Raw genomic sequence first — 43,028 nt, forward strand, 5'->3', positions numbered from 1 at the left:
TTTCGTGGGGGGCCCCACCCTGGCCCTGGGGTGTGTGCTGCCCCGTACCGGGCGGTTGTCGGGCGACGAACCCCGCCCCCCCGGCCCGCCGGAGGGGCCCCGTACCGCAGCGCGGTACGGGGCCCCTCCGGCGTTCTCCCGTGGTCAGTTACTGCTGACCGTGACCTTCTGGTCGTTGTTCAGCTGCTGCACCAGCTGCTGCACCTTGGCCTTGTCCCAGACCAGGTTGCCGCCGGTGGAGCCGTTGATCGGCATGTTCATCGACTTGCCGTCGCCGCCCATGACGCCCTTCATCGCGAAGAACATCTGGCCCAGGTCCCACAGGCTCATGTCCTTGTCGACGATGAGGGTGTCCAGGCCGGCGCTCATCGTCGGGTAGAGCTTGAAGGGGTTGAGGATCGTGCCCGGGGTGGCGACCTGACCGGCCAGCGTGCCCAGGAACTTCTGCTGGTTCTTCGTACGGTCCAGGTCACTGCCGGCGAAGGCGTGCCGGGTGCGGACGAAGGCGAGGGCCTGCTGGCCGTTGAGGGTCTGCTTGCCCGCCGGGAAGTCGGCGCCCGACCACTTGTCCTTGAACGCCTTGGGGATGTCCATCTCGACGCCGCCGATCGCATCGACGATGCCCGCGAAGCCCGCGAAGCCGATCTCGACGTAGTGGTCGATGTGGAGGTGGGTGTTGGACTCGATGGTCCGCACCAGCAGCTCCGGGCCGTCCTCGGCGTAGGCCGCGTTCAGCTTGGTGTGCCGGCCGGTGCCCGGGTACTTCTTGCCGGAGTCCGAGCCGACGAAGCTGGGTATCTCGACGTCGGAGTCGCGCGGCAGCGAGATCAGCGTCGGGCCGTTGGAGCCGTCGTGCAGGATCATCATCGAGTCGGTGCGCTTGCCCTCGGCGGAGCCGGTGTGCAGCTTCTTCTTCTCCTCGGCCGACATGCCCTCACGGCTGTCCGAGCCGACGATCAGATAGTTCGTGCCGTCCCCGGTCGCCGGCCGGTCGATGACCTTGCTCAGGTCCACCTGGCGGCGCAGCTTGCCGTCCGCCCAGAAGTACGTGGCGACGGAGGCGACGGCCAGCACCACGACCAGGGTCAGCACGGTCCACTTGATGCGGCGGCCCCAGTTGGGCCGCGGCCGGGCGCCGCCGCGGTCGTACGGGCCGTCGTCGTAGCCGCCGCGGCCGCCGCCGTCGCCGTAGACCTGGCCGGTGTTGTAGCCGCTGTCGTACTCGTCGTAGTCGTCGTAGCCCTGGGACTGCTGGGGCACGGAGCCGCGGCGCGGGGACATCTGCGGGGGCAGCGGGGGTTCGCTCCGGGGGTAGCCGGAGCCCGCGTCGCGCCGCACCTGCCGCATGGCACGCGCGCCCTCCGGATCGGCGCTGCCGCTGCCGCGTCCGTACCGGTTGCCGTTCTGGTCCCCGGACCACCCATTGGGCCACTCATTCATACCCGGCAGTGTGCACGTCGCGGAGGGGTGCCCAATAGAGCAGGTGCGGGATCGGGCCAGGGCTGTTGCAGACCTGATGCAAAGCGACGAGGCCCTTCCCGTCCATATCGCAAGGGGCCGTGACCATTCCGGCGCGGCCATCGGAAGCAACCATTCCGGATAGTTTCCGACGGGGGCGGGGAGACGAGCGTCACGTAGGGAGACAGTCGTCACGAGACGGGTGTCACGGGACGGGGGATGCCAGTGATGCGGGTATGGGTCCGGCTTAGGCTGACCCCATGACCGAACTCGTCACCAACAGCCAGGAGGGCGAGCTCGCGGGCAAGCCCACATCCGTCTCCCGTACGACGCTGTCGCACATCATGACCGCCGGCGACACCAATCTCCTGGGGACGGTGCACGGTGGCGTGATCATGAAACTGGTCGACGACGCGGCGGGCGCGGTGGCCGGCCGGCACTCCGGAGGCCCCGCGGTGACGGCCTCGATGGACGAGATGGCCTTCCTGGAGCCGGTCCGGGTGGGCGACCTGGTCCACGTCAAGGCCCAGGTGAACTGGACCGGCCGCTCCTCCATGGAGGTCGGCGTACGGGTCCTGGCCGAGCGCTGGAACGAATCCACGCCGGCCCAGCAGGTCGGCTCCGCCTACCTCGTCTTCGCCGCCGTCGACGAACAGGGCAAGCCGCGCCGGGTGCCGCCGGTGCTCCCCGAGACCGAGCGCGACAAGCGCCGCTACCAGGAGGCCCAGATCCGCCGCACCCACCGCCTCGCCCGGCGGCGCGCGATCATGGAGCTGCGGGAGCGGCGGGCGGCCGAAGGGCTCGACGAGGCACAGTGAGCGGGCGGGGCCGTGGCGCCCTTGCCGGGCGGGGAGGTTCACGCCAGTCTGGTCGGAAATGCCGCCCGTCACCGGCGGGTTCCGTCACACCTCTGGAGTGAGCGTGGCTTCCTTCGTACTGCCTCATGCCCTGCACGGCCGGGGAACGCACAAGGTCATCGCGGTGCACGGCTGGTTCGCCGACCGCTCCGCCTTCGACCCGGTGCTGCCGGACCTCGACCGGGACGCGTTCCAGTACGCGCTGGTCGACCTCCGCGGCTACGGCGAGGCGAAGGCGACGGCCGGCGAATACACCACGGGCGAGGGCGCGGCCGATGTGCTGGCGCTCGCCGACCGGCTGGGCTGGGACCGTTTCTCGCTGATCGGCCACTCGATGGGCGGCAGCGTCATCCAGCGGGTGCTGGCCGCGGCACCGCACCGGGTGCGCCGCCTCGTCGGCATCTCCCCGGTCCCCGCCTCCGGACTGCCGCTGCCGCCGGAGCAGTGGGAGCTGTTCGCGGACGCGGCACACACCCCGGACAACCGGCGGATCATCCTCGACCTCACCACAGGCGGCAAGCGCCCCGCCGCCTGGCTGGACCGGATGGTGCGCCGGTCCCTGGAATGCAGCGACCCCAAGGCGTTCCGCGCCTGGCTGGACTCCTGGGCCACCGAGGGCTTCGCCGCCGAGGTCGAGGGCTCGGCGGTGCCGGCGCTGGCCGTGACCGGAACGCTCGACCCCGCGCTGAACGCCGAACTCGCACGGCAGACCTGGTTGCAGTGGTACGCCAACAGCGAGCTGGTCGAGCTGCCGTCGGCCGGGCACTACGCCATGGACGAGACTCCGCTGGAACTGATCCGGGCCGTGGAGGACTTCCTGCGCGCCGACGGTGACGGCGACCGGCCGCACGCCTGATGGGCATACCGGACGTCTTCGACCCGCGCCGCTACGCCGACGGCCTGCCGCACAGCGCGTACCGGCTGCTGCGCGACCGGCATCCGGTCGCCTGGCAGGAAGAGCCCGAGGTGCTCGGCTGGCCCGCCGGCCCCGGCTTCTGGGCGGTCACCCGGCACGAGGACGTCCTACGGGTCCTCAAGGACGCCCGCACCTTCTCCTCCCATCTGGGTGCCACCCAGATCCGCGACCCCGACCCCGCCGACCTGCCGTTCATCCGCCGCATGATGCTCAACCAGGACCCTTCCCCGGGCTCTCGACGCGGTTCGACCGGGGCGGACCCCAATGACCACGGTCGGCTGCGCCGCCTGGTCAGCCGCGCCTTCACCCCGCGCCGGGTCGACCGCTTCGAGGCTGTGGTGCGCGAGCGGGCCCGCGGCCTGCTGACCGCGGCGCTCGAGGCGGCGCGGACCGCGGACGGCACCTGCGACCTCGTCACCCACGTCACCGACGACTACGCCCTGCTCAACCTCGCCGACGTCCTCGGCATCCCGCCCGCCGAGCGCGGGCTGCTCCTGGACTGGACCCGGCGCGTCATCGGCTACCAGGACCCCGACGAAGCGGGCCCGGCCGCATCCGGCGCGGACGGGCGCCCCGCGAACCCGCGCTCCCCGGCGATGCTCCAGGACATGTTCGCCTTCGCGCGGGAGCTCGCCGCCCACAAGCGCCGGCACCCGGGCGACGACGTCATGACCGTCCTCGCCACCGACCGCGACCTGGCCGAGCCCGAGCTGGAGATGTTCTTCTTCCTGCTGACCATCGCGGGCAACGACACCGTCCGCAGCGCGGCCCCCGGCGGCCTGCTCGCCCTGGCCCGGCACCCGGCCGCCTACCGCGCGCTGCGCACCCGGGCGGTGCGGACGACGACCTGCGTGGAGGAGCTGCTGCGCTGGCATCCGCCGGTGCTCAGCTTCCGCCGGACCGCCGCGTACGACACCGAGCTGGCCGGCCGCCCCCTCCGCGCCGGCGACAAGGTGGTCGTCTTCCACGGCTCGGCCAACCACGACGAGCGGGTCTTCGCCGCCCCGCACCGGCTGGACCTCGCCCGCACCCCCAACCCCCATGTCTCCTTCGGTGACGGCCCCCACGTCTGCCTGGGCGCACACCTCGCCCGGCTGCAACTCCGCGTCCTCTACGAGGAGACCCGCGACCTGCTGCCCGCACTCTCGCTCGCCGCGCCCCCGCAGCGGCTGGTGTCCAACTTCATCCACGGCCTGAAGTCGCTGCGTCTGCGGCTGGTGGAGGCTCCGGCCGCCTAGTTCTGGCCAGGGGGCCTCCGGTGGATCATGGCCGGCCCCCGCCCTACGGGCGCACGACGCGGCCTCGACGGCACCCCCTGGCAGCGGCGCCCACCCCGGCCACCACCGGCCGTGCCAGCAGGCCCAGCCCCGCCCCGAGCACCGTCCCGGCCGCCGCGCACATGACGTCGTCGACATCGGCGATCCGACCGGCGCGCATCAGCAGCTGGGCCGTCTCGATGGTCACGCAGAGGCCGACCCCCAGCAGGAACGCGGCGGCGGCCGACCAGCGGGGCGCCGCGAAGCGCAGCAGCAGCGGGCCCGGCACGTACAGGGCGGCGTAGGCGATGTGCTGGCGGATCAGCATGGCCAGCTCCTGGGGCTGGAGCTGGGCGCCGGGGTCGAAGAGGCCCTCGCCCGGCCGCCACCACAGGGTGGCGTCGGCGGAGCCGATGGGCTGGGTGGGAGTGAGCGTCGCGAACAGGAGCAGCGGGAACCAGACGGCCAGCAGGGCGGTGGCCGCGGTGCGGGGGGTGGTGGCGGCGGGGGCGCGGGCGGCCCAGGTGGCGAACGAAAGGGCCAGCGCCGCCATGGCGGCGAGGAAGAGCGCGACGGTCGTGGGGGAGATGGCCAGTACCGCTGCCTGCCACATGGTGTCCTCCTTGCGAGGGGCCGTGGACCTGGACGCGGAACGTCACCCGGGGCCGCAGCTCCACTTGGTGACGAACACGGTCCCGGCGTGCTCCATGACGCCCCGGATGCATTCGCCCGCCAGCACTTCCACCCGGCCGCCGAGGACGGCGGAGCCGTGCCGCAGGCGGCGGGGGCCGAACCAGCCGGGGAAGGCGGTGATCCTCGCGTTCTTGCGCTGATAGCCCAGGCGTACGGAGAAGGCGGCCGCCGGCCCGGCATCGTGCCGGCGGTAGGCCGTCGTGTACCTGCCCGTCGCGCCCACGGGGCCGTGCAGGCACAGCCGGCCGTTGGCCAGATCGCCGCAGCCGGTCGGGGCGACGGGCGCCGGCGGGGCGGCGGCCGCGCTGGCGGCGACCAGACACAGCGCGGCGAGGGTGGCGCCGGCCCGGGGCGCGTAGCGATGGCCCGCCGGCCGGTCGGCGAGCGGCCGGGGCCCGGTGCGACGAGGGGCGGGCACCGTCATGGGCACACCGCCTCATCGCCGGTGATCGCCCCTACGCTGCCCGGCGCCGGCGGCTGCTGCTCCGCCTTCACCGGCGTCACCGCCTTGAAGTCGTCGCCGACCGTCACCTGGAGCACCGGGCCGCGCCCCAGCATCGGCCGCAGCTGCGCACCGGGCAGCGCGGCGGCCAGCGAGCGGGCCGAACGGTTCCAGCGGGGGTCGTAGTCGATGACCGTATGGGAGGCCGCGCCGTGCGCCGCGACGCCGGGCACTCCGGCGGAGACGAAGCCGGTGGCCCGCAGCGCCTTGGCGACGGTGTCGCCGAGGCCGGGCCGGGCGCTGCCGTTGTCGACATGCACCCTGATCTCCGACGGCGCCACGTCCACGACCGTGGACCGCGGCCGCTTCCCGTCCTTCGCGGGGTGCCTGGCGATCGGCTGGTCGTCGCGGATGGCCTGGAAGAGCTGCCGGGACGCCACCGGGTCCCAGCGGACGGCCTCGCCGCCGCCCGGCAGCCGCAGATTGTCCTTGGCCAGGGGGACGGAGACGAACTCCGAGGACGACGGGGTGAAGCCCCGCATGGCCTGGCCGAGGTCGACAAGGTCGTTGGCCTCGAAGCCGGAGTCGGCGCGGACGGAGTCCAGCATCGTCTCGGCGACGTCCTTGAAGCGGATGGGGTTCATCAGGACGCCGGAGGAGGTGATCTTGTGGATGAGGGAGGCCAGGAAGCGCTGCTGGCGGTGCATCCGGCCGAGGTCGGCGGAGGCGTCGATATGGCGGGAGCGGACGTACTGGAGGGCCTGGCCGCCGCCGAGGAGCGTCTTGCCGGCGGGCAGGTCGAGCCCGGTGAAGCTGTCCCGCAGCGGGCGCGGGGTGCAGATCTCCACCCCGCCGACCGCGTCCACGCTCCGCATGAAGCTGGTGAAGTCGACCTCCAGGTAGTGGTCGATGTGCACGCCGGTCATGTGCTCGACGGTCCGTACGGTGAGGTTGGGGCCGCCCTCCGCGTATGCCGCGTTCAGCTTGACGGCGTGCTTGCGGTGCCGCCGCCCGCTCGCGGCGTCCTCATGGTCGGGGACCTCGGCGTAGGAGTCGCGCGGCAGGCTGACGATGCTGGCGCGGTCCCGCTCGGCGGACAGGTGCACCAGCATCAGGGTGTCGGTGCAGTGACAGGGCGCCCCGCCCAGGTGGTACGTCCGCTTCTCGTCCTTGGTGAGGTTGTCCCGGCCGTCCGTGCCGACGACCAGGAAGTTCAGGCCGCTGCCGCCGCCGGGCCGCTCGTCGGTCGGCATGCCCCGGAAGGCGTCCACCCGGCCGATCCGCGTCTCCACGCCGGTGACCATGGCGTGGCCCACACCGCTCGCGCCCAGCAGCAGCGCGGCGGCGACGGTGCTGGTCCGCAGCCCCCAGCGCTTGCGCGGCGGGTGCCGGCGCCCCGTGGGCCCGGTGGTCCGGCGCTGCGTGGGGCGGGTCGAGCGGGACGGGGCGGTCACTGGGGACACCTCCGCGGCGGGACGGGCGGCGAGTCGGGTGAAGCCGGCGGGAACACCGTAGGCCTATACGATCGAATGCAAAGCGTCACACGCCGGGCACAGGCTGCCCCGCCACCCGTCCGACGTCCGCCGCCGTCCCCCGTTCGCGGTAACGTGAGGCGCGATACCGCAGTCTCCCGGCGGGCGCTGCCGCCCCATGGCGGCTCGCCGCGGGCCGTACCCCCGAGGAACCATGCCGCAGCAGCAGCCCCCGGCCGTCTCCGTGATCATGCCGGTGCTCAATGAGGAACGTCACCTGCGCAATTCGGTCCGGCACATCCTGGAGCAGGAGTACGCCGGCGAAATGGAGGTGGTGATCGCCCTCGGCCCGTCCACGGACCGTACGGACGAGATCGCCGCCGAGCTGGTCGCCGAAGACTCCCGGGTGCACACCGTGCCCAATCCGACCGGCCGCACCCCCGCCGCGCTGAACGCCGCGATCAAGGCGTCCCGGCATCCCGTCGTGGTGCGCGTCGACGGTCACGGCATGCTCTCGCCGAACTACATCGCCACCGCCGTGCGCCTCCTGGACGAGACCGGCGCGCAGAACGTCGGCGGCATCATGCACGCCGAGGGCGAGAACGCCTGGGAGGACGCGGTCGCCGCCGCGATGACCTCCAAGATCGGCGTCGGCAATGCCGCCTTCCACACGGGCGGTCAGGCGGGCCCCGCCGAGACCGTCTTCCTCGGCGTCTTCCGGCGCGAGGTCCTGGAGCAACAGGGCGGCTACAACGAGGAGTTCATCCGCGCCCAGGACTGGGAGCTGAACTTCCGCATCCGCGAGGCGGGCGGCGGGATCTGGTTCTCGCCCGAGCTGAAGGTGCAGTACCGGCCGCGGCCGAGCGTCAAGGCGCTGGCCAAGCAGTACAAGGACTACGGCAAGTGGCGGCATGTCGTCGCGCGCTACCACTCCGGGTCGATCAATCTGCGCTATCTGGCGCCGCCGACCGCGGTGTGCGCCATCGCGGCGGGCATCGTCGTCGGCGCGGCCGTCACGCCCTGGGGCTTCGTCGTTCCGGCCGGCTATCTGGCGGCCATCGCGGCGGGCTCGCTCCCGGCCGGCAAGGGGCTCTCGCTCAAGGCCCGCGCCCAGATCCCCGTCGCGCTCGCCACCATGCACATGTCCTGGGGCTACGGCTTCCTCACCAGCCCCCGGTCGCTCGCCAGGAAGGTCATCGCGAGCCGCCGGCCGGCGGTCCTCGCGCCCGCGGCGGAGCAGTCCCCGGCCGAGTAAGGCGCACGAAAGGGGGCGGGGCGGCCACCACGGCCGCCCCGCCCCCTTTCCGTATGACGGGGCCAGAAGATCTAGCACGTCCAGAAGATCTGGAAGGCTCTAGAAGGTCTGGAAGGCTCTAGAACGTGTAGTCCGGATTCACCTTCATGCACGCCGTCTTGTCGTTCCCGTTGAGCGCGTCCGCGCTGTCCGGCGCCTTGTCCGGGGTCCTGTCGCCGCCCCGCTTCTTCGGGTAGTCGGTCCCCGTACGCCAGTCGTTGCCGACCACCAGCCGCATCTCCGTGGCCGAACTGGACTCCTTCACCGCGCCCTTGGACAGGCCGAGCGCCTTGGCCAGCGCGAGGGCGTCGCCGCGCTGCGCCGCGTCCTTGTACGTGATGGTGGTGTCGGCCTGGGTGGTGAGGGCGGAGTCGGTGCCGGCGGCGGTGTAGCCGAGCTGCGCGAGCCGCTGCTGGATGACGGTGGCGCGGCCGGAGACCGGGCCCGTCGCCGTGCTGTTGGTGCCGTTCTGCACGACAACCTTCAGCTCTCCCTCGGGAGTTGACGCCTTGGGGTCGGGCGCCGGCTTCTTCTTGGCGCCCTTGCCGTCCAGCGCGGTGTCGTTGCGCATCATCGCGAAGGTCTCCTCCGCGTCGCCGGGCTTGGGCAGTACGTACTCCTCGCCGGGGCCGTACACCCAGGGCATGGTGACCATCGTGATGCGCTTGGTCGGCACCCGGTTGAGGTCGCCGCCCAGGTCGTAGAGCTTCTTGACGGTGTCGAGTCCGTCGTCGACGGTCAGCGCGCTGGTCGCGGCCTCGGCCAGGTCACGCAGCTGGCCGGGGTTGGTGAGCTTGGCGCCCTTCTTGAGCTGGCGCACCATGGAGTTCATGTACATGTGCTGGGCCTTGGCCCGGCCGATGTCGGTGTTGTCCTCGAAGCCGTAGCGGGTGCGCAGCCACTGGAGGGCCTGGACGCCCTTGACGGAGTGGGTGCCCTCGGTCAGCTTGAGCCCGCTGCCGTGGCCCTTGCTGTCGTGCGAGTAGACGTTCTTGTTGACGCAGACCGGGACCCCGCCGATGGCGTCGGCCATGTCCACCACGCCGGAGAAGTCGACCATCATGAAGTGGTCTATGTAGATGCCGGTCAGCTCCTGCCAGGTGGCGAGCGTGCAGCCCGGCCCGCCGTGCTGGAGCGACTGGTTGATGGCGGCGGTGGTCTGCGGGAAGTTCTCGTGGGTCTTGGGGTCCGTGCACTTGGGGATCGTGACGCGGGTGTCCCGGGGTATGGAGATCACCGACATGTTGCTGCGGTCGGCGGAGACGTGCAGCAGCATCTGGACGTCGGCCAGCGGCTTGCGGTCCGCGTCCTGGCGGGCGCCGCCCAGCTCGATGTTCTTCTTGCTGTTCCGGCCGTCGGAGCCGAGCAGCAGGATGTTGAGCGGCGTCTGCCCGAACGCGTTGGGATCGGGCTTCTTCAGATCGCCGCCGCCCAGGATCCGCGGCTCCTTGCGGAGGTTGGCGTTGAGGTGCTCGTAGTACCAGTAGCCCGCGCCCGCGCCGGCGACCAGCAGGAGGCCGAGGCCGAGCGCGGTCCAGCGCAGCGCCCGGCGGCCCTTGCCGCCCTTCTTGCGGCGGCCCCGGCGCGCCTGGCGGCGGCCGCCCTCGTCGGGCGCGGACGGGACGTCGCCCTCGCCGTCGGCCGGCGTCCATCCGGGCGCGTCCGGTGGCAGCCCGCCCGTCCCCTCCTCGTCGAGGCCGGCGTCGAAGCCCAGCCTCTGTGGTGCTCCGGGCTGCCGACGCCCGGGTGATCGCTCACCGCGCACACTGCTCTGCCGCATTGGGCCCTCTCCCCGTTGTCAATTCGGTGGTGCGCTCGGCGCCTTCGCAGGCGGCCGGATCCCGTTCAGGTCACTTGGCGCAGACGTTCTTGTCATCCGCATTGACGTTCTGGACCCCGTCCGGGGTTTCGGTCGGCGCATCGATCGGTTCGCCGGCCCCCTGGAAGTCCTTGCCGAGGGTCAGCTTCATCGGTACGCGGTCGCCCGCGTTCTGCGCGGACTTCTTCAGCGCGCTCTTGGACAGGCCCATCCAGTCGGCCAGCGTGGCGGCCTGGTCGGCCTGGTCGGGGGCGTACTCGAGGACGGTCTTGGCCACCTTCTGCGGGGCGTTGCCGGCGTTGGTGGACAGCCGGGCGGCCTTGGAGTTCTGCAGCCAGTCCACGGTCTCCTGGGCCGCGCCGAACGGTCCGCCGCCGTTGAAGACATCGACCCGTACGAGCTCCGCCGGGGCCTTCCTGACCGGCGCCTTCGCGCCCTTCTTCTTGCCCTTGGCCAGGGCGTGGTCCGCCTGCACCATCCGGAACAGCGGAGCGGCCTTGGCCTTGTCGAGTATGACGGTGGCCGGGTCCTGGGGGTTGTCCAGCACCGGCACCGTCGCGAAGGTGATCTTGTTGAGGTTCACCTTCTTCAGATCGCCGCCGAAGTCCATGAGCTTGCTCGCGGTGCCGATGCCGGTGTCGACGGTCAGCGCCTTGGTCGCCGCCTGGGCGACGTCCAGCAGCTTGCTCGGGCTGCTGAACGCGCTGGACTTCAGCTTGCGGATCAGCGAGCCGATGAACTGCTGCTGCATCTTGATCCGGTCCAGGTCGCTGCCGTATCCGATGGCGTGCCGGGTCCGTACGAAGGCCAGCGCCTGCTCGCCCTTGACGGTGTGCCGGCCGGCGGTCAGATGCAGATGCGACTTGGGGTCGTTGATGTTCTTGGCGGCGCAGACCTCGACGCCGTCCACCGCGTCGGACAGCTCCTTGACCGCGTTGAAGTCGGCCATCATGAAGTGGTTGATCTTCAGCCCGGTCAGCTTCTCCACGGTCCGCCAGGTGCAGCCCGGGTCCCGCCCCTCCTGGCCCAGGCTGGTGTTGAACCGCACCTGCTGCTCGCCGGGGACGTTCTTGACCGCGCCGTCCTTCTGCTTCGTCGGGCAGTTCGGGATATCGGTGATCAGGTCGCGCGGGATGCTCAGCGCGGTCGCGTTCGTCCGGTCCTTGGAGATGTGCATCAGGATCGTGGTGTCCGCGTGCCCGACGCTGCCGGCGTCGCCGTAGCCCGTGTTGCCCTTGCCGTCGCGCGCGTCCGTGCCGATGACGAGCAGATTGACCGGACCGTCGGAGACCGCGTCGTTGTTGATGCCGACGTCGACCTTTTTGATGTTGCCGTCGAGCTGCTGGTAGATGACGTACGCGGTGGTGGCGGCGGCCACCAGGACGAAGCCCAGCACGCCGGACGTCCAGTACAGCGCCTTCTTCTTCCCGGACTTCTTCGGCTTGGGCCGGCGGCGGCTCGCGGCGCCCGAGGCCATCGCGCTCGTCGTGCCCCTGGAGGCGGCGCGACGCTCGGCCCGTCCGCCGGTACGCGGCTCCCGCGCACCGCCGTCGCGCGCTTCGCCCCGGCGGTCGCGCTGGGTGGGCAGCGGACGGGTGTCGCTGTCGCCGCCCCGGTCCGCCGGGTTTTTCCGGTCGCGTCTGGAGCCGGGGGCCTTGCGGCCGGCGGGCCGGTCCGCGGCTTGACCGGCAGGGTCAAGCCGCAGCTCGTAGTTTCCGGTGTTCGGATCGAACACCCACTGATCGGCGGGATCGACGTTGTCGTCGCCCGCCCGCCCACGGCCTTGCGCGTCCACGGTGCCCTGAATCCTCCGTCGGTGGCGCGGCGCCTCCCCCTCAAGGCGCTCGATCGGTCGATCATGCAAATATCTGACCTGCACGGTCATCGGTCCGCTGGTCGGGCGGGCCGGGTCGCTCACACTATCCGCCCAGTTCAGCGCCCGGCGACGCCGGTGACAAATTCCACTTCCCTACAACTGGGCATTCCGCCCAATCCATTCGCGACGCCGCGGTTTCCTTTGCGGCATCTTTATTCGCAGGCCCCGCGTTCCGCCGTGCTTCCGCGAAAGGCCGGACGCGAACCGGGGGCGGGCGAGTCACCGGATTTTCCGCCCAAGGCGGCCGTGGTCTCCTCGGCGTCCCTGGCCGGCGCCACCGCCACCGGGCGGTCCTTGCGCAGCTCATCGAAGAGACGGCCCGCGGCCGGCTGCACCAGCTCGTCGCGGTTGGGGTCGTAGCGGTACTCCTGACGCGGCACCGTCAGGAACTGCACCCGGTTCGTCGGAATGCTGCGCATGCTGCGCACCAATTCGTACAGGCCGGTGAGTGAAGCAAGATCCGCATCGGTCGTCAGGGAACTCGTCGCGGCATCCAGCACCGGATACAGCCGCGTCGGATTGAGCAGCACACCATTGCTTTGCACTTTCTTCACGAGCGCGCCAAGAAACTCCTGTTGGCGTTCCATACGCTGCGTGTCGCTGCCGTCACCCAGGCTTTTCCGGGCCCGCACAAAACCGAGAGCGGCCTCCCCGAGCAGCGTCTGCCGCCCGGCGGGCAGCACCAGATGCGCCTTCTCGTCATTGATGGGCCGGCGCAGACAGATCTCGACGCCGTCCACCGCGTCCACCATCTTCTTGAACCCGACGAAATCGATGATCATGTGGTGGGTGATCCGGATTCCGGTCATCTTCTCGACCGTACGGATCGTGCAGGCGGCGCCGGCGAACTGGAACGCCCAGTTGAACTGCGCCGTCTGCTCGGCGATCTCCCTGCCGTCGGAGCGCTTGCAGTGCGGCACCGTCACCATCAGGTCGCGCGGGATGCTGACCGCGGTGGCGCTTTTCCGGTTCGCCGCCAGGTGCAGCAGGATCGTGGTGTCCGAGCGCTGGGTGCCGTTGTCCGTGCCGTATCCCTCGTTGCCGTCGCCGCGGTTGTCGGTGCCGACCAGCAGGATGTTCTCGGCGTTCGGCGGGCCCGGGTCGGGCCGCTCCGACTCGTACTTCTCCAGCTCGTTCTGGGTGTCGCTGTCGAAGCGGATATTGCCGTTGAGCTTGGTGTACAGGCCCCAGCCGGTGCCGGCCGCGACCAGGACGGCGGCGGCGGTGCCGAGCGCGGCCCGGCGCATCCAGTGGAGCGGGGAGGGCGGGGTGCGCGGCGGGCCCGGCCCGTCACCCGCGGCGCCCGAGCGCAGCGGCCGCGCGCTCCAGCCGGGAAACCTCGCCGCCCGACCGGGCCCCGCACCCGCCCGGCCGGTGCCCCCGGCGGGGTCCTGGCGGCCGGACGGAGTCCCGGGGCTCTCGGTCACGTGTGCGTCCCTCCCTCACGGAGTCGGCGTCGCGCCCGCACGCGGTGCCCGGCCGACGGGGGGACGGACGGCCCGCGCGTGGTGGTCCGTACGCAAATTCCTGGTGTACGTACGCAAAATCCTGGACCACAACGGGCGGACCGGCCCGCCCCGAGCGGATCCGGTCCGCCGGACGGGGGAGGCGGAGCTCAGGAACGCGGGTCCGGCGCCCGGAACGTGACCTTCTCGGCTGCCTCCCGGGCGGCGATGCCGTCCGCGCCCAGCTGCTCGAGATGGCGGCAGAGCACCACCGAGCCGCCGGCCGCCAGCGGAGCGTAGAGCCCGTACGAGAGCCCCCGCCACGTGTCGTACGGCAGGCCCGACAGGATGCGCGGGCGGCCCGGCATATCGACGGAGTCGGCATCCGCCACGGCCGTCATACCGATCTGGAAGCCCGTGAACTCGCGGTCGCCGACGACCAGCGCCGGCGCCTGCGGATCGACCGGCGCGAACGGTGCAAAGCGGTCGCCCTGGCTCGGCACCTCGACGGCATAGTCCGCGAAACCCGCCGGCGGCTGCGGGAAGCGGCCGCCCAGCGGGCGCAGCGCCAGCGCCACCCGCTCCCCGGAACAGGCACGCGCCGCCTCCAGGGTGTCCGGACCGCTGACGACGAGGTCGGCCGCGGCGGGATCGCCGCCCACCTCCGCGACCACGCCGACCGACGAGCAGGCCAGCAGCCAGACGGCGGTCTGCCAGTGGGCGGGCAGCAGCAGCGCGAGCCGGTCGCCGGGCTCGGCGGCCAGATCGCCCTGGAGATAGTTGGCGGTCTTCGCCACCCAATTGGCGAAGGTGGCGACGGACAGTTCCACGCGTTCGCCCGTGGCGTCGTCGTAGAAGGTCACCAGAGGGCGGGCCGGGTCCGCGGCGAGCGCGGAACCCAGCAGGCCGGCGGGGGTGCGGTCGATGGCGTTCATCGCCGCCAGGGTACGCGCGGCGGTGGGCGGTGTTCGGCCGGGCGCGGGACACCGGCCACCGGTTCGGCCCAGGCACCCGCCCGCCGTTCGGCCGATGCCCCGTCAGATCAGCGATGGCGCCCTCCGCGGGAGCGTGCCAACGATGGTGACCATGCGCCCTTTTCCCGCTCCTTCGCGCTCGTTTCGTACGACGTCCCGCACGCTGTCCCTCGGCGTCCTCTGCGCGGCCGGCCTGGTGCTCCCGCTCTCCTCGCTCCCACCACCGGCCACCGCCGCCCCACGCGCCCTCGCCGCGCCCGCCCCCGCCGATGACGCCTCGGGCAGCACCCAGTCCCTGCCGCTGGCGGACCTCGGCGCGCCCGCCCCGCACTCCACCGAGGCCGAGACCGAGCCCGCACCCGTCCCCGGTACGCGGGTCATGCCGGTCCGGGAGGTGCGGCCGTTCTCGCTCCTGGGCGTCGTGTGGGACGACCCCGCCGTCCAGCTGCCCGGCCAGGTCCAGGTACGCACCCGCGCCACCGGCTCCCACGACTGGTCCGGCTGGCAGGACGTGCAGACCCACAACGACGACCTGCCCGACGCGGAGTCCGCCGAACGCCGCAACAGCGGGGTACGCGGCAGCACCGCGCCCCTGTGGGTCGGCGCCTCCGACGCCGTACAGCTGCGCATCGCCCCCGAGAACGCGGACCGCGCCCCGGCCCCCTTCCCGGGCGGGCTCCGGCTGGAGCTCGTCGACCCGGGTGCGGCGCGGCGCACCGAGCGCGGCACGCCCGCCGAACTCCGGCCGCTCGGCCGGTCCGAGGCGCAGGCCGAGGCCCAGGCCGAAAACCGGGCCCAGGCCCCGGGCCCCGAGGGCGACCGCACCGCCGGGAAGATGTACATCGGGCCCCGCCCGCGGATCGTCACCCGGGCCGGCTGGGGCGCCGACGAGACGCTGCGCGAGCCCCTCGGCCCCTACACAGGACCCGTCCGGGCCGCGTTCGTCCACCACACCGCGACCGGCAACAACTACTCCTGCGCGGACTCCCCTTCGGCGATCCGCGCCATCTACCGCTACCACGTCAAGAGCAGCGGCTGGCGGGACATCGGCTACAACTTCCTGATCGACAGGTGCGGCGTCATCTACGAAGGCCGCGCGGGCGGCGTCTCCAAGCCCGTGCTGGGCGCGCACACCCTCGGCTTCAACACCGACACCACCGGCATCGCCGTCCTCGGCACCTTCACCGACGACGAACCCTCGAAGGCCGCCGTCGAGGGCATCGCCGCCCTGACGGCCTGGAAGCTCGGCCTGTCCGGCGCCGATCCGCGCGCCATGGTCCGCCTCACCTCCGACGGCAGCAACCTCTTCAGAAGGGACGAGATCGCCCAGCTGCACGTCATTTCCGGCCACCGGGACGGCTACCAGTCCGCCTGCCCCGGCGACCTCCTCTACGACCAGCTCGACGCCGCCCGCGCCGCCGCGGCGAAGCTTCAGGGACGCTGACCGGCGTCCCCGACAGTTACCGTCCGGTACCGTCCGGTTGTGCCACCAATGAACCGTCACCGCGCTCGCCACGTCCTACGGGCCACGGCAGCGCACTCACCCGCACCCCGGCACCTCCCTGGGAGCACGGCCGCGCTACCCGTCTGCCTAGACTGGTCGGCCATTTGCCGACCCCAGCAGGAAGCAGAGAAGACAAGGTGACTGAAGCGATCCTCCTGGTCGGCGGCAAGGGCACCAGGCTGCGCCCGCTGACGGTGCATACGCCCAAGCCGATGGTCCCGGCGGCCGGTGTGCCCTTTCTCACCCACCAGCTGGCGCGGGCCCGCGCCGCGGGCGTGACCCACATCGTCCTGGCCACCTCCTACCTCGCCGAGGTCTTCGAGCCGTACTTCGGCGACGGCTCGGCGCTCGGCCTGCACCTGGAGTACGTCACCGAGGAGGAGCCGCTGGGCACCGGCGGAGCCATCCGCAATGTCGCCGAGCGGCTGCACTCCGCCCCCGGCGACCCCGTGCTGATCTTCAACGGCGACATCCTCACCGGCCTCGACATCAAGGCCCTGGTGGCAACCCACCGCACCTCCGGGGCGGACGTCTCCCTGCACCTCACCCGGGTCGAGGACCCGCGCGCCTTCGGCCTGGTCCCCACCGACGGCACCGGCCGGGTCACCGCCTTCCTGGAGAAGCCGCAGACCCCCGAGGAGATCGTCACCGACCAGATCAACGCGGGCGCCTACGTCTTCAACCGCTCCGTCATCGACTCCATCCCCGCCGGCCGCCCCGTCTCCGTCGAACGTGAGACGTTCCCCGGCCTGCTCGCCGCCGGCGCCCACCTCCAGGGCATGGTCGACTCCACCTACTGGCTCGACCTCGGCACCCCGCAGGCCTTCGTCCGCGGCTCCGCCGACCTGGTCCTGGGCCGCGCCCCGTCCCCGGCCGTGCCCGGCCGCTGCGGCGACCGCCTCGTCCTGGACACCGCCGAGGTCGCCCCCGACGCCAAGCTCACCGGCGGCACGGTCGTCGGCCCGCGCGCCGTCATCGGCGCCGGCGCCCGGATCGAGGGCAGCGCCGTCCTCGACGGCGCGGTGATCGAAGCGGGCGCCCAGATCCACGACTCCCTCATCGGCGCCGGGGCGCGCATCGGGGCCCGTACGGTCCTGGACGGCGCGGTCATCGGCGACGGTGCCCGGATCGGCGCCGACAACGAGCTGCGCGACGGGATCCGCATCTGGTGCGGCGCCGACATCCCCGCGGGGTCGGTGCGCTTCTCCTCCGACCAGTAGCGGCGGGCCGGTTCCCCAAGCTCTCGGCTCCCGCGCGAGCAGGGGAGACCCCGATCGGCGGCGTCGCCTAACCTGGCGGCATGCCCACCCGCAGCTGGGTCCCGCCCGGCCCGTACGACCTGCACCGCACCCTGTGCGTCCTGCAGCGCGGCCCCGGCGACCCCGCCTTCGCGGTGCGCGGCGACGAGGTGTGGCGGTCCTGCCGCACGCCCCAGGGCCCCGGCACGCTGCGCCTCGCGGCCCGCCCCGCCGCGGGCACCGTCGAAGCGGAGGCCTGGGGCCCCGGCGCCGACTGGCTGCTGGACCGGCTGCCCGATCTGCTGGGGGAGTCCGACGAGCCGGACCGGCTCACCGCCCGGCACCGCATCGTCCATGAAGCGCGCCGCCGCCACCCCGGCGTCCGGCTCGCCCGGACCGGCCTGGTCCTGGAGTCGCTGATCCCCTCGGCCCTGGAGCAGAAGGTCACCGCCGACGAGGCCTACCGCGCCTGGCGGCTCCTCCTCCAGCGGCACGGCGAGCCCGCCCCCGGCCCGTGGGAGCGGATGCGGGTGATGCCGGACGCCCGTACCTGGGCCCTGATCCCCTCCTGGGAGTGGCACCGCGCGGGCGTCGACGCCAAGCGCTCCGCCGCGATCCTGCGCGCCGTACGCGTCGCCCGCCGCATGGAGGAGGCCGCGGGCATGGACCTGGCCGCCGCCACCCGCCGCCTGACGGCCCTCCCCGGCATCGGCCCCTGGACCGCCGCCGAGACCCTCCAGCGCGCCCTCGGCGCCCCGGACGCCCTCACCGTCGGCGACCTCCACCTGCCGAAGATCATCGGCTACGCCCTCACCGGCCGCCGCGGCACCACCGACGAGCAGATGCTCGAACTCCTCGCCCCCTACGAGGGCCAGCGGCACCGCGCGGCCCGGCTGATCCTGCTCGCGGGCGTGACTCCGCCCCGGCGCGCGCCCAGATTCCCCGTAGGGGACATCGCCCGCCTGTGAGCGCGCTCAGCGCACGACGATGAAGTCCGCGCCGTCCCGCGCCGGCCGCTCCTTCGGCGCCTGCGCGGGACGCCCGATGGCGACGGCCCCCATCGGTTCCCAGTCCCCGGGCAGCCCGAGCACCTCCCGTACGACATCCCGGCAGAACATCGTCGACGAGATCCAGGCCGAGCCCAGCCGCTCGCTCGCCAGCGTCACCAGGAAGTTCTGGATCCCGGCGCCGTGCGCGATCACGAACATCTCCCGCTCGGCGGCGCTGCGCCGCGCGTCGGGATACGTGTGCGAGCCGTCCGTCACCATGCACGGGACCGCCAGATACGGCGCGTCGCGCAGCACATCGCCGCGCCGCACCCGCTTGGCGATCGACTCCTCCGACTTCCCGTCGCCGCGCAGATCCGCGATCCAGGCGTCCCGCATCGCATCCAGCAGCCGCGTCCGCGACTCCGGCGACTCCAGCAGCACAAAGCGCCAGGGCGTGGTGTGGTGCGGGGCGGGCGCGGTCAGCGCCGCGGCCACTGCACGGCGCACCGCACCGCCGTCCACCGGGTCGTTGGTGAACGCGCGGACCGTACGCCGCCCCGTCATCGCCTCCCGCACGGCCTCCGACGTGCCCAGCCGGAACATGTCGTTCTCGGCGTCGCGCACCAGCGCCCGCGCCCCGTCGCCGTCGCCCGCCTCCTCGACGACGTGCGGGAGCCCGCGCACCACCGCGACCGGCAGCGCGGCCGCCTTGCCCTTGACCAGGTCGCCGGCGGCGGCCAGTTCATCGGCGGTGGCCACCACCGTGGCGCTGAGCGGATTGCCGTACGCGTCCGTGCCGCCGCGCAGATCGTCCAGCACGCGCACCCCGGCCGCCCCGATGGCGACATCGGTGAGCCCGGCGCGCCACGGCCGCCCGAAGGTGTCGCTGATCACGACGCCGACGTCGACGCCCAGCTCGGTGCGGATGCCCGCCCGGATGGCGCGCGCCGAGGCGTCCGGGTCCTCCGGCAGCAGCAGCACCGTCCCCGACGGCGTGTTGGAGGCGTCGACCCCGGCCGCGGCCATCACCAGGCCCTGCCGGTTCTGCACGATCCGCAGCGTGCCGCGGCGGGCCACCACCCGTACGGTCTCCTGGTCGATCGCCGCCTCGCGGTCGGTGGCCTCGATCACCCGGCCCTCGGCCTTGCTGACGATCTTCGAGGTCACCAACAGGACGTCTCCGTCGGCCAGGTGAGGCATCCCGGAGCCGGCCACCGCCGCGGCGATCAGCTTGACGAGGTTGTCGCCGGGCCGCACCTCCGGGATCCCCGGCAGTGCCCACACCCGGTACGAGGGCGCCTCGCCGGCGCCGGTCATGCCCGTACCTCCTCGGCCAGCGCCAGCGCCTCGCGCACCATCGCGGCCGTCGTCTCCACGTCCGTCATCATCAGCGGTACGGCCCGGCAGCGGATCCCGGCCGCCTCGACCTCGGCCACCGCGCCCTCGTCGACGGAGTCGACCAGCCAGCCGTCCAGCAGCCCCGACCCGTAGTGCTGGGCCACGGCCGCGGCGGTCGCCTCGACGCCCACCGCCTCCAGCACCTTGTCGGCCATCCCGCGCACGGGCGCGTCCCCGACGATCGGCGAGAGGCCGACCACCGGCACCCCCGCGTCCGCGATGGCCTCCCGGATGCCCGGGACCGCCAGGATGGTGCCGATGCTGACGACGGGGTTGGACGGCGGGAAGAGCACCACATCCGCCTCGGCGATGGCCTCCAGGACGCCCGGCGCGGGCTTGGCCTGGTCGGCGCCGACCGGCACCACGGCGTGCGCGGGCACCGAGGCGCGCAGTCGCACCCAGTACTCCTGGAAATGGATCGCCTTGCGCTCGCCGTCCTCCTCGACGGCGACATGGGTCTCGATCCGGTCGTCGGACATCGGCAGCAGCCGCACGCCGGGCTGCCAGCGGGCGCACAGCGCCTCGGTGACCGCGCTGAGCGGATAGCCGGCGCCCAGCATCTGGGTGCGCACGATGTGCGTGGCGAAGTCCCGGTCACCGAGCCCGAACCACTCGGGCCCGACGCCGTAGGCCGCCAACTCCTCCTTCACGCGGAAGGTTTCGTCGGTGCGGCCCCAGCCCTGCTCCTCGTTGATGCCACCGCCGAGCGTGTACATCACGGTGTCGAGGTCGGGACACACCTTGAGCCCGAACAGATGGATGTCGTCGCCGGTGTTCCCGATGACGGTGATCTCCGCGTCCGGAACCGCTGCCTTCAGTCCCCGCAGAAAGCGGGCGCCGCCGATACCGCCGGCCAGAACCACAATGCGCATGGCAGACAGTGTGTCAGTCGAGGACTGCCGTTGAGGGGGCGGTGGTCGGGCTGGGGGTACCTCCCAGCGGTAGCTGGGGGATGGTGGGCCCGGCAGCGCCGGGGCTCAGCGGGCCGCGGTCTCCTGGGCCGACGGCGCGCACTGGGCGAGGGGGGCCGCCTCGACCGGACGAAGTGGGGAGTGGGTGGGGGTCCCCCCGGTCGAACGAAGCTGGGAGTGGGGGCGCATCGGCATCTCGGTCAGGCCCGGGAAGTAGACGTGCAGGCTGACCGCGGGGGCGAGCGAGTCGTTGACGACCTCGTGGACGTACCCGGGAGCGAAGACCCGCTGGGCCTCGGCCCGGAGCGTGCGCGGACCGTCCGCGCCGCGCTCGGTCAACTCGCCCTCCAGCACCGTCAGCACACCCGACGAGCGTCCGTGGTCGTGCCGGCCGCTGCCCTGGCCGGGCACCCAGCTCAGCAGCCACACCTCGTATTCAGGGCCGGTGCGCAGCCGGTGGTACCAGCGGGTGGTGGCGTCGTAGCGCACGAGCGGGGCCCAGCTGTCGCGGTCGGCGGCGATGGAGCGGGCCAGGCCCACGAAGCCGGCGACGGTGTCGGGGTGGGCGGGGACGGGCGGCAGCAGGTGCGGGATGGCGAGCGGGTCGCCGGCGATCTGGACGTCGCTGTTCATGGCGTTACGGGTTCCTCGGCACAAGAGCGGGGGGAGGGTGCGGCGCGGCGCCGGCTTTCCCTGTGGGGAGCACGGCGCGGGCTCGCGGGAAGGCAGGGGCGCTGCGGGGTGTGCGAGCGGGACGGCTGGAGCTCAGTGGCTACGACAGCTGGAACAGCGACAGCGAGCCTGCGCAGCGCAGAGCAACCCGTAGGCACGGGTCAGTCGGGGCGCGGGAGTCACTGGCATGCGGTCAAGGAGACCGGGTTCCCGGCGCGATGTCAACCGGATGTCGGGTTTGCCACGGATGTTTCACCTCATCCGGTTGCGGAGCCAGGTGAAAGGTTTGTGCACCCGCCGACCAGGAGAGGTCGCCCATCAACCGCGCATCCAAACGCCGTTGTGATCTCGTGATCCGTCTGTGATCTTCCACGCTTCGGGGCGCGGGGGTGCAACGCGAATGCCGTTCGATCGCGTCTCAGACAGTGAGAGGTGAGTCCCGGGCGGTACGCCAGGGGAAGTGTCCCAGTTTTTGATGATTTGAACACTTTCTGCACACGCTTGGTTCCACAGAGTGAATAAGAGGCCCAATAGCAGATCTCGGCTTGACTGGCCCGGATCAGCACACTTGTAATTTCACTCGTGTCGTTCAGCCAAAAACGATCACGGCTGGATCACGGGGACGTAAAGACAGACGAGGGGCGCACATGACCGAGCTGTTCCAGGAATTGCTGGTCGAGGAGGCGGACGAGGAGCTCGGCTGGCAGGAGCGCGCACTGTGCGCCCAGACCGACCCCGAATCCTTCTTCCCGGAGAAGGGGGGCTCCACCCGCGAGGCCAAGAAGGTCTGCCTCGCGTGTGAGGTCCGCTCCGAGTGCCTTGAATACGCGCTTGCCAACGACGAACGCTTCGGAATCTGGGGCGGTCTGTCCGAGCGCGAGAGGCGCCGGCTGAAGAAGGCCGCCGTCTGACGATGTCACGGCAGCCCGTAACGCCCACGGCGCGTGGCTTCGTCACGCCCGCCGCCGTACCACGCCAACTCCCCATATCCCCCTATAGCGAACGCCCCGCCTCCAGCGCCCTGACCGCCGGAGGCGGACTGCTGTCTCCCGCGGCACACGGACCCGGTCGGGACAGCGGCGCGAACCATTAGTGTGGGGCACCGTCCGAGATGCGCCGCCGCCCCACGGGTCGCGCGCGTCGCCTCGTAGTCCGTCGCAGTGTCTTCCGGGGGCGGGGGCCTTGAGCGACTTCGCCGCGGGCCCCGGACTCCCGGGTCCGGAGGGCCCGTACCTCGATGTCCGTGCACAGCCAGTCGGCGGCCCAGGCCGCCCCATACGCAGCTGAGACCCCAGAGTTCCCGCGGCATGTCGTCACCGCCGTGATCGTCTCCCATGACGGCGCCCGCTGGCTGCCCGACGCGCTCGCCGGGCTGCTCGGCCAGGAACGCCCGGTGCAGAACGTCATCGGCGCCGACACCGGCAGCGCGGACGAATCCGCCAAGCTGCTCGCCGACGCCATCGGGGACGAACGGGTGCTGCACCTCGCCCGCCGCTCCGGATTCGGCACCGCGGTGGACGAGGCGGTCCGAACGGCCCCGGTGCTCACCCCGGACGATCTGGCCTATCTGCGCCGCCCCAGCGGCTGGGACCCGGTCAGCAGGACGTGGCGCGACGAGGCCTACGACATGCCCGAGCTCCCGCACGGCGAGCCGGTCCAGTGGCTGTGGCTGCTGCACGACGACTGCGCCCCCGCGCCCACCGCGCTCGCCGAGCTGCTGCGGGTCGCCGACGCCAGCCCCTCCACCGCCATCGTCGGCCCCAAGCTGCGCAGCTGGTACGACCGCCGCCAGCTGCTCGAAGTCGGCGTCAGCATCGCCCGCAGCGGCCGCCGTTGGACCGGCCTGGACCGCCGCGAACAGGACCAGGGCCAGCACGACCAGATCCGTCCCGTGCTCTCCGTCTCCACCGCCGGCATGCTCATCCGCCGCGACGTCTACGAGCAGTTGGGCGGCTTCGACCGCCGGCTGCCGCTGATGCGCGACGACGTCGACCTTTGCTGGCGCGCCCAGGCGGCCGGCCACCAGGTGCTCGTCGCGCCGGACGCGATACTGCGGCACGCCGAGGCCGCCGCCCGCGAACGCCGCCCCATCGACTGCGTCGGCCGCTTCGTCGCCAACCCGCACCGCGTCGACAAGTCCGGCGCCGTCTACGCCCTGCTCGCCAACACCCGCGGCGCGCTGCTCCCGTACGTGCTGCTGCGGCTGCTGCTCGGCACCTTCCTACGGGTCCTGGCCTACCTCGTCGGCAAGGTCCCCGGCCAGGCGCTCGACGAACTCGCCGGACTCTTCGGCACCCTGCTGCGGCCCGGCAAGATCCTCGCCGCACGCAAACGCAGAGGCCGGCCGGCGGTGGAAGCGAGCGAGCTGCGGCCGCTCTTCCCGCCGCCCGGCGCGACCGTACGCGCCACCGTCGAACAGGTCGCGGGCAACCTCGCGGGCCGCGCCGCGCCCGACGTCGCCTCGGCCGGCCGGCACGGCGCCGTGGAGTCCGGGCCCGGCGGCGACGACGCCGAATTCCTGGAGGTCGAGCAGTTCGCGCGGCTCAAGCGGATCGCCCGCAAGCCGGGTCCGGTGCTCTTCCTCCTGCTGCTGGTGGTCTCCCTGATCGCCTGCCGCGGGCTGCTCGGCACCGGCGCGCTCACCGGCGGCGCGATGCTCCCCGCACCGGGCAGCGTGTCCGACCTGTGGGCGGCATACCTCGACAGCTGGCACGCGGTCGGCACCGGCGACGCCGCCTCCGCGCCGCCCTACCTGGCGGTCGTCGCCCTGGTCTCCACGATCTTCATCGGCAGCACCGGCTTCACCCTCACCCTGCTGCTGGTGTGCTCCGTCCCGCTGGCCGGACTCACCGCCTACTTCGCCTCCCGCCCGCTGGTCGCCTCCCGGCTGCTGCGGGCCTGGGGGAGCATCGCGTACGCCTTCCTGCCCGCCGCCACCGGCGCGCTCGCCGGCGGCCGCCTGGGCACCGCCGTACTCGCCATCCTGCTGCCGCTGATGGCCCGCGCCGCGGTCGCCGCCGCCGGCCTGCGCCTGGGCCCCGGCACCCGCCCCAGCTGGCGCGCCACCTGGGCGTACACCCTGCTGGTCACCTTCACCACGGCCTTCACCCCGGTCGTCTGGCCGATGGCGGTGCTGCTCGGCATCGGGCTGCTGGTGCGGCGCGCCATGGCGAGCCGTGACCTGCTGGTCGGCTATGTGCTGCGCTTCCTGGCCGTGGCCGTCGTACCGGTCGTGGTGCTCGCCCCCTGGTCGCTGTCGCTCTTCGGCAACCCCACCCGCTTCTTCCAGGAGGTCGGGCTCGACTACGGCGCCGGATCGGCCTCCGTACTGGACCTGATCGGCCTGAGCCCCGGCGGCCCCAAGGCGGCCGGCGGGGTGCTGCTGATCGGCGTCGTCCTGGCCGCGCTGGCGGCGACGCTGCGCGCCGAGCGGCAGACGGCGATCCGTACCGCCTGGGTGGTGGCGGTGGCCGGGCTGCTGTGCGCGGCGCTGGGCAACGGCTCCGGCTGGACCGGGCCCGCGATGCTGGTCTACGGGCTGGCGCTGCTGTGCGCCGCGGCGATCGGCGCCGAGGGCATCCGCACCCGGATGGCCGCCATGGGCTTCGGCTGGAAGCAGCCGGTCGCCGTGCTGATCGCGCTGGCCTCCCTCCTCGCCCCGCTCTACGCCGCCGTCAGCTGGATGATCACCGGCGCGGCCGGCCCCCTGGAACGGCGCGATCCCGCGCAGGTCCCGGCGATCGTCGCCCTTCAGTCCGGCACCGACGACCGCGCCCGCACCCTCGTCCTCGACGGCAGCACCGGCCATGTCGACTACGCCCTGGTCCGCGGCTCCGGCGCCGGGCTCGGCGACGCCGACCTGGCCGCCACGGCAGGCGAGGACAAGCGGCTGGGCGGCATCGTCGCCAACCTGGTGGCCGGTTCCGGCGCCGACCAGACCAGGCAGCTCGGCGGCTACGCCGTCCGCTACATCCTGGTGCGCGACGGCGCGTCCCGCGCCGTGAGCCGGGTGCTGGACACGACCCCGGGGCTGACCCGGCGCAGCCAGGACGGCGGCAGCGCCCTGTGGGAGGTCGACCGCCGGGTCTCGCGGGTCTCCATCGTGCAGGGCGGGACGACCGACGGCACCCGCGCCGGCGAGGCCGCCGCGCCGGTCCCCGTACCGTCCGGCCCCATCGAGGCGCACACCGACAAGGTGCCCGCCGGCGACGCCGGCCGGGTGCTGCGCATCGCGGACACCGCCGACCCGGGCTGGCAGGCCACTCTGAACGGCACGCCGCTCAAGCCCGTGACGGTCGACGGCTGGGCGCAGGGCTTCACGCTCCCCTCGGGCGGCGGCCGGCTCGACCTCACCTACGAGAACCCGGTCGGCCACACCGTCTGGCTGTGGACCCAGGGCCTGCTCGCCGTCGTCCTGGTGGTGATGGCGCTGCCGGGCCGCCGCCGGGAGATCGACGACGACCTGCCCGAGGACGACGCCGTGCTGGCCGCGGCCCAGGCGGCCACCGGCGACGGCCGCCGGGCGCGCAGGCTGCGGGCCGCCGCGGAGGCGGCCGGTCACCAGGCCGCGCCGCAGCCGGCCGAGGAGGAGCCCCCCGCGGCGCCGCCCCAGGGGGCCGAGACCGGGGACCCGTACGCGGCGGTGCCGCAGCAGCAGTCGTACGAGCAGTGGGCGACCACCCAGCAGACGGCTCCGGCCCAGCCGGGTCAGCCCGCCGACCAGCCGTACGCTCCCGCCGACCAGCCCTATGCTCCCGCCGACCCGTACCAGGCCGGCGACGGCGGTCACTACGCACAGGCCGGCCAGTACGGGCAGCAGCCGCCGTACCCCCAGGCCGACCCGTACCAGGCCCCCGACCCGTACGCGGCGGATCCCTACCAGGCGGGCGCCTACGACCCGTACGGCTACGCCCAGCAGCCCCAGCACCAGCAGCCCCAGCAGCCCTACGACGACGGCACGACGTACCCCGGCTCCTTCCCCGAGCAGCCGCGCCGTGACGGGAGCGACCAGCAGTGAAGCGCACGATGATGTCCCTGATCGGCGCGGCGGCCGGGCTGGCAGCCGTCGCCGGTGTCGCAGCCGTCGCCGCCCCGGACGGCGCGGCCAAGGCGGCGCCACTGGGCGGCACCCGGCTGCCGGTCCAGCGTTCCTCGCTGCTGTGCCCGGCCCCGACGTCCTCGGAGCTCGGCGACACCACGTACACGTCGTTCGTCCCCAAGGGCGCGGCGGCCGGTGCGGACGCGAAGAAGGGCACCGCGAAGCTGGTGCCCGCCGGGACCGTCAAGGACAGCGGCGCCGCCGACGAGGCGTCGAAGAAGGGCGGCAAGAGCAAGAGCAAGGCCAACGACAGGGCCAAGGGCAAGGCCGAGGACAGCGGTGCGGACACCGGCAGTACGATCGTGCCGCCCCGCGACACCAAGCCCGTGGCGCCCCTCGACCAGGCGGGCCGGCCGGTCACCGCGACGACCGACGCCGCCGATGCGCCCGCCCTGGTGGGCGACGCCGACGGCACCCTCGCCCCCGGCTGGACCACCCAGCAGACCACCTCCATCGCCGCCGGAAACGGCCGCGGACTGCTCGGGCTGAGCTGCACCGCCCCGGACACGACGTTCTGGTTCCCCGGTGTGAGCACCGACAGGGACCGCCAGGACTACATCCATCTGACCAACCCCGGCCCGACCGATGCCCAGGTCGACCTCGAACTGCGCGGCAAGGACGGGCCGTTGAGCGGCGCCACGGCCAGCGTCACCGTTCCGGCGCACACCACGGTCTCGCGTCTGCTGTCCGTCCTGACCGGCAGCCCGGCCACCAACGCCGCGCTGCACGTCGTCGTCCAGCAGGGCCGGGTCGGCGCCGCCGTCCAGGCCTCCGACGCCAAGCTCGGCAGCGACTGGCTACCGCCCTCCGCCGACCCGGCCGACAGCCTGGTGCTGCCCGGCATCCCCAAGGACGCCACCTCCGTGCGTCTGGTGGCCGTCGCGCCCGGTGCGGCGGACGCCAACCTCAAGGTCCAGCTGGCCACCCCCACCGGCCTGATCACTCCGGCGGGAGTGGAGACCCTGCACGTCAAGAGCGGGATGACGACGGCGGTCGATCTCAAGGACCTGACCAAGGGCGAGGCCGGATCGCTGGTGCTCACACCGGCCGACGGCGGCTCCAAGGCCCCGGTCACGGCGGCGCTGCGGGTGACCCGCGGCAAGGGCGCCAACCAGGAGATGGCCTTCATCCCGGCGACCCGCCCCGTCGACAAGCGCGCCACGGTCGCCGACAACCGGTCCAAGGGCGGCACCCTGTCCCTCGTCGCGCCGGAGAAGGGCAAGGACGCGAAGGTGAAGGTCACCGCGTCGGCAGGGAGCGACGGCGGCACGCCGGTCTCCAAGACGTACACGGTCAAGGGCGGCAGCACCCTCGCCGTCGATCCTCCGCGCCCCTCGGGCCTAAAGGGCTCCTACGCGCTGACGGTGGAGCCCCAGCCGGGCAGCGGCCCGGTCTATGCGGCGCGCACGCTGGTGCAGCCGCTGGGCGGCATCCCGGCCTTCACCGTGCAGACCCTGCCCGACGACCGGGGCTCGGTCGTCGTCCCGACGGCGGGCCAGGACCTGTCGCTGCTCAACGACTGAGCTGCGGCGGACCCGCGGCACGGCCATGGGGCCTGTCCCATCGGACAGGCCCCACGCCGTACAGCGGGCCCGCCGGATGCGTCACCGCATCCACGACGTGAACCGCAACCACCAACGGTTCCCGCCTCGGCCGCCCACGCCGTACCCCGTGGTCCGCCGGATGCGTCACCGCATCCACGACGTGAACCGCAACCACCAACGGTTCCCGCCTCGGCCACCCACGCCGTACCGCGGGCCCGCCGGATGCGTCACCGCATCCACGACGTGAACCGCAACCACCAACGGCTCCCGCCCCGGCCGCCCACGCCGCACGCCTTACTCCTGGCCATAACGCGGGTCCACCGACTCCGGGGCCAGCCCCAGCAGTTCGGCGACCTGCTCGACGACCACCTCATGGACCAGCAGCGCGCGCTCGTCGCGGCTCTTGGTACGGATTTCCACCGGCCTGCGGTAGATCACGATCCGGTCGCGATGTGCGCCGGCGGCGGGCACCACCCGGCCCAGCGGCACGGTCTCGCCGTCCGCCTCCGCGTCCGGCCAGGCATCGGGGCCGAAACCGGGCACGTCCAGGACCATGAAATCGACCTCCGCGAGCTGCGGCCAGCGCCGTTCCAGGCGGTCGCGGGAGTCATAGACGAGGTCCACGAAGGCGTCGGCGCGGCTCACCGACAGTGGCACCTGCGGAGGCGCGATCGGGCCGCGCATGCCGCGGCCGTGCCGGTCGCGGCGGCGGAGTCGCGGCTCCGACGGTCGGGGAGGTACGGGGCTGTCCATCAGCATCGAGCGTAACCGTCGCGGGGCGGGCGGTACCGCGAAGCGCGACAAGACGCATGATGTCGCCGAGTGACCGGTCCGCTCCGCGTTCCGTTCGGTTGCATCCCCCTATGAGATCGCGGATCCCCCGCGGAATGACACGAATTGCGCCGACTGATGACGACTTTCTGTGCGCCGCGCCGTCCGTCCCGAGCTGCCCGGACCGGTCCAGGTCGAGCGTGGTGCAGGTCAGACGCATCGGACGAAGCGGGACGACACGGTTGGGTGAGCCGGGGGAGAGTCGTCGCGGCCCGCTCAAGAGTGCGGTACCGTCCAACGTCGTGAGCCCTGTACGTCGCTGTTCGCGCACTGCGTGCGGCCGCCCCGCCGTCGCAACGCTGACGTACGTCTATGCGGATTCGACCGCCGTGCTCGGACCGCTCGCCACCTACGCCGAGCCGCACTGCTATGACCTGTGCGCCGAGCACTCCGAGCGGCTGACCGCGCCCCGCGGCTGGGAGGTCGTCCGCCTCGCCATCGACTCGGGTCCCGCCCAGCCCAGCGGTGACGACCTCGAAGCGCTCGCCAATGCCGTCCGCGAGGCGGCCCGCCCACAGGAGCGTGCCGCGGGCAGCGACGGCGCCCAGGCGGGCGGCGGGCCCACGGGCCGCGACGGCCGGCCCATGGAGGTGGCCCGCCGCGGTCATCTGCGGGTGCTGCGGTCGCCCGACTCCTGACCGGCTGACGGGGCGCGGCGGTGGCCCCGCCGCTTTCCTTCCGTTGTCCGGGAACGCCCCGGGACGGCCCGGTGCACCCCCGAACACCGCCGAACCCCCTTCCCCCCGTCGGAATCGCCTCGCGACCGGCCGGCGACGCAGCATCGACGCCCACCGTCCACGAACTGCGCCGCACCGTGCTCACCGTGACCTCCGTGCTTGCCCTCGCCCACGTCATGAACCTCTCCGGACAGGCCACAAAGCGGCGCCGTACCGGGCTGGATGCTCCCCTGGCCGGAAGGCCCACCGGACCCACCGGACCCACCGGACCCGCAGGTCCGCGCCCCGCGCGGGGCCGGGCCCGGTGCCGTGGCGCGCACGGCCGGTTCACGGCCCCCGCACAGGGCGGGCGGGTAGGTTTGGGGCTCCGTAGCGACTCAGCGACTCCAGGAGGCCCGGCAGTGACCGATCTGTCGCAGATCGTCAAGGCGTACGACGTGCGCGGTGTGGTCCCCGACCAGTGGGACGAGACGCTCGCCGAGCTGTTCGGCGCGGCCTTCGTCCAGATCACCGACGCGGACGCGATCGTGACCGGGCACGACATGCGGCCCTCCTCGGCCGGACTGTCCCGGGCCTTCGCCCGGGGCGCGGCGGCCCGCGGCGCCGACGTCACCGAGATCGGGCTCTGCTCGACCGACGAGCTCTACTACGCCAGCGGCGCCCTCGGCCTGCCCGGCGCGATGTTCACCGCCTCGCACAACCCCGCCCAGTACAACGGCATCAAGATGTGCCGGGCGGGCGCCGCCCCGGTAGGCCAGGACACCGGCCTCGCCGAGATCCGCGCCCTCGTCGAGGACTGGGCCGACAACGGCGCCCCCGAGCCGGTGGCCGCCACCGGCTCCGTCACCCAACGCGATGTGCTCGAGGACTACGCCGACCACCTGCGCAACCTCGTGGACCTCACCGGCATCCGCCCGCTGAAGGTCGTCGTCGATGCGGGCAACGGCATGGGCGGCTACACCGTTCCCACGGTCTTCGAGGGGCTGCCCCTCCAACTCGACGCCATGTACTTCGAGTTGGACGGCTCCTTCCCCCACCACGAGGCCAACCCCCTCGATCCCAAGAACATCGTCGACCTCCAGGCCCGGGTCCGCGAGACCGGCGCCGACCTCGGCCTCGCCTTCGACGGCGACGCCGACCGCTGCTTCGTCGTCGACGAGAACGGCGACCCGGTCGCCCCCTCCGCGATCACCGCACTGGTCGCCGCCCGCGAACTCGCCAAGCACCCCGGCGGCACGGTCATCCACAACTGCATCACCTCCTGGTCGGTCCCCGAGGTCGTCAAGGAAAACGGCGGCAAGGCGGTCCGCACCCGCGTCGGCCACTCCTTCATCAAGGCGGAGATGGCCGACAGCGGCGCCATCTTCGGCGGCGAACACTCCGCGCACTACTACTTCCGCGACTTCTGGAACGCCGACACCGGCATGCTCGCCGCCCTCCACGTCCTCGCCGCCCTCGGCGGGCAGCCAGGGCCGCTCTCGCAGCTCGTCGCCCAGTACGACCGCTACGCCGCCTCCGGCGAGATCAACAGCACCGTCGACGACCAGAACGGCCGCCTCGCCGCCATCAAGGCCGCCTACCAGGACCGCGAGGGCGTCACCATCGACGAACTGGACGGCCTGACCGTCACCGCCGCCGACTGGTGGTTCAACGTCCGCCCCTCCAACACCGAGCCCCTGCTCCGGCTGAACGCCGAGGCCCGCGACACGGCCACCGTCGACCGAGTACGCGACGAGGCACTGGCCATCATCCGCGCCTAGCCACCAAGGGGTGGCGGCCCCCGCCGCCACCCCTCCCACCTCCGCAAATCCCCTCCGAGCAGGCCCCGGCCCCCCGTACGGCGGTACGCTGGCCACGCCGCAATCACCCCGAAGGAGCAGCCGCCATGCCGGTCGAAGCCAGCTTGATCGAGATCCTCGCCTGCCCGGCGTGCCACGCCCCGCTCGAGGACCACACCGCGGCTGACCCCGCCCAGCTGACCTGCACCTCCGCCGACTGCGGTCTCGCCTACCCCGTCCGGGACGGCATCCCCGTACTCCTCGTCGACGAGGCCAGCCGCCCCGCCTGACCGGGAAGCGCCGGGCCCGACCCGGCGCCACCCGGTGATTCCCCGCCCGTACCGGCGATCGGAGGCCGCGCCCACCATGCTCGACGAGTCACTCCTCGATGCCCCTGAGGCGCTGGCCGGCGCCGACCGTTACGGACTGCTGCGCGGCGTGGCCGAATCCGGCGCCCGGGTCCGCTCCGCCGCCCGCAGCGCCGCCGAGGCCGGGATCCCCGACCTCACGCCCGACGGACGGCCGCGCTCCGTCCTCGTCGCGGGCCCCGGCCCCGCCGCACCAGCGATCGCCGAACTCCTCGCCGCCCTGGGCGGTGGCAGCTGCCCGGTCACCCACATCACGCCCACCGGCGTCGCCCCCCTGCCAGGTGCCCTGCGCTGGACGCTGCCCGGCTGGACCGGCCCCCTGGACCTGCTGCTGCTCGCCGGACCCGACGGCTCCGACTCCGGCCTGGCCGAGCTCGTCGAGCAGGCCTACCGCCGCGGCTGCGCGGTCGTCGCCGTCACCCCCGCCGGCGGCGCGCTCGCCGACGCCGTCGTCCAGGCCCGCGGCCTCACCGTCCCGCTGGCCACCACCGCCTACGACGCCGAATTCGATGTCGAAGGCGCACCCCCGGCCGCCCCCGGCACCCTCTGGTCGCTGCTCATCCCGCTGCTCGCGCTCGCCGACCGCATCGGCCTGCTCACCGCGCCGCCGGACGCGCTCGCCCACCTCGCCGACCACCTCGACCAGCTCGCCGAACGCTGCGGCCCGGCCGTCGCCACGTACACCAACCCCGCCAAGACCCTGGCCGCCGACCTCGCCGACGCCCTGCCGATCATCTGGACCGAGGGCACCATCGCCGGCGCCGTCGGCCGGCACTTCGCCACCTCGCTCGCCGGGCTCGCCGGCCGCCCCGCGCTCGCCGCCGCGCTGCCCGAGGCGCTCACCACCCACCGTCCGCTGCTGGCCGGCGCCCTGGCAGCCGGCGCCGACCCGGACGACTTCTTCCGCGACCGCGTCGAACAGCCCGCCGCGCTGCGCGCCCGGGTCCTGATGCTGCGCGAGGGGGAGCCGGGACCGCACTCCGCCGCCCGCGCCGCCAACGCACTCGCCGACGAGTGCGAGACGGCCCTCAGCGAGCTGGAACCGCAGAGCGGCAGCGAGCTGGAAAGCGCCACGGAACTGCTCGCCATCACGGATTTCGCCGCCGTTTACCTGGCGCTCACCGACACCGAGTGATCATTGGGCGGGCCCACGCGGGACGCATGCGGGACGCACACCGACCCGCGCCGACCCACGCGGACCCGCCCCCGGCCGACGGCCCGTACGACACTCAGCGTCACGTACGACCACACCCAGCGGCCTACGACGACACCGCAGGAAGCAGCAGCCCCATGGACCGCCTCGCCAACACCGTGCGCCCCTACGCCTGGGGCTCCACCACCGCCATCCCGGAGCTCCTCGGGGTCGAGCCGACCGGCGCACCGCAGGCCGAGCTGTGGATGGGCGCCCATCCCGGCGCCCCCTCCCGGATAGACCGCGGCGCGGGGCCCGTCTCCCTGGCCGAGGCGATCGACGCCGCCCCCGAGGCCGAACTGGGCGAGGCCACCGTCCGCGCCTTCGGACCCCGGCTGCCGTTCCTCCTCAAGCTGCTCGCGGCCGGCTCCCCGCTCTCCCTTCAGGTGCACCCCGACCTGACCCAGGCGAAGGAAGGTTTCGCCGACGAGGAGCGACGCGGCGTCCCGCGGGACGCCGCCCACCGCAACTACAAGGACGCCAACCACAAGCCCGAGCTGATCTGCGCGCTCACCCCCTTCGACGGCCTGTGCGGCTTCCGGCACCCGGACCGGGCCGCCGACCTCCTGGAAGGCCTCGGCGTCGACGACCTCAAGCCGTATGTCGACATCCTGCGCGCCAGCCCCGAGGAATCCGCCCTGCGCGAGGTGCTGACCGCCGTCCTGACCGCCGAGCACGACGCGATCGCCGGCACCGTCGAACGCGCCGCAGCCGCGGCCGACCGGCTGGGCGCCCAGGCGGGGGAGTACGCCGACGACTACGCCGCGTACGCCGCCATCGCCCACCACTACCCGGGCGACCCCGGCGTGATCGCCGCCATGCTCCTCAACCACGTCCGGCTCCAGCCCGGCGAGGCCCTCTTCCTCGGCGCCGGCATCCCGCACGCCTACCTGAGCGGCCTCGGCGTCGAGCTGATGGCCAACTCCGACAACGTCCTGCGCTGCGGCCTCACCCCCAAGCACGTCGACGTCCCCGAGCTGCTGCGCATCGTCCGCTTCGAGGCCGGCGACCCGGGCGTACTGCGCCCCGAGGCGGTCGACGGCGAGGAGGTCTACGAGACCCCCATCGACGAATTCCGGCTCTCCCGCTTCGCCCTCGCCCCCGGGGCCGCGCCGCGCCCCCTGGATTCCCGTACACCACAGGTCCTGCTGTGCACGGCGGGCACGGTCCACCTGGCGGGCGACGCCACGCCAGGCCTGACCCTCGCCCCCGGCGAATCGGCCTTCGCCCCGGCCGGCGAACGGATCACCGTCGCCGGAGACGGCACCCTCTTCCGCGCCACGGTCGTCGCGTAGACAACGGCGCGCCGACGGCCTGCCCGACCAGGTTCGTCGCGCACCTGGTGAACGAGCGGACCATCGCGCACCTGGTGAACGACGGGTTCCCCGCGCATCCGGCGAAGGCCAGGTTCGCCGCGTGAACGACGGGTTCCCCGCGCATCCGGCGAAGGCCAGGTTCGCCGCGTGAACGACGGGATCTCCGTGCACTCGGCGAACGCCAGGTCCGCCGCGTGAACGACGGGATCTCCGTGCACTCGGCGAACGCCAGGCCCGCCGCGTGAACGACGGGATCCTCGTTCATCCGGCGAACGCCAGGACCGCGGCGCGCCTGGTGAACGACGGGTTCCCCGCGCACCCGGCGAACGCCAGGCCCCCGCGCACCCGGGACAGGACCGACGGGAATACCGCCCCGACCCCGCCGCGTTGTGGCCCGCAAGGGGCGCTCGCATCCCCTACGGGATCTGTTCCCCCACCCCCTAGGGACACCCCCCCAGATGGCCGCATGCTGGCCTCATGGCACCGTCCCCGGGCCGGGCTGCAACAATGACCGCCGCACGGCATTAAAGGGGCGGTAAAGCCCGGTCGACGGAAGGGACATGCGGCACACATGAGCGCATCAGGCGGGACAAAGGCCATCGTCGCGGCGCTGGGCGCCAACCTGGCGATCGCCGCAGCGAAGTTCGTGGCCTTCGCCTTCAGCGGCTCGTCCTCGATGCTGGCCGAAGGCGTGCACTCCGTCGCGGACTCCGGCAACCAGGGCCTGCTGCTGCTCGGCGGCAAAAAGGCCAAGCGCGAGGCGACCGCCGAGCACCCCTTCGGCTACGGCCGCGAGCGGTACATCTACGGCTTCCTGGTCTCCATCGTCCTGTTCACCATCGGCGGTGTCTTCGCGCTCTACGAGGGCTACGAGAAGATCCACAACCCGCATCCGCTGGACAACTGGTTCTGGCCGGTCGGCGTCCTGGTCTTCGCGATCATCGCCGAGGGCTTCTCGTTCCGTACGGCCATCAAGGAGTCCAACGAGCTGCGCGGCAAGCAGACCTGGGGCCAGTTCATCCGCCGCGCCAAGGCACCCGAGCTGCCGGTCGTCCTCCTGGAGGACTTCGGCGCGCTGATCGGTCTGGTCCTCGCCCTGGGCGGCGTCGGCCTCACCCTCGCGACCGGCGACGCCATCTGGGACGGCATCGGCACCATGTGCATCGGCGCGCTGCTGGTGGTGATCGCCCTGGTCCTGGCCGCCGAGACCAAGTCGCTGCTGCTCGGCGAGGCCGCGGGCCCCGAACAGGTCGCCAAGATCCGCGAAGCGATCGTCGACGGCGATGTCGTCACCCGCGTCATCCACATGCGCACCCTCCACCTCGGCCCCGAGGAACTGCTGGTCGCCGCCAAGATCGCGGTCGAGCACGACGACACGGCCGCCCAGATCGCCAAGGCCATCGACGCCGCCGAGGCCCGTGTCCGCGAGGCGGTGCCGATCGCCCGGGTCATCTACCTCGAGCCCGACATCTACAGCGAGGCCGCGGCTGCCGCGGGCGACGACCCGGAGGCGACGCCGGGCGGCCGCTGAGCCGCTGCATCCTCGTCCCGCAGGCGTACCGGCCCCCGCACTCGGTGAGTGCGGGGGCCGTCGCCGTATGTGCCCGCCCGGCACGCGGCCGGTCCCGGCCACCGGAAGACCGCCTCGGCTACCGGATCTCGCCGAGGACCCGCAGCACCCCCGCCGCATCCTCCGCGCCCTGCAACCGCGCCCGGAAGTCCGTATCCATCAGCTTCCGCGACAGCAGCGCCAGAATCCGCAGGTGCTCGTCCCCGGCCGCCGCCTCCGGCACCGCGATCAGGAACACCAGCTTGGCGAGCGTCCCGTCCAGCGACCCCCATTCGATGCCCTCGGGCGACCGCGCGAAGGCCACGACCGGCGCGGTCACCGCGTCCGTCTTGGCATGCGGAATGGCGATCTCCTCGCCGAGCCCGGTGGTGCCCTGCGCCTCCCGTGCCAGCGCCACCCGTACGAGCTCCGCGACGTCCGCCACCTTGCCGGTGGCCGCCGCCAGCCCGGCCAGCTCGCGAATGGCCGCCTCCTTGCCGTCGGCCGCGAGGCGCGTCGCGACGGTCCCCGGGGTGAGATAGCCGGAGAGGACCTCGGGGACGTCCTCGTCCGCCGTACGAGAGACCGCCGCCTCACCGGAAGATACGGCGACGGCGGCCGCCCCGGCCCCCACCGGCACCGGCTCCGGGACCGGCACCGGCGCGGGCTCCGGTACCGGCGCGGCAGCGCCCGCCCCCGTGGCCCGTCCCTTTCGCCGCTCCGCAACATCGGCCGGCGCCACCGTCGCCAGCGCCGTGACCAGCGCACCGGCCACCACGGCGACAAAGAACATCGGCGCCCCGCCGACCGCCCCCAGCACCGCCACGATCGGCCCGCCGTGCGGCACCGCGTCCGACACCCCGGCCATCCCCGCGACGGCCCCGGCCACCGCCCCACCGAGCATGTTCGCCGGAATGACCTGCGCCGGCCGCGCCGCCGCGAACGGAATCGCACCCTCGGAGATCCCGAACAGCCCCATGAACAGCGCGGCCATCCCGGTCTCCCGCTCCTGCTCGCTGTACAGCCGCCGGCGCACCAGAGTGGCCAGCCCCTGCCCCAGCGGCATGACCGGAATGGCCGCGGCACACATCCCCATCACGGCCTGATTGCCGGACGCGATCAGCCCCGAGCCGAACAGGAACGCCGTCTTGTTGACCGGCCCGCCCATATCGAACGCGATCATCAGCCCGAGGATCGCCCCGAGCGCGATCGCGCTGGTCCCGGTCATCCCGCTGAGCCAGCCGGTGAGGTGCGTGAAGACCCACGAGATCGGCTTGCCGAGCACGGAGATGAAGAACAGCCCGAGCGCCGTGGTCGCCAGGACCGGGATCACGATGATCGGCATGATCGGCCGGACGAACCGGGGGACCTCGACCTTCTTGATCCATACGACCAGATAGCCGGCCAGGAACCCGGTGACGATCCCGCCGATGAAGCCGGCGCTCGCGTCCTTCATGCCGTACAGCTCGCCGTGGGTGGCGATCCAGCCGCCGATCACGCCGGGAACGAGGGCCGGCCGGTCCCCGATCGCGTACGCGATATAGCCCGAGAGGATCGGCACCATCAGCTGGAACCCGATGGTCCCGATGCTGTTGACGTCCGCCCAGAACGACCCCGGCGGGATCTTCAGCCCCTCCGGCGTCGCATGGCCCCCGAGCGCCAGCGATATCGCGATCAGCAGCCCCCCGACCACCACGAACGGGATCATGTAACTGACACCGTTCATCAGCGCCTTGTACCCGGCGCTCCGCTCCTTGCCGCCCCCGCTCTCCGGGACCGCCGCGCCCCCGCCGCCCTCGTGCACCGGCGCGCTCCGCACCCGCTCGATCAGCCGCTCGGGACGGTGGATGCCCTCCGCGACCCCGACGGCCACCACCTTCTTGCCGACGAACCGCCCGAGGTCTACATCCTTGTCCGCGGCGATGATCACCCCGTCCGCGTCTCTGACATCGTTGTCAGACAGTACGTTCTCGGCCCCGATGGACCCCTGCGTCTCCACCTTGATCTCATGCCCGAGCGACCGGGCGGCCTGCGTCAGCTTCTCCGCGGCCATATACGTGTGGGCAATACCGGTGGGGCAGGCGGTCACTGCGAGCAGCTTCAGCCCCCGCCCGCCCCGCCCCGCGCCCTCGGAGGGATCGGCTGGACTCGTTGTCACGTGGTTCTCCTCACGACCATGACGACCATGCGCGCGGCCGGACAAGCGTTCTGGTGTTCCCGCGCTCCGGGCATCCTGCAACACCCCGCACCGCCGTCAAAGCCCCCGGGACCCACCGCCACGCCGGGTGACACCTCCCCGCCGGCATCTGCTGCCGGCCCCCGCCGATGGCCGTCCGTGGCCGGGACCGCACGGAATCGGCCCATCCGGACTGGGGCTCACTGGGCCGATCGGTGTAGATTCGTGCCCAGTGCCAGACGTCGCTGCTGATGGCGGTCGGGCGGCCCGCCCCGCGGACCGGCCGAGGGAGAGAGGGCCTCCGACGGACTGCGCTGCGGCCAGGGGAGAGGTGTGTTCGCTTCCGCGTACGCCCCTGCTTCCCAGCTACGACTGGGACACCCCAGCCCGCGCCGCAGACTGCCCAGCCCTGAACACCACGCGACGCTCGAGGAGCAGCCCGCATGACGACAGCAGCCACCGGCCAGGACTTCAAGGTCGCCGACCTGTCCCTCGCCGCCTTCGGCCGCAAGGAGATCACCCTCGCCGAGCACGAGATGCCCGGCCTGATGGCGATCCGCAAGGAGTACGCCGCCGCCCAGCCGCTGGCCGGCGCCCGGGTGACCGGCTCCCTGCACATGACCGTGCAGACCGCCGTCCTGATCGAGACCCTGGTCGCGCTCGGCGCCGAGGTCCGCTGGGCGTCCTGCAACATCTTCTCCACCCAGGACCACGCCGCCGCGGCCATCGCCGTCGGCCCCAACGGCACCCCGGACGCCCCGGCCGGTATCCCGGTCTTCGCCTGGAAGGGCGAGTCCCTGGAGGAATACTGGTGGTGCACCGAGCAGGCCCTGACGTGGCCGAACTCGCCCACCGGCGGCCCGAACATGATCCTCGACGACGGTGGTGACGCCACCCTCCTTGTCCACAAGGGCGTCGAGTACGAGAAGGCCGGCAAGGTCCCCGCGATCGAGACCGCCGAGAGCGACGAGCACCGCGCCATCCTCGAGCTGCTCACCCGCACGGTCGCCGAGGCCCCCCAGAAGTGGACGAACCTGGCCTCCGAGATCCGCGGTGTCACCGAGGAGACCACCACCGGCGTCCACCGCCTGTACGAGATGCACCGCGACGGCGACCTCCTCTTCCCGGCGATCAACGTCAACGACGCCGTCACCAAGTCGAAGTTCGACAACAAGTACGGCTGCCGCCACTCCCTCATCGACGGCATCAACCGCGCCACCGACGTCCTCATCGGCGGCAAGACCGCCGTGGTCTGCGGCTACGGCGACGTCGGCAAGGGCTGCGCGGAGTCCCTGCGCGGCCAGGGCGCCCGAGTGATCATCACCGAGATCGACCCGATCTGCGCCCTGCAGGCGGCGATGGACGGTTACCAGGTCACCACCCTCGACGAGGTCGTCGAGACCGCTGACATCTTCGTTACCACCACCGGTAACAAGGACATCATCATGGCCTCGGACATGGCGCGGATGAAGCACCAGGCGATCGTCGGCAACATCGGTCACTTCGACAACGAGATCGACATGGCCGGCCTGGCCCAGCTCCCCGGCATCGTCAAGGACGAGGTCAAGCCCCAGGTCCACACCTGGACCCACCCGGACGGCAAGGTCCTGATCGTCCTGTCCGAGGGCCGCCTCCTCAACCTGGGCAACGCCACCGGCCACCCCAGCTTCGTGATGTCCAACTCCTTCGCGGACCAGACCCTGGCCCAGATCGAGCTGTTCACCAAGCCCGAGGAGTACCCGACCGACGTCTACGTGCTTCCCAAGCACCTCGACGAGAAGGTCGCCCGCCTCCACCTCTCCGCCCTCGGCGTCAAGCTCACCGAGCTGCGCCCGGAGCAGGCCGCCTACATCGGCGTCCAGGTCGAGGGCCCGTACAAGCCCGACCACTACCGCTACTGAGCCACCCGCTGATCCCCGGCGCCCCCGCCGGCTCCGGCGATCGGTAACCGGCAACCACCAGCAGCCGGTGAACCCGGAAAGCCAGGCCCTCGCCCCTCACGGCGGGGGCCTGGCCCATGAGGGCCCCACCAAGGGCCCACCGGGCTCATCCCCCACCGGCCCGCCCGAAGGACGGCAAGCCCCATGCCCCGCGGCCACTACTCGCTCCACGACCCGCACGATCACACCCCCCTCGGTGAAGAGCACTTCCACTGCGCCACCGGCCCCTCCGGCTGGCGCTACGTCTCGCAGATCACCACCCCCTCCGGCGATCACGCCGGCTCCGTCGACCTCACCCTCGACGAACTCGGCCGCCCCATCCGCCTGGAACTCCACGCCTCCGCCTGGCAGGTCCGCGGCGCAGCCCTCGACGGCGTCACCTGGGTACGCACCGACCCGACCGGCGAGCACGCCACCGAAGGCAACGTCCCCGCCCACGCCTTCACCGGCGCGTCCCCCGCATTCCTCATCGCCACCGCCCGGCTGCTGCGCCCCGCTCTCGGCGCCGGCGCCGTGCGTACCCGCCTCGTGGCCTTCACACCCCCCGTCCTCGCCCCCCGCACGCTCGACCAGTCCTGGGCCCTGCTCTCGAGCACACCACACGCCACTGACAACGCCCCGCTGATCGCGGACGAATACCAGGTCAACGACCTGGAAACCGGCGAACAGCACGCCGTCCACATCGCCGGCGACGTCGTCCTGTCCGCCCCCGGCATCGAGCTCGAATCCCTCGAATCCCCGCCATCGACGTTCACGTGAGCCCGCCGTACGGCCCGCCCCGACGGCGCCTCAGGCAGGCGGCGCAAACCCCGTGCGCGGCTCCCCACCGGCCGCGCCGACGCCACCCGGCGGCTCCGCCACCGCCCCCGTAGCCCCGAACCCGCCCCCGGCCACGGACGGCCCCCCGGCCACCGACGCGGTCCCCCCGGGCGCCGCCCACCGCCCAACGCCACCGGTGCTCACCGCACCCGCACCCGCATCCGCATCAACGGCACCCGGCCCCGACGGAACCCCCGCCGAGACCTCCGCCGGAGCCACCGGGGCACCCCCCGATACCGCCCACGGCTCCCCGAACGCCCGCCGCGCCTCCCGTGCCTGCCGCTCACCCATCACAGCGGCCAGATAGGCCGCCGGATGCACCCCCGCAGGCGCCGTCGCGCCCGTGAACCCCTGCAAGTCCGCCACGAACCGTCCCGCCATCGCCTCGCCGACCTGCGGATCCAGTTGGCCCATCCGCCCCAGGAACTGCCGCACCGTCAGCCACCACCGGTCCGGCACCCGCGACAGATCCAGCCCCTGGACCTCCGCCACCAGCCACTGAGCCGGAGCCGGCCACTTCTCCGCCTCCTCCTCCACCGGGATCCGCTCCCGGATGACGAGCGTCCCGGCGAACACATCCCCCACCCGCCGCCCCCGCGCCGACACCAGCGACGCAATGGAAGCCACCACTCCCAACGTCAGCACGATCTCCAACGCCCCGATGGCGCCCCGCACCAGTGCATGCCGGAACCGGATCGGCCCCCCGTCCTCCCGCACCACCCGCAGCCCGCAGACCACTTTCCCCAGCGACCGCCCATGGCTCAGTGTCTCGATCGCAATCGGTATCCCGATCTGCACCAGCACGAACGCCGCCACCGAAGCCGCCGCCAGCGCGGCGCTGTCCATGGAAGACATCGCGCTCGCCAGCATCAGCGTCACCGCGATGTACGCCCCCCAGGCCACGGCCAGATCCACCAGCACCGCCAGCCCCCGGCTCGGCAGCCGCGCCGGCCGCAGCCCGAGCACCACCGCTTCACCCGTGACGAGCTCACTCACCGCGCCCACTCCTCTCCATGCCCGCTCCCTCAACTCCCGACCACCCCACCCGGATCGCCCCCAGTCTGCCAAGCTGACCCGGAACCACCTCCCCCGGCGCTACGAGGAGCGACCCCGCATGGACCTCGATGTTTTCGTGACGGCCCACAGCGCCGAATGGGACCGCCTCGAATCCCTCCTCCTCCGCAAACGCCGCCTCACCGGCACCGAGGCCGACGAACTCGTAGCCCTCTACCAACGCACCACCACCCACCTCTCCCTCCTCCTCTCCAGCGCCCCCGACCCCGCGCTGACCGGCCGCCTCACGTCCCTGGTGGCCCGAGCGCGCAGTGCGGTAACAGGCGCCCGCAAGGCCTCCTGGCGCGACGCCGCCCGCTTCTTCACCACGTCCTTCCCCGCGGCGGTCTACCGCCTCCGCCACTGGTGGATCCCCACCGCGGTCCTCTCCATAGCCGTCGCGGCCCTCCTTGGCTGGTGGATCGCCGCCCACCCCGAGGTCCAGGCCACCATCGGCGCCCCGGAAGACCTCCGCGCCATGACCCGCCCCGGCGGCGAGTACGAGACGTACTACTCCAGCCACCCCGCCGCATCGTTCGCCGCCCAGGTATGGACGAACAACGCACAGGCGGTCGCCCTCTGCCTGGTCCTCGGGGCCTTCGCGGCAGTCCCGGTCCTCTGGGTCCTCTTCCAGAACATGCTCAACCTGGGCGTCGGCATCGGCCTGATGTCCTCGGCAGGCCGCCTCGACACCTTCCTCGGCCTGATCCTCCCGCACGGCCTCCTGGAACTGACCGCCGTCTTCGTCGCCGCCGGCATCGGACTCCGCCTCGGCTGGACCCTCATCGACCCGGGCCCCCGCACCCGCCGCACGGCCCTGGCGGAGGAAGGCCGATCCGCACTAGGCGTCGCCATCGGCCTCGCCGCCGTTCTCTTCATTTCCGGCGCCCTCGAAGGCTTCGTCACCCCCTCAGGCCTGCCCACCTGGGCCCGCATCACGATCGGCGTCGTCGCCGAGCTGGCGTTCCTCCTGTACGTCTACGTCCTGGGCGGCCGCGCCGTACGCGCAGGTGAAGCCGGCGATATCGCGCTCACCGACCGCGAGGCCCTGGTCCCGACCGCCGCCTGATGTGCATCCAACCCCGCTGACCTGCTAGTCTCCTCATCTCCCCGCAAGCCCGTTGACACGGGTGACATGGGGAGGTAGATTCAAACGGTTGCGGCGAGCTAGACAGGTTCGACCACAACGGTTAGTCTCTTCTCCGCTTCGGCCGGAAAATCAATTCGGCGAGGCACATCCGATCACTTTCCGGAAGTCCGGTCGATTAATTCGACCGCCCAACTTCTGATAAAGTCGGAAACAGCCGAAAGGCAAGCCCCCCGACGGGGAATGCAGAATCCCATACGAGCCGGAAACGGTGAGGCTCGGATCTGCTAAAGTCGGAAAGGCCGAAAAGCGAAAGCCGGAGGCCGAACCCCGCTCCAACAGGGGGCCGGAGACGGAAACGGATCTGGTAAGGTTGGAAACGCGAA

At 72.5% G+C, this 43,028-nt stretch carries 33 protein-coding genes; 19 read left to right on the plus strand and 14 right to left on the minus strand.

Annotation, left to right across the window (positions count from 1 at the left end; translation table 11 throughout):
* Positions 1-144 precede the first annotated feature (144 nt).
* The gene (locus ACIRPT_RS40000; protein WP_403836676.1) at positions 145-1,440 is read right to left on the minus strand and encodes an LCP family protein; all 1,296 of its coding nucleotides are present in this window, start codon (positions 1,438-1,440) and stop codon (positions 145-147) included.
* Between the two features lie 278 nt (positions 1,441-1,718).
* Here ACIRPT_RS40000 and ACIRPT_RS40005 point away from each other — a divergent pair, with 278 nt between their 5' ends.
* The 3 genes from ACIRPT_RS40005 to ACIRPT_RS40015 all read left to right on the plus strand — a co-directional run bounded on the left by ACIRPT_RS40005 (position 1,719) and on the right by ACIRPT_RS40015 (position 4,469).
* Positions 1,719-2,276 (plus strand): acyl-CoA thioesterase, encoded by a 558-nt coding sequence (locus ACIRPT_RS40005; protein ID WP_403515494.1) that lies wholly within the window; start codon positions 1,719-1,721, stop codon positions 2,274-2,276.
* Between the two features lie 103 nt (positions 2,277-2,379).
* Entirely contained in the window at positions 2,380-3,171 is a 792-nt protein-coding gene (locus ACIRPT_RS40010; RefSeq protein ID WP_403836678.1) for an alpha/beta fold hydrolase, read from the plus strand.
* Positions 3,171-4,469, plus strand: a complete 1,299-nt coding sequence (locus ACIRPT_RS40015; protein ID WP_403836680.1) for a cytochrome P450 — start codon at positions 3,171-3,173, stop codon at positions 4,467-4,469. Before ACIRPT_RS40010 ends, ACIRPT_RS40015 begins: the two co-directional genes overlap by 1 nt.
* Positions 4,470-4,512: 43 nt before the next feature.
* Here ACIRPT_RS40015 and ACIRPT_RS40020 read toward each other — a convergent pair whose 3' ends face one another.
* Genes ACIRPT_RS40020 through ACIRPT_RS40030 form a run of 3 tightly spaced genes read right to left on the minus strand, consistent with a single transcriptional unit; the run spans position 4,513 to position 7,076 of the window.
* On the minus strand, positions 4,513-5,100 hold the full coding sequence (locus ACIRPT_RS40020) for a VanZ family protein (protein WP_403836682.1): 588 nt from the start codon (positions 5,098-5,100) through the stop codon (positions 4,513-4,515).
* Between the two features lie 42 nt (positions 5,101-5,142).
* On the minus strand, positions 5,143-5,604 hold the full coding sequence (locus tag ACIRPT_RS40025; protein ID WP_403515500.1) for a hypothetical protein: 462 nt from the start codon (positions 5,602-5,604) through the stop codon (positions 5,143-5,145).
* On the minus strand, positions 5,601-7,076 hold the full coding sequence (locus tag ACIRPT_RS40030) for an LCP family protein (protein ID WP_403836684.1): 1,476 nt from the start codon (positions 7,074-7,076) through the stop codon (positions 5,601-5,603). The genes ACIRPT_RS40025 and ACIRPT_RS40030 overlap by 4 nt, the downstream gene beginning before the upstream one ends.
* 232 nt (positions 7,077-7,308) lie before the next feature.
* Here ACIRPT_RS40030 and ACIRPT_RS40035 point away from each other — a divergent pair, with 232 nt between their 5' ends.
* Positions 7,309-8,349 (plus strand): glycosyltransferase family 2 protein, encoded by a 1,041-nt coding sequence (locus tag ACIRPT_RS40035; protein WP_403836686.1) that lies wholly within the window; start codon positions 7,309-7,311, stop codon positions 8,347-8,349.
* A gap of 118 nt (positions 8,350-8,467) precedes the next feature.
* Here ACIRPT_RS40035 and ACIRPT_RS40040 read toward each other — a convergent pair whose 3' ends face one another.
* The 4 genes from ACIRPT_RS40040 to ACIRPT_RS40055 all read right to left on the minus strand — a co-directional run bounded on the left by ACIRPT_RS40040 (position 8,468) and on the right by ACIRPT_RS40055 (position 14,463).
* Complete coding sequence (locus ACIRPT_RS40040; RefSeq protein ID WP_403836688.1) at positions 8,468-10,168, minus strand: LCP family protein; 1,701 nt, start codon at positions 10,166-10,168, stop codon at positions 8,468-8,470.
* Positions 10,169-10,238: 70 nt separating this feature from the next.
* On the minus strand, positions 10,239-12,002 hold the full coding sequence (locus tag ACIRPT_RS40045) for an LCP family protein (protein WP_403836690.1): 1,764 nt from the start codon (positions 12,000-12,002) through the stop codon (positions 10,239-10,241).
* A gap of 233 nt (positions 12,003-12,235) precedes the next feature.
* A complete protein-coding gene (locus ACIRPT_RS40050) occupies positions 12,236-13,510 on the minus strand; it encodes an LCP family protein (protein WP_403836692.1) in 1,275 nt (424 codons plus the stop codon).
* 188 nt (positions 13,511-13,698) lie between these two features.
* A complete protein-coding gene (locus ACIRPT_RS40055; protein WP_403836694.1) occupies positions 13,699-14,463 on the minus strand; it encodes a TIGR03089 family protein in 765 nt (254 codons plus the stop codon).
* Positions 14,464-14,614: 151 nt separating this feature from the next.
* On the opposite strand from ACIRPT_RS40055, the gene ACIRPT_RS40060 reads away from it, so the two are divergent.
* The 3 genes from ACIRPT_RS40060 (at position 14,615) to ACIRPT_RS40070 (ending at position 18,212) form a co-directional block, all read left to right on the plus strand.
* The gene (locus ACIRPT_RS40060) at positions 14,615-15,946 is read left to right on the plus strand and encodes a peptidoglycan recognition protein (RefSeq protein ID WP_403836696.1); all 1,332 of its coding nucleotides are present in this window, start codon (positions 14,615-14,617) and stop codon (positions 15,944-15,946) included.
* A 197-nt stretch (positions 15,947-16,143) separates the two neighbouring features.
* Positions 16,144-17,226 carry a sugar phosphate nucleotidyltransferase gene (locus ACIRPT_RS40065; protein WP_403836698.1) on the plus strand — a complete coding sequence of 361 codons (1,083 nt, stop codon included), beginning with the start codon at positions 16,144-16,146 and terminating at the stop codon, positions 17,224-17,226.
* An 80-nt stretch (positions 17,227-17,306) separates the two neighbouring features.
* Positions 17,307-18,212, plus strand: coding sequence for a DNA-3-methyladenine glycosylase family protein (locus ACIRPT_RS40070; protein ID WP_403836700.1), 906 nt, complete (start codon positions 17,307-17,309; stop codon positions 18,210-18,212).
* A 6-nt stretch (positions 18,213-18,218) separates the two neighbouring features.
* On the opposite strand, the gene ACIRPT_RS40075 is transcribed toward ACIRPT_RS40070, so the two are convergent.
* From ACIRPT_RS40075 to ACIRPT_RS40085, 3 genes are all read right to left on the minus strand, one after another.
* Positions 18,219-19,550 (minus strand): coenzyme F420-0:L-glutamate ligase, encoded by a 1,332-nt coding sequence (locus tag ACIRPT_RS40075; RefSeq protein ID WP_403836702.1) that lies wholly within the window; start codon positions 19,548-19,550, stop codon positions 18,219-18,221.
* Entirely contained in the window at positions 19,547-20,503 is a 957-nt protein-coding gene (cofD, locus tag ACIRPT_RS40080) for a 2-phospho-L-lactate transferase (RefSeq protein WP_403836704.1), read from the minus strand. Before cofD ends, ACIRPT_RS40075 begins: the two co-directional genes overlap by 4 nt.
* 105 nt (positions 20,504-20,608) lie before the next feature.
* On the minus strand, positions 20,609-21,175 hold the full coding sequence (locus tag ACIRPT_RS40085; RefSeq protein WP_403836706.1) for a cysteine dioxygenase: 567 nt from the start codon (positions 21,173-21,175) through the stop codon (positions 20,609-20,611).
* Between the two features lie 686 nt (positions 21,176-21,861).
* Between ACIRPT_RS40085 and ACIRPT_RS40090 the strand changes: the two genes are divergently transcribed.
* From ACIRPT_RS40090 to ACIRPT_RS40100, 3 genes are all read left to right on the plus strand, one after another.
* Positions 21,862-22,125 carry a WhiB family transcriptional regulator gene (locus tag ACIRPT_RS40090; RefSeq protein WP_003983763.1) on the plus strand — a complete coding sequence of 88 codons (264 nt, stop codon included), beginning with the start codon at positions 21,862-21,864 and terminating at the stop codon, positions 22,123-22,125.
* A 326-nt stretch (positions 22,126-22,451) separates the two neighbouring features.
* Entirely contained in the window at positions 22,452-26,231 is a 3,780-nt protein-coding gene (locus tag ACIRPT_RS40095; RefSeq protein ID WP_403836708.1) for a glycosyltransferase, read from the plus strand.
* Positions 26,228-27,835 (plus strand): DUF5719 family protein, encoded by a 1,608-nt coding sequence (locus tag ACIRPT_RS40100; protein ID WP_403836710.1) that lies wholly within the window; start codon positions 26,228-26,230, stop codon positions 27,833-27,835. The genes ACIRPT_RS40095 and ACIRPT_RS40100 overlap by 4 nt, the downstream gene beginning before the upstream one ends.
* Positions 27,836-28,150: 315 nt before the next feature.
* On the opposite strand, the gene ACIRPT_RS40105 is transcribed toward ACIRPT_RS40100, so the two are convergent.
* Entirely contained in the window at positions 28,151-28,609 is a 459-nt protein-coding gene (locus ACIRPT_RS40105) for a metallopeptidase family protein (protein ID WP_403836712.1), read from the minus strand.
* A 260-nt stretch (positions 28,610-28,869) separates the two neighbouring features.
* Here ACIRPT_RS40105 and ACIRPT_RS40110 point away from each other — a divergent pair, with 260 nt between their 5' ends.
* From ACIRPT_RS40110 to ACIRPT_RS40135, 6 genes are all read left to right on the plus strand, one after another.
* Positions 28,870-29,325 (plus strand): DUF3499 domain-containing protein, encoded by a 456-nt coding sequence (locus ACIRPT_RS40110; RefSeq protein ID WP_403836714.1) that lies wholly within the window; start codon positions 28,870-28,872, stop codon positions 29,323-29,325.
* A 440-nt stretch (positions 29,326-29,765) separates the two neighbouring features.
* The gene (locus ACIRPT_RS40115; protein ID WP_403836716.1) at positions 29,766-31,124 is read left to right on the plus strand and encodes a phosphomannomutase/phosphoglucomutase; all 1,359 of its coding nucleotides are present in this window, start codon (positions 29,766-29,768) and stop codon (positions 31,122-31,124) included.
* A gap of 125 nt (positions 31,125-31,249) precedes the next feature.
* A complete protein-coding gene (locus ACIRPT_RS40120) occupies positions 31,250-31,432 on the plus strand; it encodes a Trm112 family protein (RefSeq protein WP_403515530.1) in 183 nt (60 codons plus the stop codon).
* Positions 31,433-31,508: 76 nt separating this feature from the next.
* Complete coding sequence (locus tag ACIRPT_RS40125; RefSeq protein WP_403836718.1) at positions 31,509-32,645, plus strand: SIS domain-containing protein; 1,137 nt, start codon at positions 31,509-31,511, stop codon at positions 32,643-32,645.
* 155 nt (positions 32,646-32,800) lie between these two features.
* The gene (gene manA, locus ACIRPT_RS40130) at positions 32,801-33,997 is read left to right on the plus strand and encodes a mannose-6-phosphate isomerase, class I (RefSeq protein WP_403836720.1); all 1,197 of its coding nucleotides are present in this window, start codon (positions 32,801-32,803) and stop codon (positions 33,995-33,997) included.
* A gap of 592 nt (positions 33,998-34,589) precedes the next feature.
* Entirely contained in the window at positions 34,590-35,549 is a 960-nt protein-coding gene (locus tag ACIRPT_RS40135; RefSeq protein ID WP_403515535.1) for a cation diffusion facilitator family transporter, read from the plus strand.
* Positions 35,550-35,667: 118 nt separating this feature from the next.
* Here the strand turns inward: ACIRPT_RS40135 and ACIRPT_RS40140 are convergent, their stop codons facing one another.
* On the minus strand, positions 35,668-37,725 hold the full coding sequence (locus ACIRPT_RS40140) for a fructose-specific PTS transporter subunit EIIC (protein WP_403836722.1): 2,058 nt from the start codon (positions 37,723-37,725) through the stop codon (positions 35,668-35,670).
* 461 nt (positions 37,726-38,186) lie between these two features.
* On the opposite strand from ACIRPT_RS40140, the gene ahcY reads away from it, so the two are divergent.
* On the plus strand, positions 38,187-39,644 hold the full coding sequence (ahcY, locus tag ACIRPT_RS40145) for an adenosylhomocysteinase (protein ID WP_403515539.1): 1,458 nt from the start codon (positions 38,187-38,189) through the stop codon (positions 39,642-39,644).
* A gap of 183 nt (positions 39,645-39,827) precedes the next feature.
* Positions 39,828-40,442, plus strand: coding sequence for a hypothetical protein (locus ACIRPT_RS40150; RefSeq protein WP_403836725.1), 615 nt, complete (start codon positions 39,828-39,830; stop codon positions 40,440-40,442).
* A 30-nt stretch (positions 40,443-40,472) separates the two neighbouring features.
* Here the strand turns inward: ACIRPT_RS40150 and ACIRPT_RS40155 are convergent, their stop codons facing one another.
* Positions 40,473-41,498, minus strand: a complete 1,026-nt coding sequence (locus ACIRPT_RS40155) for an RDD family protein (RefSeq protein ID WP_403836727.1) — start codon at positions 41,496-41,498, stop codon at positions 40,473-40,475.
* Positions 41,499-41,616: 118 nt separating this feature from the next.
* Here ACIRPT_RS40155 and ACIRPT_RS40160 point away from each other — a divergent pair, with 118 nt between their 5' ends.
* Positions 41,617-42,624, plus strand: coding sequence for a stage II sporulation protein M (locus ACIRPT_RS40160; protein ID WP_403836729.1), 1,008 nt, complete (start codon positions 41,617-41,619; stop codon positions 42,622-42,624).
* The last annotated feature ends 404 nt before the right edge of the window (positions 42,625-43,028 follow it).

Origin of the sequence: Streptomyces sp. NPDC101227, assembly GCF_044767545.1 — a bacterium.
Taxonomy (GTDB): Bacteria; Actinomycetota; Actinomycetes; order Streptomycetales; family Streptomycetaceae; genus Streptomyces.

Coding starts and splice junctions, on each gene's coding strand:
- ACIRPT_RS40015 (WP_403836680.1), top strand. CDS start 3,171: ATGGGCATACCGGACGTCTTCGACCCGCGCCGCTACGCCGACGGCCTG.
- ACIRPT_RS40125 (WP_403836718.1), top strand. CDS start 31,509: ATGCTCGACGAGTCACTCCTCGATGCCCCTGAGGCGCTGGCCGGCGCC.
- ACIRPT_RS40035 (WP_403836686.1), top strand. CDS start 7,309: ATGCCGCAGCAGCAGCCCCCGGCCGTCTCCGTGATCATGCCGGTGCTC.
- cofD (WP_403836704.1), bottom strand. CDS start 20,503: ATGCGCATTGTGGTTCTGGCCGGCGGTATCGGCGGCGCCCGCTTTCTG.
- ACIRPT_RS40020 (WP_403836682.1), bottom strand. CDS start 5,100: ATGTGGCAGGCAGCGGTACTGGCCATCTCCCCCACGACCGTCGCGCTC.
- ACIRPT_RS40025 (WP_403515500.1), bottom strand. CDS start 5,604: ATGACGGTGCCCGCCCCTCGTCGCACCGGGCCCCGGCCGCTCGCCGAC.
- ACIRPT_RS40055 (WP_403836694.1), bottom strand. CDS start 14,463: ATGAACGCCATCGACCGCACCCCCGCCGGCCTGCTGGGTTCCGCGCTC.
- ahcY (WP_403515539.1), top strand. CDS start 38,187: ATGACGACAGCAGCCACCGGCCAGGACTTCAAGGTCGCCGACCTGTCC.
- ACIRPT_RS40105 (WP_403836712.1), bottom strand. CDS start 28,609: ATGGACAGCCCCGTACCTCCCCGACCGTCGGAGCCGCGACTCCGCCGC.
- ACIRPT_RS40075 (WP_403836702.1), bottom strand. CDS start 19,550: ATGACCGGCGCCGGCGAGGCGCCCTCGTACCGGGTGTGGGCACTGCCG.
- ACIRPT_RS40135 (WP_403515535.1), top strand. CDS start 34,590: ATGAGCGCATCAGGCGGGACAAAGGCCATCGTCGCGGCGCTGGGCGCC.
- ACIRPT_RS40120 (WP_403515530.1), top strand. CDS start 31,250: ATGCCGGTCGAAGCCAGCTTGATCGAGATCCTCGCCTGCCCGGCGTGC.
- ACIRPT_RS40040 (WP_403836688.1), bottom strand. CDS start 10,168: ATGCGGCAGAGCAGTGTGCGCGGTGAGCGATCACCCGGGCGTCGGCAG.
- manA (WP_403836720.1), top strand. CDS start 32,801: ATGGACCGCCTCGCCAACACCGTGCGCCCCTACGCCTGGGGCTCCACC.
- ACIRPT_RS40160 (WP_403836729.1), top strand. CDS start 41,617: ATGGACCTCGATGTTTTCGTGACGGCCCACAGCGCCGAATGGGACCGC.
- ACIRPT_RS40085 (WP_403836706.1), bottom strand. CDS start 21,175: ATGAACAGCGACGTCCAGATCGCCGGCGACCCGCTCGCCATCCCGCAC.
- ACIRPT_RS40060 (WP_403836696.1), top strand. CDS start 14,615: ATGCGCCCTTTTCCCGCTCCTTCGCGCTCGTTTCGTACGACGTCCCGC.
- ACIRPT_RS40005 (WP_403515494.1), top strand. CDS start 1,719: ATGACCGAACTCGTCACCAACAGCCAGGAGGGCGAGCTCGCGGGCAAG.
- ACIRPT_RS40000 (WP_403836676.1), bottom strand. CDS start 1,440: ATGAATGAGTGGCCCAATGGGTGGTCCGGGGACCAGAACGGCAACCGG.
- ACIRPT_RS40070 (WP_403836700.1), top strand. CDS start 17,307: ATGCCCACCCGCAGCTGGGTCCCGCCCGGCCCGTACGACCTGCACCGC.
- ACIRPT_RS40150 (WP_403836725.1), top strand. CDS start 39,828: ATGCCCCGCGGCCACTACTCGCTCCACGACCCGCACGATCACACCCCC.
- ACIRPT_RS40090 (WP_003983763.1), top strand. CDS start 21,862: ATGACCGAGCTGTTCCAGGAATTGCTGGTCGAGGAGGCGGACGAGGAG.
- ACIRPT_RS40095 (WP_403836708.1), top strand. CDS start 22,452: ATGTCCGTGCACAGCCAGTCGGCGGCCCAGGCCGCCCCATACGCAGCT.